Source organism: Butyricicoccus porcorum (assembly GCF_002157465.1).
GTDB classification, from domain to species: Bacteria; Bacillota; Clostridia; order Oscillospirales; family Butyricicoccaceae; genus Butyricicoccus_A; species Butyricicoccus_A porcorum.
The window spans coordinates 57,431-114,861 of the sequence record NZ_NHOC01000002.1 but is presented as its reverse complement, the minus strand read 5'-3'; the positions used below and the strand labels follow the sequence as shown (position 1 = coordinate 114,861).

Annotated in this window: 56 protein-coding genes, 1 pseudogene and 1 riboswitch (2 of these 58 running past the window's edge); of the genes and pseudogenes, 24 read left to right on the top strand and 33 right to left on the bottom strand. The window is 54.2% G+C overall.

Features of this window, described 5'->3' with window-relative positions:
• A protein-coding gene (locus CBW42_RS01955) for a tRNA 2-thiocytidine biosynthesis TtcA family protein (protein ID WP_087017219.1) crosses the window boundary here: on the top strand, positions 1–744 show its 3' portion. The gene continues 90 nt to the left of window position 1, outside the view; the window shows 744 of its 834 coding nt (coding positions 91–834); its start codon lies beyond the left edge, outside the window; it ends in the stop codon at positions 742–744.
• Positions 745–825: 81 nt separating this feature from the next.
• Here CBW42_RS01955 and CBW42_RS01950 read toward each other — a convergent pair whose 3' ends face one another.
• The gene (locus CBW42_RS01950; protein WP_087017217.1) at positions 826–1,365 is read right to left on the bottom strand and encodes a hypothetical protein; all 540 of its coding nucleotides are present in this window, start codon (positions 1,363–1,365) and stop codon (positions 826–828) included.
• Positions 1,366–1,869: 504 nt separating this feature from the next.
• Between CBW42_RS01950 and bioB the strand changes: the two genes are divergently transcribed.
• Together bioB and CBW42_RS01940 are read left to right on the top strand one after the other, a co-directional pair.
• On the top strand, positions 1,870–2,835 hold the full coding sequence (bioB, locus tag CBW42_RS01945; protein WP_087017215.1) for a biotin synthase BioB: 966 nt from the start codon (positions 1,870–1,872) through the stop codon (positions 2,833–2,835).
• Positions 2,835–3,332 carry a GNAT family N-acetyltransferase gene (locus CBW42_RS01940; protein ID WP_087017213.1) on the top strand — a complete coding sequence of 166 codons (498 nt, stop codon included), beginning with the start codon at positions 2,835–2,837 and terminating at the stop codon, positions 3,330–3,332. Before bioB ends, CBW42_RS01940 begins: the two co-directional genes overlap by 1 nt.
• Before the next feature lie 96 nt (positions 3,333–3,428).
• Here the strand turns inward: CBW42_RS01940 and ftsH are convergent, their stop codons facing one another.
• From ftsH to CBW42_RS01920, 4 genes are all read right to left on the bottom strand, one after another.
• A complete protein-coding gene (gene ftsH, locus CBW42_RS01935; RefSeq protein WP_087017211.1) occupies positions 3,429–5,261 on the bottom strand; it encodes an ATP-dependent zinc metalloprotease FtsH in 1,833 nt (610 codons plus the stop codon).
• The gene (locus CBW42_RS01930) at positions 5,249–6,373 is read right to left on the bottom strand and encodes an AI-2E family transporter (protein ID WP_087017209.1); all 1,125 of its coding nucleotides are present in this window, start codon (positions 6,371–6,373) and stop codon (positions 5,249–5,251) included. The genes ftsH and CBW42_RS01930 overlap by 13 nt, the downstream gene beginning before the upstream one ends.
• A 292-nt stretch (positions 6,374–6,665) precedes the next feature.
• Positions 6,666–6,884 carry a hypothetical protein gene (locus tag CBW42_RS01925; RefSeq protein ID WP_087017207.1) on the bottom strand — a complete coding sequence of 73 codons (219 nt, stop codon included), beginning with the start codon at positions 6,882–6,884 and terminating at the stop codon, positions 6,666–6,668.
• A gap of 128 nt (positions 6,885–7,012) precedes the next feature.
• On the bottom strand, positions 7,013–7,594 hold the full coding sequence (locus CBW42_RS01920; RefSeq protein ID WP_165761012.1) for a GDSL-type esterase/lipase family protein: 582 nt from the start codon (positions 7,592–7,594) through the stop codon (positions 7,013–7,015).
• Positions 7,595–7,909: 315 nt separating this feature from the next.
• Between CBW42_RS01920 and CBW42_RS01915 the strand changes: the two genes are divergently transcribed.
• A complete protein-coding gene (locus CBW42_RS01915) occupies positions 7,910–8,257 on the top strand; it encodes a hypothetical protein (protein ID WP_087017203.1) in 348 nt (115 codons plus the stop codon).
• 108 nt (positions 8,258–8,365) lie between these two features.
• Here the strand turns inward: CBW42_RS01915 and CBW42_RS01910 are convergent, their stop codons facing one another.
• The 3 genes from CBW42_RS01910 to CBW42_RS01900 form a co-directional block, all read right to left on the bottom strand.
• Positions 8,366–9,199, bottom strand: a complete 834-nt coding sequence (locus CBW42_RS01910; protein ID WP_087017201.1) for a purine-nucleoside phosphorylase — start codon at positions 9,197–9,199, stop codon at positions 8,366–8,368.
• A 51-nt stretch (positions 9,200–9,250) separates the two neighbouring features.
• Positions 9,251–10,414, bottom strand: a complete 1,164-nt coding sequence (locus CBW42_RS01905) for a YibE/F family protein (protein ID WP_087017199.1) — start codon at positions 10,412–10,414, stop codon at positions 9,251–9,253.
• Positions 10,415–10,490: 76 nt separating this feature from the next.
• Complete coding sequence (locus CBW42_RS01900; RefSeq protein WP_087017198.1) at positions 10,491–12,620, bottom strand: S-layer homology domain-containing protein; 2,130 nt, start codon at positions 12,618–12,620, stop codon at positions 10,491–10,493.
• Between the two features lie 396 nt (positions 12,621–13,016).
• On the opposite strand from CBW42_RS01900, the gene CBW42_RS01895 reads away from it, so the two are divergent.
• Positions 13,017–15,167 carry a Tex family protein gene (locus CBW42_RS01895; RefSeq protein ID WP_087017195.1) on the top strand — a complete coding sequence of 717 codons (2,151 nt, stop codon included), beginning with the start codon at positions 13,017–13,019 and terminating at the stop codon, positions 15,165–15,167.
• Between the two features lie 63 nt (positions 15,168–15,230).
• On the opposite strand, the gene CBW42_RS01890 is transcribed toward CBW42_RS01895, so the two are convergent.
• Positions 15,231–16,679, bottom strand: a complete 1,449-nt coding sequence (locus CBW42_RS01890) for an alanine/glycine:cation symporter family protein (RefSeq protein WP_087017194.1) — start codon at positions 16,677–16,679, stop codon at positions 15,231–15,233.
• Between the two features lie 75 nt (positions 16,680–16,754).
• Positions 16,755–16,863: riboswitch (glycine riboswitch) on the bottom strand.
• 205 nt (positions 16,864–17,068) lie between these two features.
• On the opposite strand from CBW42_RS01890, the gene CBW42_RS01885 reads away from it, so the two are divergent.
• The 8 genes from CBW42_RS01885 (at position 17,069) to CBW42_RS01850 (ending at position 25,007) form a co-directional block, all read left to right on the top strand.
• On the top strand, positions 17,069–18,313 hold the full coding sequence (locus CBW42_RS01885; RefSeq protein WP_165761011.1) for a sensor histidine kinase: 1,245 nt from the start codon (positions 17,069–17,071) through the stop codon (positions 18,311–18,313).
• Positions 18,306–19,172, top strand: a complete 867-nt coding sequence (locus CBW42_RS01880) for a response regulator (RefSeq protein ID WP_087017191.1) — start codon at positions 18,306–18,308, stop codon at positions 19,170–19,172. Before CBW42_RS01885 ends, CBW42_RS01880 begins: the two co-directional genes overlap by 8 nt.
• 186 nt (positions 19,173–19,358) lie before the next feature.
• Positions 19,359–20,390 carry an acetolactate synthase large subunit family protein gene (locus CBW42_RS01875; RefSeq protein ID WP_165761010.1) on the top strand — a complete coding sequence of 344 codons (1,032 nt, stop codon included), beginning with the start codon at positions 19,359–19,361 and terminating at the stop codon, positions 20,388–20,390.
• Between the two features lie 275 nt (positions 20,391–20,665).
• Positions 20,666–21,514 carry an SDR family oxidoreductase gene (locus CBW42_RS01870; protein ID WP_087017187.1) on the top strand — a complete coding sequence of 283 codons (849 nt, stop codon included), beginning with the start codon at positions 20,666–20,668 and terminating at the stop codon, positions 21,512–21,514.
• Between the two features lie 14 nt (positions 21,515–21,528).
• Positions 21,529–22,818: a dicarboxylate/amino acid:cation symporter gene (locus tag CBW42_RS01865; RefSeq protein WP_087017185.1), complete on the top strand. Its 1,290-nt coding sequence runs from the start codon at positions 21,529–21,531 to the stop codon at positions 22,816–22,818.
• 30 nt (positions 22,819–22,848) lie between these two features.
• The gene (locus CBW42_RS01860; protein ID WP_087017183.1) at positions 22,849–23,595 is read left to right on the top strand and encodes a sulfite exporter TauE/SafE family protein; all 747 of its coding nucleotides are present in this window, start codon (positions 22,849–22,851) and stop codon (positions 23,593–23,595) included.
• A gap of 28 nt (positions 23,596–23,623) precedes the next feature.
• Positions 23,624–24,502, top strand: coding sequence for a transporter substrate-binding domain-containing protein (locus CBW42_RS01855; RefSeq protein ID WP_165761009.1), 879 nt, complete (start codon positions 23,624–23,626; stop codon positions 24,500–24,502).
• A gap of 322 nt (positions 24,503–24,824) precedes the next feature.
• Entirely contained in the window at positions 24,825–25,007 is a 183-nt protein-coding gene (locus CBW42_RS01850; RefSeq protein ID WP_087017179.1) for a hypothetical protein, read from the top strand.
• Positions 25,008–25,107: 100 nt separating this feature from the next.
• Here the strand turns inward: CBW42_RS01850 and hisB are convergent, their stop codons facing one another.
• On the bottom strand, positions 25,108–25,695 hold the full coding sequence (hisB, locus tag CBW42_RS01845; RefSeq protein WP_087017177.1) for an imidazoleglycerol-phosphate dehydratase HisB: 588 nt from the start codon (positions 25,693–25,695) through the stop codon (positions 25,108–25,110).
• A gap of 73 nt (positions 25,696–25,768) precedes the next feature.
• Positions 25,769–26,062 carry a hypothetical protein gene (locus tag CBW42_RS01840; RefSeq protein WP_087017175.1) on the bottom strand — a complete coding sequence of 98 codons (294 nt, stop codon included), beginning with the start codon at positions 26,060–26,062 and terminating at the stop codon, positions 25,769–25,771.
• A gap of 341 nt (positions 26,063–26,403) precedes the next feature.
• On the opposite strand from CBW42_RS01840, the gene CBW42_RS01835 reads away from it, so the two are divergent.
• The 8 genes from CBW42_RS01835 (at position 26,404) to CBW42_RS01800 (ending at position 36,628) form a co-directional block, all read left to right on the top strand.
• The gene (locus CBW42_RS01835; protein WP_087017173.1) at positions 26,404–26,991 is read left to right on the top strand and encodes a TetR/AcrR family transcriptional regulator; all 588 of its coding nucleotides are present in this window, start codon (positions 26,404–26,406) and stop codon (positions 26,989–26,991) included.
• A gap of 156 nt (positions 26,992–27,147) precedes the next feature.
• Complete coding sequence (locus tag CBW42_RS01830) at positions 27,148–28,677, top strand: sodium/proline symporter (protein WP_087017171.1); 1,530 nt, start codon at positions 27,148–27,150, stop codon at positions 28,675–28,677.
• A 349-nt stretch (positions 28,678–29,026) separates the two neighbouring features.
• On the top strand, positions 29,027–29,815 hold the full coding sequence (locus CBW42_RS01825; RefSeq protein ID WP_087017169.1) for a sporulation initiation factor Spo0A C-terminal domain-containing protein: 789 nt from the start codon (positions 29,027–29,029) through the stop codon (positions 29,813–29,815).
• Between the two features lie 156 nt (positions 29,816–29,971).
• Complete coding sequence (locus CBW42_RS01820; protein WP_087017168.1) at positions 29,972–30,796, top strand: L,D-transpeptidase family protein; 825 nt, start codon at positions 29,972–29,974, stop codon at positions 30,794–30,796.
• A gap of 265 nt (positions 30,797–31,061) precedes the next feature.
• Positions 31,062–31,310 carry a TM1266 family iron-only hydrogenase system putative regulator gene (locus tag CBW42_RS01815; RefSeq protein ID WP_087017166.1) on the top strand — a complete coding sequence of 83 codons (249 nt, stop codon included), beginning with the start codon at positions 31,062–31,064 and terminating at the stop codon, positions 31,308–31,310.
• A gap of 30 nt (positions 31,311–31,340) precedes the next feature.
• Positions 31,341–32,756 (top strand): [FeFe] hydrogenase H-cluster radical SAM maturase HydG, encoded by a 1,416-nt coding sequence (hydG, locus tag CBW42_RS01810; protein ID WP_205703596.1) that lies wholly within the window; start codon positions 31,341–31,343, stop codon positions 32,754–32,756.
• A gap of 249 nt (positions 32,757–33,005) precedes the next feature.
• On the top strand, positions 33,006–34,844 hold the full coding sequence (locus CBW42_RS01805) for an NAD(P)-binding protein (RefSeq protein ID WP_087017162.1): 1,839 nt from the start codon (positions 33,006–33,008) through the stop codon (positions 34,842–34,844).
• Positions 34,838–36,628 (top strand): [FeFe] hydrogenase, group A, encoded by a 1,791-nt coding sequence (locus CBW42_RS01800; RefSeq protein ID WP_087017160.1) that lies wholly within the window; start codon positions 34,838–34,840, stop codon positions 36,626–36,628. The genes CBW42_RS01805 and CBW42_RS01800 overlap by 7 nt, the downstream gene beginning before the upstream one ends.
• 70 nt (positions 36,629–36,698) lie before the next feature.
• Here the strand turns inward: CBW42_RS01800 and CBW42_RS01795 are convergent, their stop codons facing one another.
• Complete coding sequence (locus CBW42_RS01795; protein WP_165761008.1) at positions 36,699–37,922, bottom strand: MFS transporter; 1,224 nt, start codon at positions 37,920–37,922, stop codon at positions 36,699–36,701.
• Between the two features lie 280 nt (positions 37,923–38,202).
• On the opposite strand from CBW42_RS01795, the gene CBW42_RS01790 reads away from it, so the two are divergent.
• Entirely contained in the window at positions 38,203–39,558 is a 1,356-nt protein-coding gene (locus CBW42_RS01790; protein WP_087017776.1) for an MATE family efflux transporter, read from the top strand.
• A gap of 55 nt (positions 39,559–39,613) precedes the next feature.
• Here CBW42_RS01790 and CBW42_RS01785 read toward each other — a convergent pair whose 3' ends face one another.
• The 4 genes from CBW42_RS01785 to CBW42_RS01770 form a co-directional block, all read right to left on the bottom strand.
• Positions 39,614–40,360: a hypothetical protein gene (locus CBW42_RS01785; RefSeq protein WP_087017157.1), complete on the bottom strand. Its 747-nt coding sequence runs from the start codon at positions 40,358–40,360 to the stop codon at positions 39,614–39,616.
• Positions 40,357–40,914 (bottom strand): RNA polymerase sigma factor, encoded by a 558-nt coding sequence (locus tag CBW42_RS01780; RefSeq protein ID WP_087017155.1) that lies wholly within the window; start codon positions 40,912–40,914, stop codon positions 40,357–40,359. Before CBW42_RS01780 ends, CBW42_RS01785 begins: the two co-directional genes overlap by 4 nt.
• Before the next feature lie 123 nt (positions 40,915–41,037).
• Entirely contained in the window at positions 41,038–41,403 is a 366-nt protein-coding gene (locus CBW42_RS01775) for a helix-turn-helix domain-containing protein (RefSeq protein ID WP_087017154.1), read from the bottom strand.
• 109 nt (positions 41,404–41,512) lie between these two features.
• The gene (locus CBW42_RS01770) at positions 41,513–42,433 is read right to left on the bottom strand and encodes a DMT family transporter (RefSeq protein WP_087017152.1); all 921 of its coding nucleotides are present in this window, start codon (positions 42,431–42,433) and stop codon (positions 41,513–41,515) included.
• A gap of 221 nt (positions 42,434–42,654) precedes the next feature.
• Here CBW42_RS01770 and CBW42_RS01765 point away from each other — a divergent pair, with 221 nt between their 5' ends.
• Positions 42,655–43,998 carry a butyryl-CoA:acetate CoA-transferase gene (locus CBW42_RS01765; RefSeq protein WP_087017150.1) on the top strand — a complete coding sequence of 448 codons (1,344 nt, stop codon included), beginning with the start codon at positions 42,655–42,657 and terminating at the stop codon, positions 43,996–43,998.
• A 72-nt stretch (positions 43,999–44,070) separates the two neighbouring features.
• Here CBW42_RS01765 and CBW42_RS01760 read toward each other — a convergent pair whose 3' ends face one another.
• From CBW42_RS01760 to thiM, 12 genes and pseudogenes are all read right to left on the bottom strand, one after another.
• Complete coding sequence (locus CBW42_RS01760; RefSeq protein WP_087017148.1) at positions 44,071–44,649, bottom strand: xanthine phosphoribosyltransferase; 579 nt, start codon at positions 44,647–44,649, stop codon at positions 44,071–44,073.
• A gap of 93 nt (positions 44,650–44,742) precedes the next feature.
• The gene (locus tag CBW42_RS01755; protein ID WP_087017146.1) at positions 44,743–45,741 is read right to left on the bottom strand and encodes a sulfate/molybdate ABC transporter ATP-binding protein; all 999 of its coding nucleotides are present in this window, start codon (positions 45,739–45,741) and stop codon (positions 44,743–44,745) included.
• Positions 45,738–46,418 carry a molybdate ABC transporter permease subunit gene (gene modB / locus CBW42_RS01750; protein ID WP_087017144.1) on the bottom strand — a complete coding sequence of 227 codons (681 nt, stop codon included), beginning with the start codon at positions 46,416–46,418 and terminating at the stop codon, positions 45,738–45,740. The genes CBW42_RS01755 and modB overlap by 4 nt, the downstream gene beginning before the upstream one ends.
• Positions 46,419–46,448: 30 nt before the next feature.
• Positions 46,449–47,285 carry a molybdate ABC transporter substrate-binding protein gene (gene modA / locus CBW42_RS01745; RefSeq protein WP_087017142.1) on the bottom strand — a complete coding sequence of 279 codons (837 nt, stop codon included), beginning with the start codon at positions 47,283–47,285 and terminating at the stop codon, positions 46,449–46,451.
• 422 nt (positions 47,286–47,707) lie between these two features.
• Entirely contained in the window at positions 47,708–48,223 is a 516-nt protein-coding gene (gene nrdG / locus CBW42_RS01740; RefSeq protein ID WP_087017140.1) for an anaerobic ribonucleoside-triphosphate reductase activating protein, read from the bottom strand.
• 11 nt (positions 48,224–48,234) lie between these two features.
• A pseudogene (gene nrdD, locus CBW42_RS01735) lies at positions 48,235–48,399 on the bottom strand (anaerobic ribonucleoside-triphosphate reductase); the annotation flags it as partial.
• Positions 48,400–48,496: 97 nt separating this feature from the next.
• A complete protein-coding gene (locus CBW42_RS01730) occupies positions 48,497–50,806 on the bottom strand; it encodes an anaerobic ribonucleoside triphosphate reductase (protein WP_087017136.1) in 2,310 nt (769 codons plus the stop codon).
• Positions 50,807–50,991: 185 nt separating this feature from the next.
• A complete protein-coding gene (locus CBW42_RS14420) occupies positions 50,992–51,240 on the bottom strand; it encodes a hypothetical protein (RefSeq protein WP_133058244.1) in 249 nt (82 codons plus the stop codon).
• Positions 51,241–51,280: 40 nt separating this feature from the next.
• Positions 51,281–52,060, bottom strand: a complete 780-nt coding sequence (gene thiD, locus CBW42_RS01725; protein WP_087017134.1) for a bifunctional hydroxymethylpyrimidine kinase/phosphomethylpyrimidine kinase — start codon at positions 52,058–52,060, stop codon at positions 51,281–51,283.
• Positions 52,053–52,697 (bottom strand): HAD family hydrolase, encoded by a 645-nt coding sequence (locus CBW42_RS01720; RefSeq protein WP_087017132.1) that lies wholly within the window; start codon positions 52,695–52,697, stop codon positions 52,053–52,055. Before CBW42_RS01720 ends, thiD begins: the two co-directional genes overlap by 8 nt.
• A complete protein-coding gene (thiE, locus tag CBW42_RS01715; RefSeq protein ID WP_087017129.1) occupies positions 52,694–53,350 on the bottom strand; it encodes a thiamine phosphate synthase in 657 nt (218 codons plus the stop codon). Before thiE ends, CBW42_RS01720 begins: the two co-directional genes overlap by 4 nt.
• On the bottom strand, positions 53,337–54,161 hold the full coding sequence (thiM, locus tag CBW42_RS01710) for a hydroxyethylthiazole kinase (RefSeq protein WP_087017127.1): 825 nt from the start codon (positions 54,159–54,161) through the stop codon (positions 53,337–53,339). Before thiM ends, thiE begins: the two co-directional genes overlap by 14 nt.
• A 171-nt stretch (positions 54,162–54,332) precedes the next feature.
• On the opposite strand from thiM, the gene CBW42_RS01705 reads away from it, so the two are divergent.
• Entirely contained in the window at positions 54,333–55,265 is a 933-nt protein-coding gene (locus CBW42_RS01705) for an AEC family transporter (RefSeq protein ID WP_087017125.1), read from the top strand.
• Positions 55,266–55,335: 70 nt separating this feature from the next.
• On the opposite strand, the gene CBW42_RS01700 is transcribed toward CBW42_RS01705, so the two are convergent.
• The 5 genes from CBW42_RS01700 to hisF all read right to left on the bottom strand — a co-directional run.
• Entirely contained in the window at positions 55,336–55,539 is a 204-nt protein-coding gene (locus CBW42_RS01700; RefSeq protein ID WP_242969761.1) for a rubredoxin, read from the bottom strand.
• Positions 55,540–55,598: 59 nt separating this feature from the next.
• Positions 55,599–56,354: an exodeoxyribonuclease III gene (locus CBW42_RS01695; protein WP_087017123.1), complete on the bottom strand. Its 756-nt coding sequence runs from the start codon at positions 56,352–56,354 to the stop codon at positions 55,599–55,601.
• Between the two features lie 289 nt (positions 56,355–56,643).
• Complete coding sequence (gene hisE, locus CBW42_RS01690) at positions 56,644–56,970, bottom strand: phosphoribosyl-ATP diphosphatase (RefSeq protein WP_087017121.1); 327 nt, start codon at positions 56,968–56,970, stop codon at positions 56,644–56,646.
• A 33-nt stretch (positions 56,971–57,003) separates the two neighbouring features.
• Positions 57,004–57,336 (bottom strand): phosphoribosyl-AMP cyclohydrolase, encoded by a 333-nt coding sequence (hisI, locus tag CBW42_RS01685; protein ID WP_087017119.1) that lies wholly within the window; start codon positions 57,334–57,336, stop codon positions 57,004–57,006.
• Between the two features lie 11 nt (positions 57,337–57,347).
• Positions 57,348–57,431, bottom strand: partial view of an imidazole glycerol phosphate synthase subunit HisF gene (gene hisF, locus CBW42_RS01680; RefSeq protein WP_087017117.1) — the 3' end only. 690 nt of this gene lie beyond the right edge of the window; 84 of the gene's 774 nt are visible here — the last part of the coding sequence; its start codon lies beyond the right edge, outside the window; it ends in the stop codon at positions 57,348–57,350.

Here is a 57,431-nt window from a genome sequence, read left to right as displayed (position 1 = left end):
GAGCTGATCCAGCCGGGCGACCACATTGCTGTCTGCATCTCAGGCGGCAAGGACTCCATGCTGCTCGCCTGTGCACTGACCATGCTGCAAAAAATATCCGACATCCCGTTCACGCTGACCGGACTGTCTATGGACCCCGGATATACACCGGAGAGCCGTGCGCAGATCGAGCAGAATATACAGGCTCTCGGGCTGGAGACGCAGTGGTACAGCACCCGCCTGTTCGAGACGGTCAATCAGGAGACCGACAATCCCTGTTTTCTGTGCGCGCGCCTGCGGCGTGGCAGCCTATATGAAAAGGCGCTGGAGTTGGGCTGCAACAAAATCGCACTCGGCCACCACTTCGACGATGTGGTCGAGACCACGCTGCTCTCCATGCTGTACGGCGGCCAGGTGCAGACCATGCTGCCCAAGCTGCACGCCAAAAATTACCCCGGCATGCAGGTCATCCGCCCGCTGTATCTCGTGCGTGAACGCGATATCCTCGCCTGGCGCGATGCCTGCGGGCTGACATTCCTCGCCTGCTCATGCGAATTTGCCGCCAAGGCCCGCCGGGAAAACAGCCCCGAATCGTCCAAGCGCTATGAGGTCAAGCAGATCATTGCCCGACTGGAACAGGACAACGATCAGGTTGCCAAAAATATTTTCAACAGCGTGAAAAATGTCAACGTGGATGATATCCTCGGCTGGCATAAGGGAACGGAACGCCATACCTTTCTGGATGAGTACAACACAGCAGAATAAGACAGCAAAAGGACGCAGCCCACAGGCCGCGTCCTTTTTGGGGAAAATAATACTATGTCACAGGTATCGCAGGAGAACATTTTATGCCGGGGTGCTCAGGCGCTGAACCGAGCCGTCGAGATTGGTCAGAGAGTAAATGAAAATCGGATCGACATGCTCGAACCAGTCCAGATGATCCAGTGCAACACAGCGGCACTTCTTCCAGGTATGTGTTTTGGAGGCATTGCTCATGGCATCGACCAGTTCCTGCATCAGACGCGGATATGCCTTTGCCTTTTCGCTTGACACATTGATATGCATTTCAATGCGGTCAGCGCCCTCAATGCCGAACTCGCGGGAAATCAGTTCCATCAGAAACCATGCCTTAATATAGTCATCGGTCTCCGTCATCAGGGACGGGCCATCACTCATGCGGAATACCTCACCGTCCAGCTCACCCATTTCCGGATAAGTCGGATCGATTTCAAAGATACGTGCGCCGCGGACATATGCCGCTACCATACGCATTGCCATCGAGCTGGATTTGGCGGCCTTCTTCAGCTCACCATTTGCAATGTACTCGTTCAGGACATCTCTCAGCATAGTCTGAAACGGTACAGCCATTTTTTTGTTGATCGTCATAACAACAAGCTCCTTTTCCGTAAAACGACAAAAAAGCGCAATCATACCCCTCGCCCGAAGGATCTGATTACGCCATTGTAATGTCTGTGATTCAATTCATCTGTTGTATGTATTGTATGCGATTTTTCTCCGGGATGCAATCAGCTTTTTTCACAAAATACCGTGTGATTTCGCAACATTTTTTGCAGTTCATACTTCTTTTTTCCACCTTTTGTACCGTATTCCCTCCCGCACATTTTCCGCTCCATTTACTGAAATCCACGTGTACACGCACATTTTTTCTCTGTTCATACTTCTTTCGTGTGTTTCTATTCTACTTTTCAATATGCTTCTATCGAAGCAGAAAAAATACCGGTAAAATGACCAATCCCAATCCTGCCAGTTAAAAATTTTTATGCGGGCGTTTGTCAACCATTTTATTTTTTCAGTTTACATTCCTAGTGATTTGCTGTACAATAGAGCAGGTGTCAATATGACAGAACACAATACAGGAGGAACAGATCCATGACCATACAGGAATATACAGAATATGTCAGGCAGGGCGGTACCATCAGCCGTGCGCAGGCACTGGAACTTGCCGAACTGCCGCTCGCAGAGCTGTGCACGGCAGCAGATGCACTGCGCAGTCATTTTTGCGGGAACGGGTTTGATATCTGCACAATTATCAATGCAAAAAGTGGAAAATGCTCGGAAAACTGCAAATTCTGTGCACAGTCCGCGCACTATCACACCGGCGCAGAGGAATACCCAATGCTGGATACCGATACGATTGTTACGCAGGCAAAGCACGATGATGAACGGGGTGTACTGCGCTTTTCTCTCGTCACCTCCGGCAAACGTCTGACCCCGGCGGAGGTTGAGCAGGAATGCGCCAGCATCCGCGCTGTGCGTGCGCAGACCGGCATTGCGGTCTGTATTTCCAACGGCCTGCTGGACGAAGCATCCTACCGCAAACTGAAAGAAGCCGGTGCGACGCGCGTACACAACAATCTGGAAAGCTCCCGCCGGTTTTTCCCCAGCGTGTGCACAACACATACCTTTGATGAAAAATGTGCGGCAATCCGTGCGGCACAGGCAGCCGGTCTGAGCGTCTGCTCCGGCGGCATTGTCGGCATGGGGGAAACCATGGAAGACCGCATCGACATGGTGCTCCAGCTGCGTGAGCTGGGCGTACATTCCATTCCGGTCAACATGCTCAACCCGATCCCCGGCACACCGTATGAAACACTGCCAAGGCTGACAAATGATGACATGTGCCGGATTGTCGCCGTGTTCCGTTTTCTGATCCCGGACGCATCCATCCGTTTGGCAGGCGGACGCGGTCTTCTGCCTGACAAAGGCCGCGCCTGCTTCTGTTCCGGTGCAAACGCGGCAATTTCCGGCGACATGCTGACCACCTCCGGCATTACAATCGAAACCGATATGGCAATGCTGCGCGAACTGGGCTATGAGCCCCGGCTGTGCCACTGATGGGCACAATCCGCCGCGCAAAGGCATGTGATCTCGACCGGCTGAAAGCGATTTACAACGATGCTGTCATCAACACGACTGCAACCTTTGACCTCGAACCGAAGGATGATGCCGACCGCCGTGCGTGGTTTGATGCACATCAGGGACGCTATCTATTGTTGGTATATGAGACAGACGGCAAAGAAATTGCGGGCTATGTCTCGCTCTCCCGTTACCGTGAGCGCGCTGCGTTTAATCAAACAGTGGAGCTTTCGATTTATCTGCACCCGGATTTCCGCGGTCAGCACATCGGTGAGCAGCTGATGCAGGCCGTGCTCCGCTATGCCCGGCAGCGCGACGACATCGAAACCGTCGTTTCGCTTATCACCAGCGACAACGCTGCCAGCATCCATCTGCATGAAACGCTCGGCTTTTCCTATTGCGGACAGATCCGCAATGCGGGCACGAAATTCGGGAAACGCCTGCACTTGAATATCTATGAGCTTACCTTTGTCTGAACGATGCCGTTTACACACAAATAACCGCAAAAACAGCGCCGCAGAGATTTTCCTCCCTGCGGCGCTGCCTTGTTTTATCACATCTTAAAAGAAATATCAGAAGCTGCCAGCCCAGTTGTCGCCTTCGAGGATGCGCATAAACTCCTCTCCGGTGATGGTTTCGTTTTCATACAGGAACTTAGACAGCTCATGCAGCTTGCCCATATTGTCCCGCAGAATCTGCTTCGCCTTGTCATGCTGCTCGCGGACAATCTCGACGACCTTTTTGTCAATCATCGTCTGTGTCTCTGCCGAGCATGCCAGCGAGGTATCTCCGCCGAGATACTGGTTGTTGACGGTTTCCATCGCAACCATGCCGAACTCATCGCTCATGCCAAAGCGTGTTATCATTGCGCGCGCCAGCTTGGTCGCCTGCTCGATGTCGTTGGAGGCGCCCGTTGTGACGCTGTCAAACACCAATTCCTCCGCCGCGCGGCCACCGGTAAACGTCGCAATCTTATTCTCGATCTCCGGCTTGCTCATCAGGAAATGCTCATCCTGCTCGACCTGCATCGTATAGCCCAATGCGCCGGAAGTGCGCGGAATGATTGTGATCTTATGTACCGGGGCAGAGTCGGTCTGCTTGGCCGCAACCAGCGCATGTCCGATCTCATGATACGATACAATCAGCTTTTCCTTGTTGGAAAGCACGCGGTTTTTCTTCTGATAACCCGCGATAACGACCTCGACGCTCTCTTCCAGATCTGCCTGCGACGCCATTTTTCTGCCGTCGCGCACGGCGCGCAGCGCCGCCTCGTTGACGATATTTGCCAGCTCCGCGCCGGAGGCACCGGATGCCGCACGCGCCACCGCATTGAAATCAATGTTGGGAGACGTGCGGATTTTTCTCGCGTGTACCTTGAGAATTTCCTCACGTCCTTTGAGATCCGGCAGTTCAACCGGTACACGACGGTCAAAGCGTCCCGGTCGCAGCAACGCCGGGTCGAGCGACTCCGGACGGTTGGTTGCCGCGAGAATGACAACGCCCTTCGAGCCGTCGAAGCCGTCCATTTCGGTCAGCAGCTGATTGAGCGTCTGTTCACGCTCATCGTTTCCGCCGATCTGTCCGTCACGCTTTTTGCCAATTGCGTCAATTTCGTCAATGAAGACAATGCACGGTGCCTTTTCGGCTGCCTGCTTGAACAGGTCGCGCACCTTTGCCGCACCCATGCCGACGAACATTTCAACAAATTCCGAACCGGAAATGGAGAAAAACGGCACATCTGCCTCACCGGCGACCGCCTTGGCAAGCAGTGTCTTGCCGGTGCCCGGAGGGCCGACGAGCAGGGCGCCCTTCGGCATGGACGCACCGATTTCCGTATATTTCTGCGGATTGTGCAGGAAATCGACAATCTCCTGCAACAGTTCCTTTGCCTCATCTTCGCCTGCGACATCGTCAAAATGGATACCGGTCGTCGACTTGACATAGATTTTTGCGTTGCTCTTGCCCATGCCGAACATCATGGAATTGCCGCCGCTGTTTTTCTGCTGTATCTTCTTCATCATGTAATTGCCGAGCGCAATAAATATCACGATCGGGATGACATAGCCGATCAACAGGCTCATCATCGGCGACATTTCCTTGACGATATCCGTCGTAAACTGTGCGCCGGATTCATCGAGGCGGTTGACCAGATCCGGGTCATTCATAACACCGGTCTTGTAACACTGTGTATCGTCCTTATTGGTAAACGTAATCTGTGAGGAAGAAACATTGACTTTCCCCACCTCTTTGTCCTCCACCATCTGGAGGAAGGTGCTGTAATCTACCTCCTGCACCCTGCTTTCCGCAAGATACGGCATAATGAGCCCGTTGAGCACGCCTAAAATGGCAATGACGATCAACGAATAGTATATGAGCGGTTTTTTTGGATCTTTTACTTCTTGCATGACAATTGCTCCTTTCTTTTTTCACGCGAGCGAACGCTGTTTTTTACCAGCGTATAAATCACCGTTGTGGTCGGGACACCAAACAGCATGCCGATCACGCCGCCGAGCTTTCCGCCGACTGTAATCGCCAACAGCACCCAGATGCCCGGCAGACCGAGACGTCCACCGACCACACGCGGATAAATTACATTATTTTCCACCTGCTGTAGAATGACAAAGAAAATCAGGAACAGCAGCGCCCTAAACGGCGATACCATGAACAACAGGATGACAGCGACTGCACCGCCGATATATGCGCCGAGAATCGGGATGAGGGCCGTCACACCCACAACCATACTGACCATGCCCGCATAATCCAACCGCAAAATCAGCATTCCGACACAGCACAGGCTGCCCAGAATGACCGCTTCGGTGCTCTGTCCAATGATATAATTTTGAAACGAAGTAATGATGACATCCATCAGATAGCGCAGATGATCGTAATGCTGCTCCGGCAGGTAAGCACGCAGGATGCGGTCAAACTGCGACAGGATTTTTTTCTTTCCGGCGAGCATATAAACCGAAAATGCCAGCGCAATAAACAGATTCGCAATCGAGCTGACCATGCTTCCCGTTGCAGAGACAACCTTCGGCACAATTTCGCCCGCGACTTCATCCATCTGGCCGATGCTGTCACTGACCAGCTGCGCAATGCTGCTCAGGTCAATCGTTTCCATATGCAGGTATCCCGCCAGCACATTCAGCTCCTGCTGGAGATTTCCCAGATAGCTGTCCAGATTCATTGCGAACATACGCACGCTGCTGACCAGCTGCGGAATCACAACGCCGATCACTGCCGCCAGGATGGCGATAACCAGAAGATAGGCGGACGCGACTGCGGTATAATGTGCCGTCTTATCCTTCATATGCAGCTTTTCCGTATACATACGCCTGAACCAGCCATACGGTTGATTGAGTACAAATGCAATCGCAATGCCGATCAGAAACGGCTCGAACAGCGAAATAATCGCCGCCACACCATGCAGGATATCTTTACAGTATACCAGAAACAGCACCAGCAGTGCCGCATAGGTGATAACCATGACACCCTGTTTGATTCTGTTTCGTTCCATCGCTTCACTCCCTATATGGTTTTGCTTTATTGTTTGCGTTTTTGCATGGAAATAGACACAAAAAATCACTACATCAAGATACAGTACAAATTCATATTACACGCAGATTTTTTCAAAAACAATGCCGCCGCGCTAATTTTTACAATTTATTCATGTGCCGCAGTTTTTTTACAAATCGTTCAGAATCTGTCTTTCGACATATGTGCGTATTTGTCCAAAAAAAACGCACAGAGGGAATGTTTCCTCCATGCGTTCTGCCGTCTGCATTTGTCATGTCCGTGAGACACACTCATTATACCTTTGCGCCGCTGCGCAGGCGTTCATTTTCCCTGTCCTTTTCCGACAGCTGATCCATGAGATTCATGATGCGCCCGCGGTAATAATCCGACATACGGCGCACCATTCGACAGGTTTCATCGCGGTCATAGCCCCCGAACAGCGTGGTTGGCAGGTTGAGCTTCATCTCACCGTCATCATCATAGCAGATATATCGATCAAGGGTGTTTTCCATGATAAATTCTCCTTTTTTGTATCGTAACACTCTTTTGCTCTGCCTGTATCATATCAGTGAGATGTAAATTCCCTGCACGCTTCTGTGTAAAATTTTCATCTCTCTTTGTAAAATGATTGTACAGCTGCTCACGGATACAGGATCTTCCGCGCGATGTCCGCCATAATTGCGTGGCCGCGCGCGTTGGGATGTACCCCGTCAGAAAAATACCGGCAATAGCCGTCGTGTGTATATTCCGGAAATTTCTGGGCAAAATCCAGACAGATGCATCCGTTATCGCGCGCATAGGCGCGAATCCACTGCGCCAGCGCATCCAGTTTTTCCGGCAGGCCATGCAGTCCCGGAAGGAACGCCGCCCAGTCGTTGTTCAGCAATTCATTGAAATCCGGCTGCACGCATACCGCCGGCACAAGTACAATGCCACTGCGCTGTGCCTGCTCATACATGTAAAATAAGTTCTCCTCCACGCCCGCCAGCGTGCCGCCCTCGCTCAAATCATTGATGCCGCCCATGATGACCACACGGTCGGGCGCATCCCGCAGGACATGTGCGGAAAACCGCCTGCGCATCCCCGCTGTCGTGTCGCCGCTGATGCCGCGGTTTCTGTTCTTTCCGGGCATTGCGTCCACCCAGCATTCCCCATCGGAAACGCCGTAGCCCTCAGTAATGCTGTCACCGAGAAATATCGTTTTCTGCTCACTCCAGTTCACGTTTTTTCTCTCCTTTTCCTCCGACCTGTGAAGCCGCGCCGGAACGCTGTCTCCCCTCTCATTGCCCACAGGTTAAATTGATGATATTGCCGTCTATTTTGAGACATGTTTTGAACATTTTGAACAAATGTGCAAAAAAAAGTTTGTTCAGGATGAAAACTGTTAAATTATTGCTTTTCTTTTCGAGTAATGTTACAATCTAGGTAAGAAAAAATGCGCTGTAAATCCCGAAGAAAAGGCTCTCCTCTCCCCCTCCTTTTCTTTGCATGGTTGGTGAACCACTGTCTTACTTTTTCCTGAATCGAGGTGTTTTTTATGTTGCAATTGAAAGCTCCGCTTTCCCCGGCAGAATCTGAAATGCTCCTGCAATGCCTGTCGGAAATGGAAGCCAGCATTATAAAAAAAGCTTCCAATTCCAATCAAGATTATATGAAGCGCACGGCGCTTGCATCAGCCAAGCAAAAGGTTCAGTCGCAGGTATTTGACTGCTTTTACCGGGAAGAAATTACAAACATGATTTTCGCACTGGATTCACTCTCCAGAAAATGCAGTGCCCAACTCACGGAAAACATGTCTCCAGACGAGGCGGAAAACGTAGGAAACCTCCTGCGCACTGCCGCTACCACTCGAGCCAAGCTTCGGAGAGCCGTTTCTTCCAGATAACATCGTTTACTCCGGAACAATATGTTCCTTGCCCCCCTTTCTCAGCGCGGTAACCCTCCCGCGCGAAAAAAGCGCATCTGTCCGGCCGGACAGATGCGCTTTCCCTTTTTATATACTCTGTGCAATCGCCACAATGGATTTCCAGACGAGCGCTTCAAAGCGCGGGGCAGCCAGATCTGCATTCTGCTGCACCTCTTCGTGCAGCAGCGGGCCGCCGGTCATGCCCGCCGCCATGTTGGAGACACAGGAAATGCCGCACACGCGCATGCCCATATGCCGCGCCGCAATGACCTCGCAGGCCGTGCTCATGCCGACGGCATCTGCACCGAGCGCGCGTGCCATACGGATCTCCGCAGGCGTTTCAAACTGGGGGCCTGGCAGCTGGAGATACACTCCCTCCTGAAGCGGAATGCCTTCCTTTACCGCCACCGTGCGGATGATCGCGCGCAGGGCAGGATCATAGGCGTCCGTCATGTCCGGGAAACGCGTCCCCAACTCGTCAATATTCGCACCGCGCAGTGGTGACGGAATAAACGAGGAGATCTGGTCGGAAATCAGCATCAGATCGCCCGCATGGAAGTGCTCACAGATTCCGCCGGAGGCATTGGTCACCATCAGGATTTCCGCTCCCATCAGCTTCATCAGGCGGATCGGCAGCACGACATCCGGGATGTCATAGCCCTCATAGTAATGCACTCGTCCCTGCATGACAACGACAGGGACTGCATCGACATAGCCAAATACATAGCGCCCCTTATGCCCTTCAACCGTCGAGGTCGGGAAGCCCTCTATGGCACTGTAATCCACCGTCTGCACCACACGGATGCGGTCGGCAAAATTGCCCAGCCCTGTGCCGAGCATCAGTGCCAGCCGGGGCTGAAAGTCCGTCACTGTCCGCAGGCTGTCATAGCATTTCATCAGTTTTTCATAGGTTGGATTCATGGCTGTCCACATCCTTTCACTGATAACAGTATACCACGTTTCGGGCAATTGTTACAGTGTTTTCCCATTCCCGGCGCTGCTTTTCCGCGCTGCCCGGACAATCATCCACGCACCGATCAGCGACACAAACGGAACGGTCAGCACAACACCCATACTCGCAGATATCCCCTGCATGATCTCAATGGCGATGTCATACATGTTCATCAGCTGCATACGTGAATATCCATAGGCGTAAAACAGCACAATTGTGTTGATGGAACCGCCGGTAAATGCCAGAATCAGTGTGTTGGACATCGTACCCATCATGTCGTGTCCGACCGTCATGCCGGAGCGGAACAGCTGCCTGGTGTCCAGCTGCGGGTTTTTGTCGTGCAGTTCCTGTAAGGTCGACGCAATCGACATACTCACATCCATGACGGCTCCCAGTGCGGCGATCAGGATGCCTGCAAACATCAGCTGTCCGACCTGAATATCCAGCTGCTCCTGAATATAGATCAAGCTTTCGATATCGGAGACATTGTACCCACTGACCCGTGCAAGCTTGCCGAAGAGATACGCCAGCAGACCGGCTACCAGCACGCCCATCACCGTGCCGAGCACAGATGCCGTCGCCTTGACTGTAAAGCCGCCGACCAGATACATCGTGACCAGCGTGGTGGCAATGACAACAGCAATCGCCGCGATAACCGGCGAATAGCCGCGATAGACCATCGGCAGGAAAAACCAGAAAATACACAGGAACGTAAACGCCAGTCCGAGTACGGAATACAGGCCGCGTCGTCCGCCGATCAGAATAATCGTCAGCAGAAACAGTGCAATCATGCCGAGCAGCGCGGGCTCACGGTAATAGCCGTATACCGATCCGACGAGCTCACCGTCCGATTCACTGACAATGGCGACAACCTTCAGATTGGGCGTACAATGCGTGCCGTACAGATAAGCGGACGAGCTTTGCGCCTGTATGTGCTCTCCCTGATGCGCACCCGACAGAAGTTCCAGTTCAACCGTCTGATCGCCGATATACACGCCTCCTGACTGCTGGTTGTCCTCGATGACTTCGATCACGCGTGCCTTTACAAATTCACGCCCTTCGTTCTCCATCAGCGGATGCCTGTCCACCAGTGAAGCGGTATACAGCCCGATACAAACGACGGCCATGACGGCAAGCGCCGCCAGGCGCTTCCAAAATCCTTTTTGTATTTTTCTACTGTTCATATTTGCTCCATAAAAAGTTGCCGGAGAACCGCAGTTCTCCGGCTTTTTCTGATCTATCGGTAAGAGAGGAGTTATTTTACTTTACTGCTTCGCAAAAGCGCATCATAATCTGTGCGACCTGTGCGCGCGTCGCATTGCTCCGCGGCGACAGCGTAGTCGTGCCGGTGCCAGTCATAATGCCGCTGGCTGCCGCCCAGCTGACAGCATCCTTCGCCCAGTCAGATACACGGTTTGCGTCGGTGTACTTGCTGAGGTCTGCGCGTGCAGACGTATCCTTGCCCATCTTCTCCGCAACCTTCTTCATCAGTGCAGCTGCCTGCTCACGGGTTACGCTGGCATTCGGGGAGAATTTACCGTCGCCTGTGCCGGCTGCAATGCCGTTCTGCTCTGCCCACTTGACGGCATCACAATACCAGTCATCCGTCTTCACATCGGTGAATGCCATCTCGCCGCTGACCTCCGGCTTGCCGGCCATGCTGTACAGTACCTGTACAAACATTCCACGGGACATCGTGATATCCGGACCGAAGGTGGTCTCACTCATACCGCTGAACAGCTTGTTCTGGTATGCATTTACAACGGCATCATAGTACCATGCATCCTTGCTGACATCGGTGAACGGGATCGCATCCTCATCGGTCTTGACGATCGTAAACGTGTCGTCAATTGCCTCGTCGTTATCGGTGCGGTACGTATTGATGGTAAAGCTGTCATCATCGATGTCAATGACCGAATAGGTCGGAACATCCTCCTGCCAGCGGTTTGCAATATAGGTCTGCATACGCGGAACAAGGTCATAATACTTACTGCCGGACGAGGAGTTTGCCGTCATATACAGAATGCCTTCCGGATTGACAGCCGTATTGCCTTCGGTTTCCTGTACAGCATCCTTGTCCATGACTGCATCGAGGTAGGCAAGATATGCCTGCTCTGCCGGATCCGTGGTTGTCGGGATGATATTGCCCGGTGCAACCGTGCGCGTTTCCGGATTTTCGCCCGCATCCATATCCTTATCCAGCATATCACCGAACTCATCGTTGGTATACTCGGTTGTCTTCACGCCGCCCTTGAGGATTTCAGAACGGGAATAGGCGTGGTCATGACCGGTCAGGACAACGTCAATGTCATTTTCCTCGAAGTACGGGACGAGCTGATAGCGCAGATTGGTGATTTCCGGCTCATTGGAATGCTCTGCGGAACCGTAAATATCCTGATGGAGCGTAACAATGCGCCACTTTGCATCCGGACATGCCGCAACAGCCTGCTCAATAAACTGCTTGTGCTCCGCAACATTGGTGTTCTGTGTATTCAGCATGAGGAACAGCGCATTGCCATAGGTGTAGTAATAGTCGCCGCCGGCAATGCCGTTCGAGCCGAGCTCACTGTTGTTTGCGGTGTTGAAATGATAGGTATAATTCGGGTTATCCGCATCATGGTTGCCAACCGTTGTGGCAACCGGCGTGGAATCCAGCACTTCCGGGCACAGATAACCGGTATACTCGATTTCGCTGTTGGTTGCGTCCTTGTTCGGTGCCTTTTTCTTGGTCGTCTGGATCTGGTCACCTGCGGACAGGACAAAGCTTGCATCCGTGTCGCGTGCCAGTGCCTTTTCCAGCGTATTGTTCCAGTTGAACGAGTCGTTGCAGACAGATGCAGACTGTGCCTCATAGAACTCCGCCGTATCCGTGCCCTTCAGCTCATTGGACGAGCCGATCTGCGGATCGCCGACATAGATAAAGGAAAATCCGTCGCTGCTGTCCTGTACCTCGAATGCCACCGGCTCAGCATCGCCAATCTGGTAATAATAGGTGCCCGGTGTCAGGTCAGAGGCCGTCGCCTTGCACACATAATACTGCGTGCCCGCCTTATCCGTCGGACCCTCAGTTCCCTCGATGGTCACTTCTTGTACGGACTGCGTCATCGCTTCATCAGCCGCAACACGGAATGCCACGTTCTGTGTCTTGGAGTACCAGGCAAAATTCATTTTTGTCTGATCTGCACCAGGAGAAAGGGATACCTGAGTCCAGTCGTTCTTTATGGTCTCCCACTGCTCCTGCCACTGTGCATATACGCCATTTGCACCCGCATCCGTATCCGCTGCATTGGTATGTCCGTCCGGTGCTGCCGCCGCGAGGGACGGAACCGCACAGCCTGCCGCCATGACACCAGTCATCGCGAGTGCGGCAATCTGTTTCTTTACGCTCAAAACTGTCACTCCTGTTCCAAAAACAATTCGATTTTCTTCTCACATTTTTCAATTCTGAACCGATTCAAGCGCAGTATATCACTGCATTTTTGCAAATTCAACGCATTTTACAAACATTTTAACCATCTATTACAAACATCTTAGTTTCCCCCGAAGATATGATATTTTATTTACATTGATGCGGATTTGGGTTCCCTTTCCCGCAAAATTTGAGTATACTAAAAGCAGCAGCCGGACGATAGGCAAATTCCACACGCAAGGGAACAAAAAAAAGAGTAACCATTGCGGAAATCAACTACTTTACCAAAGAAAACCTACCATTTCCATTAGAAAAACAAAATTTATTCTGCGAAAGGCGGAGGATTGTTCTGATTCCCCGCCGGAAGAGGACACCCTATGAATATTCCCGAACGAATTGCACAGGAACTGAATTTAAATGTCAATCATGTACAAAATGTCATTGCCCTGCTCGATGAGGGCAATACCGTGCCGTTTATTGCGCGCTACCGCAAGGAAATGCACGGCACAATGGATGACCAGGTCATCCGCCAGCTCGCCGACCGCCTCGCATATCTGCGCGGGCTGGAAACACGCAAGGAGGATGTCCTGCGTGCCATCGAGGAGCAGGGCAAACTGACCGGTGCATTGCGCACCGCCATTGAAAAAGCGGCGACATTGACCGAAGTGGAAGATTTATACCTCCCCTTTCGTCCCAAACGCCGCACCCGCGCATCCATTGCGCGCGAAAAAGGACTCGAACCACTTGCAGAAGCGCTCAAAAAAGGCACAGACCTGTCCGCCGAACAGCTGACCGCACCTTATGTCAATGCAGAATCCGGTGTGGATACCGCACGCGATGCACTGGACGGGGCGCTGGACATCCTCGCAGAAGACTGCTCGGTGGATGCCGCTCTGCGTGCCCATCTGCGCGCACTGCTGCGCGCCACCGGCGAACTGACCGCCGAAGGCAAGGATGCACAGGATACGGTCTATGCGCAATACAGCAGCTTCTGCAGCTCGGTGCGCCGTCTGCAAAGCCACCAGATTCTGGCGCTCAACCGCGGTGAACGGGAAAAAGTTTTGAAAATCGACATCACCTGCGACGAAGACGCCGCCGAACAGCTGATTGCACGCGCGGTCTACCGCAAGCCGCATCCATACGAAGCCGAGCTGTCCGCCATGTGCGCGGATGCCTGGAAGCGCCTGCTGTTCCCCTCGCTCAGCCGCGAGCTGCGCAAGGAGTTGACAGACGATGCAAATGAGAAGGCCATTGCGACCTTCGCGCTCAACCTCCGCCCGCTGCTCATGCAGCCGCCAATCAAGAACAAAGTCGTGCTCGGCTTTGATCCCGCCTATCGCACCGGCTGCAAGCTGGCCGTTGTCGATCCCACCGGTGCCGTACTCGACACCGCAGTCATCTATCCCACCCCGCCGCACAACAAGACGGAAGAATCCATGAAGAAACTGACGGCGCTCTGCAAAAAGCACGGTGTCACCTGTGTCGCACTTGGAAACGGCACGGCAAGCCGCGAATCTGAGCAGTTTTTGACCGATTTTATCCGTGAAAGCGGTTTGCCGATTTCCTACATGGTCGTCAGCGAAGCGGGGGCATCGGTCTATTCCGCCTCTAAGCTGGGTGCACAGGAATTTCCGGATTTCGACGTTTCCCTGCGCTCAGCGGTGTCCATTGCACGCCGCCTACAGGATCCGCTCGCAGAGCTGGTCAAAATTGATCCGAAGGCCATCGGCATCGGACAATATCAGCATGATATGCCGCAGGCGCGGTTGTCCCAGACGCTCGACGGCGTAGTAGAGGACTGTGTCAATGCGGTCGGCGTTGATCTCAATACGGCTTCCCCGTCCCTTCTGGAGCATATTTCCGGCATCTCTCCCGCAATTGCCAAAAATATCGCCGCATACCGCGAGGAAAACGGCGCATTTTCCTCCCGCAAACAGCTGCTCAAGGTTGCCAAGCTCGGCCCGAAGGCATTTGAACAGTGTGCAGGTTTCCTGCGTGTTGCCGAGAGCGCAGAGATGCTCGACAGCACGGCAGTCCATCCGGAGTCTTATCCGGCGGCAAAGCTGCTGCTGACGCTGTGTGGCTATACAGAAGACGATGTGCGTGCACGCAGGCTGGCTGATCTCGGCAAACGCATCAAATCAGTAGGAAAAGCGACGCTCGCGGAGCGCTGTGGTGTCGGCGTGCCGACGCTGACCGACATCGCCGCCGAGCTGCAAAAACCGGGGCGCGATCCGCGCGATGAGCTGCCCGCACCGCTGCTGCGCAGCGCAGATGTCATGACGCTTGAACAGCTCAAGCCCGGCATGGAAGTGGTCGGTACGGTGCGCAATGTCTGTGATTTTGGCGCATTTGTCGATATCGGTGTACATGAGGACGGACTGGTACACATCTCCCAGCTTTCCAATCAATTTGTCAAGCACCCGTCGCATGTGGTCCGTGTGGGCGATGTCGTCAAGGCAGTCGTCCTCTCGGTCGATCCCGCAAAAAAACGCATCGGACTGTCGATGAAACAAGTAAAGCAATAACGCAGGCATATAAAACGGGCGGAACCCGCAGGTTCCGCCCGTTTGCTTTCGGCTCTCTATATATTATTTGTTCATCGCACGGCGCGACTGCTCGTTCAGATCTCCACTGCGCAGGCGGTCGAAATAGGAGCGCGTCTCGCGCACAATAACACCACTCAGCGACAACAGTGCAATCAGGTTCGGCAGTGCCATCAGGCCGTTGAAGATGTCTGCAATGTTCCAGACCGCCTCAATCGTCATGTAAGGGCCAATAAATACCGCAAGAATATACAGCCAGCGATAAACCAGAATCGAACGCCTGCTGCCGCCAGACAGGTATTCGAGGCAGCGTTCGCCGTAATAATCCCAGCCCAGAATCGTCGTAAAGGCGAAGAATACCAGGCACAGCATGAGCACACCGGAGGTCACCCAGCCCGGCAGGAACGGCAGGCCGTTGTCAAACGCATAGCTCGTGACCAATGCGCCGTCCAGACCCGGTACATTCCATGCACCGGTGATAACGATGGTCAGTCCGGTCATGGTGCAGATGATGATAGTATCAATAAACGTGCCAGTCATGGAAACGAGTCCCTGACGGACAGGCTCCTTTGTCTGTGCAGCAGCTGCCGCGATCGGCGCGGAGCCGAGGCCCGCCTCGTTGGAGAAAATGCCGCGCGCAATGCCCTTCTGCATCGCAACAGTCAGCGAACCGACTGCGCCGCCGGTAACGGCTGCCGGGTTGAACGCACCCTTGACAATCTGTACCAGTGCGCCCGGGATGCTCTTATAATTATAGACAAGCAGAATCAGGCAGAACACGATGTACAGCACCGCCATAAACGGCACAATAACCTGCGATACGCTCGCAATGCGGCGGATGCCGCCCAGCAGAACCAGCGCCACGCAGATGGTCAGCAGCACACCTGCGACAATCGTCGCATAGCTGTAGTCGTTGCCGAACAGCGAAACTGTGTGCACCGCATTCGGGTCAAACAGATTGGTTACGGCAGTTGCAATGGAGTTGACCTGTGTAAACGTACCGATGCCAAACAGACCGACACACATGCCGAAAAAGGCAAACAGGCACGCAAGCCACTTCCATTTTTTGCCCATGCCGCGTTCGATGTAATAGAATGGGCCGCCGAGTGCATGGCCGTCTTTGTCGACCGTGCGATAGTAGACCGCGAGTAAACCCTCGGCGTACTTGGTTGCCATGCCGAAGAACGCCGCCAGCCACATCCAGAACAGCGCGCCGGGGCCGCCGGTTACCAGCGCCGTTGCAACGCCGGCAATGTTGCCGGTGCCGATGGTCGCAGAAAGTGCGGTACACAGCGCGCCGAAGCTCGTGACCTCACCCTCGCCGCCTTCCTCGTTTTTCACCATATACCGCAGCGCCCGCGGCAGATGCCGCATCTGAAGCAGGCCCAGACGGCAGGTCAGATAAATACCGGTCACCAGGATGAGGACGATCAGAGGAAGTCCCCACACCCAGCCGTCAATGATCTTGATTCCCTCATTGATCTGTGCAAACATTTGATTTCATTCCTCCATTTTTGTAAAAAATAAAAGTCGAAACGATTTGTTTCGACTCTTGGAGAAAAGACAAAGATATTGTGCTCTGTCCTTTTGCCTGAGAGATCGGCGGCATCTGCCGCCTTACACCTTCGGCGTTCAGAGAGAAATACGTTTCCCCTTGAAGCTCTCCAGAGCAGCAGGCACGTTCCTGGCCTGCTGTCGAATTACAATGATACCACATACTTCTTTCTTTGACAATATCTAATTAAAAAATGGCAGAATATTCCCATATTTTTCCTACATGTGTGCGGCTTCTTTCCTGCTTCAGGAAAGCAAATGCGTTTACCTTCCTGCGAAAATGTGATACACTGAGGAAAAATTCCCCACACAAAGGAGCCCTTGTCCCCATGAAATCCCATTGGAAACTCTATGTCCTGTATGCGCTGATTGTCGCAGTACTCGGTCAGATCTATATCTGTCCGTCACCCGACTCCGTGTTTGTTGTATCGGCAGGCGTGATCTGTCTGGAGCTGGTTCTGCTCCACGGGACAGACATCCACCCGTTTGCCTTTACCGTTACCTCCGGTGTGATGACCGCTGTCCTGCGCGCACTGCTTGTGCTCGTCTCCGGCGGCAACGTCCTCCAGAGCCTGTATTCCACCTTTACTTTTTATTTTGTCTTTGCCGTGCTCGTGCAGGTATCCCGCCTCATGCAGCTGCCGCAATCCAGAACACTGTTCAAAATCGCAGTGATGTGCTGCTTCGACGCAGTCAGCAATACCGTCGAACTTCTCCTGCTCCGGCAGCTGTCAGTCCGGGGCGTACAGCTGATCCTGCTGACCGCACTGACGCGCGCGCTGCTCATCTGGGTCATGCATGTGTTCTACTCCCGCCAGACACTCTATATCGTACAGGAAGAGCATCAGAAGCGCTATGCGCGCCTGAACCAGCTCGCTGCCAGCATCCATTCAGAGGTGTTTTTTCTTTCACAGACCTCAGACGACCTGGAGGCTCTGGTGCGCGATGGCTATGCCATGTATGAAACTGCAGAAGACCCGCAGGTTTCACAAAACGCACTCGCGCTGTCCAACCGCGCGCACAAAATCCGAAAGGACTGTGACCGTGTCATCAGCGGGCTGCAAACACTGACGGATGACATCGAGCATGAGCACACGCTGCATCTGCACGATATCTTCCGTATCTTACAGGACAACACGGTGCGCGGGCAGGAAATGGCCGACAAAAATATCAGCATCTCCTTTTCCTGCACGGGCGATGCTGAAATTGAGCAATATTTTAGTATTTTTACCATTTTGAACAACCTGATTTCCAATTCTGTCGATGCCTGCGGCACAAACGGGCACATTGACGTTCATGCGGAGGCATCGGAAGACACATTGACACTGACGGTATCCGACAACGGCAGCGGCATTGAAGAAGACCTCATCCCGTTGCTGTTCCACCCGGGCTTCTCCACCAAATTTGATCCCCAAACCGGCGAAGCCGCCAGCGGGATCGGCCTGTGCCATGTCAAAAATGCGGTTGACCGGATGGGCGGCACAATTGATGTCACCTCCGGTGAAACTACGATATTCACCATCCGGCTTCCGCTCGCGCACAGCTGGGAAAAGGGGGCGGTAACACATGGATAAAACCTTCCTGATTATCGATGACGACCCCGCTGTGTGCAAAATGCTCGAGCTGCTCATCCGCAGCAACGGACTCGGACGCGTTGTGTGTGTCCTGCACAGCGGCGAAAGTGCGGTGGGAGAAGTTCTGTTCTATCAACCGGACATCGTCCTGCTCGACATGGTACTGCCGGTCACCGGCGGCGTCACCATTGTGCGCCAGCTGGTTTCCTCCGGCTTTGCCGGAAAATGTGTCATGCTGTCGCAGATCAGTGACCGACAAATGATTTCCCGCGCCTATGAGGCGGGCATCCTGTTCTTCCTCAACAAGCCAATCAATGCCATCGAAGTGGTCAGCGTGCTGCGCTCCGCGATGGAGCTTGTCCACCTCAAACAGACGATGAACACCATCCGCAGTACGGTTCTCTCCGTGCCGGATGAATCACAGAACCCCCAGCCGCTGTCCATTGAAGCACAGCTGAGCGATATTTTCCGCGATCTCGGCCTGATCGGCACGGCGGGCATTGAGGATATTCAAGCGGTACTGCTCAAAATCATCGCACACAGGCGCGAATCGCGCGAACCATACCAGTTAAAAGAAATCTACAGCGCCGTGTGCCAGTCGCGCGGCAAGGACAGCGACGCGGCACAGCGCGCGCTGGAGCAGCGAATCCGCCGCACCATCCAGAAATCGCTGTCCACCATCGCGCAAATCGGCTGCGCGGATTATTATGACAGCGTGTTTACGGAATATGCCGCACTGCTGTTCGATTTCCGCCAGGTACAGCAGGAAATGAAGCACATCCGCAGCCCGCGCGAGGAGCAGGGCAAAATCAACACAAAAAAGTTTATGGAAGGCATTCTCTCCCGCATCACCGTGTAATCCTTTCTACCTCTTTCGTATGATAATTGACATATTTTCCGCATAATGTAAATTTTAAAGCGCGATTTTTGTGCAACTTTCCCGCTATTTTTCTGTATAGGTTGCTGTCGTTTTCTGTAGGTCGGATCTATACTGATAACAGAAGGAATTGAGATCAATCAGAGAAAGAGGATGAGATAGATGAGTATGATGGAATTATGGATGAACAAGAGCAATCAGACCCTGCCTGCACTGTCTGCGGAACAGACTGCTGTCATGGAACAGCTGGCCTCCCGCCTGACCGGTGCCAGCTATGACAGAAACCTGTTCTCCCTTTCCGTGCGTTTTTCCGCAGAGGCCGCCGCACACATCAACGCCGCACAGCATCCGGTCATCGTCGCGGGCTATTCGTCTGTGCGTGCACAGGCAGGTGACGCGCTGTCTCGTCTGGCAGAGGATGTGCATATTCCTGTCATCTATACCGACAAGGCAAAGGGCATCATCCCGTGTGACCACCGCTATGCCGTCTGCACGCTGGGTGCTTCGGAGGAGTGCCAGAAGCTGATCGACAGCGCCGACTTCATCCTCGCGCTGGACACCGCCGCAGAGCTGTGGGAACTGCATGCTTCCTGCCCGGTGATGTATCTGGAAAACACGCAGGAGGAAACCTCCTGCACGCTGGTCGAAGCACTCGGACGCATCCGCAGCCTGTGCCATCAGAAATCCTTTCCGAACACAGCCGTACACACCGGCGAAGAGCTGTTCCGCCGCGATATGGCGTTTGGCCGCAATCTGGCGTTCCCGATGTGCCCGGAAAAGGTACTGTTTGATGTGCGCTACTGCCTTGCACTCGATGACATCCTGATTACCGACGCGAGCGCCGCAGAGGATCATGTCATGAGCTATTATGACTGCTATCAGCCGGAAACCTGCCTGTTTACCCGTTCACACGGCACTGCTGTCATCGGCGCAGCTGCCGCAAAGCTGGCAAAGCCGGACAAACACGTGCTCGCTGTCACCGATCCCGCCGGCCTGAGCCGCAGCGATTTCGACATGATGCAGCAGCTGAACGCACCGGCTGCCGTACTGGTACTCTATCGTCCGGAGCAGACTCCCGAGCTCAGCGGCTTCGGTGTTCCGGTTCTCTCCGTTTCCAGCGCGGTTCAGCTGATCCCGTCGCTCCAGCGTGCACTGCGCTCCGACCGTCCGTGCATCATCAGCTGTCCGGCCAATATCTGATCATTGAAGTCTTCGCTCTTTATCCGGGCGCATACGGTGCTTTTCCGCTCTGTATGTGCCCTGTGTATTTCTCCGGTATATCCGCCTTTCCTGTTCAGGCGGATGTTACCATTTGTATTTTCCCCGTCGTTTTTTGTCGGTTGGTGTCGTTTTGGTTTATACTAAACTACAGAAAAGCAAGGCGCCTTGGTTCCATGCACGTCAATTGACGGAAGCCGGGCGCTTTTTTGCACTCAATTTGCGAAAAATCCCTCTCAGAGAAAGGAGCAACTCCCATGTCAAAAAACTGGATTTGGATCACAGGTGCTGACGGACACGTCGGCTCTGCGCTCAAGAAGCTGCTGCCCGGCAACGGCTACCATCTTCTGTGTACCAACCAGACCGACGTCGATGTCACGCATGCGGCAGATGTCCAGCTGTACGCCGACATGAATCGTCCTGTGGCAATCATCAACTGCGCCGCACTGTCCAACCCGGCGCTGTGTGAGCAAAACCCGGAGCAGGCATACAATGTCAATGCGCTCGGTGCGCGCAACCTCGCCGTTGCCGCCAACCGCGTCGGTGCCTGCCTCATTCAGATGTCTACCGACGATGTATTCGGCAATCAAGGCACCACACCGTACAACGAATTTGACCCGATGCCTGTGCCAAATTCTATCTACGGCAAATCCAAGCTCGCCGGCGAACGATACGTCAGTTATTTGTGCGCACGCCATATCATCATCCGCTCCTCGTGGGTGTACGGCACCGGTTCCGACTTCGTGGATACCTTCCTGCGCGCAGGCGATGAGCTCAAGGTCGCCAACAATGAAATTGCCGTCCCGACCAGTGCAAAGGAACTGGCAAAGGTCATTCTTTCGCTGCTCGGTTCATCCAATTACGGTACATATCATGCCGTCTGCACCGGCGGCCCGGTTACCCGCTATGAATACGCGGAAATGCTCAAAAAGCTGACCGGAAAGGATATTCATCTGGTGCCGGTTCTCGGTGACGGCTCGGAACGCCCGTCGTATTCCGTCCTCGACAACATGATGCTGCGCATCAGCGGCATGGAAGAGCCGAAGGACTGGAAGGAAGCTCTCTCGGAGTTCCTGACGGAATGCGGCTTTCACCCTACCCTGTGAGTTAGGAGGTACTAATGAAAAAAGAAAAGAAAAAGCTCGGTCTTACGACTAAAATCTTTATCGCACTGATTCTCGGCTGCCTGTGCGGCATCATTATGCACTATTTTGTGCCGGAGGGCTATGTGCGCGATACCATCATTGTAAACGGCGTCTTCTATGTTGTGGGCAACGGCTTCCTGCGTCTGATGAAGATGCTCGTTGTCCCGCTGGTTTTCTGCTCGCTGATCTGCGGCAGTATGGCGATGGGCGACACCAAGAGTCTCGGCAAGGTCGGCATTAAAACCCTGCTGTTCTATCTGCTGACCACTGCACTGGCAATCTCTGTCGCACTCGGCGTCGCAAATATCATCAATCCGGGCATCGGTCTGGATACCTCAGCCATCCAGGCGCAGGAAACCTCTGTTGCAGAGTCCACCGGCGTCGCGGACACGCTGCTCAACATCATTCCGGAAAACCCGGTCGCATCGCTCGCCAACGGCACGATGCTTCAGATCATCTTCTTTGCCCTGTTTGTCGGCATTCTGCTGGCAAAGCTGGGTGACCGCGCAAACCTCGTGAGCAATTTTGTCTCGCAGTGCAATGATATCATGATGGAAATGACCTCTGCGGTCATGTATGTCGCACCGATCGGTGTCTTCTGTCTGATTGCAAAGACCTTCTCCGGCATCGGCTTCAGTGCGTTTGTTCCGCTGCTCAAATATATGATCGGCGTCCTGCTTGCTCTGGCAATCCAGTGCCTTGTCGTATACCAGGGTCTGCTCAAGATCACGACCGGACTCAATCCGTTGGTATTCCTCAAGAAATTCTTCCCTGTCATGGCGTTCGCCTTCTCGACAGCGACCTCCAACGCGACCATTCCGCTGTCCACCGAGACGCTGGATGTCAAGCTGGGCGTATCGCGCAAGATCAGCTCATTCACCATCCCGCTCGGTGCGACCATCAACATGGACGGCACTGCCATCATGCAGGGCGTTGCGGTTGTCTTTGCCGCACAGGCGTTCGGCATTGACCTGTCCGGCGCGGACTATCTGACCGTCATTCTGACCGCAACACTCGCGTCCGTCGGCACCGCAGGCGTCCCGGGTGTCGGCCTTGTCACACTGTCCATGGTATTCGCTTCCGTCGGCCTGCCGGTCGAAGCAATCGGCCTGATTATGGGCATCGACCGCATCCTCGATATGACACGTACCGCTGTTAACATCACGGGCGACGCCGTCTGCACGACCATCATCGCACACCAGAGCGGTCTGGTCGACCGCGAGCGTTTTTATGCCACGGTTCAGTCGGATGACGACGCAGCATAACACAAAAATTTCAAGACACAAAGGACGATTATGACACTCATTCCATTTCTCATCGTTTGCCCGCTCACCTTCCTCGCCGGCCTGGTCGATTCCATCGCCGGCGGGGGCGGACTGATTTCACTCCCGGCCTTTCTGTTCGCCGGGCTTCCCATGCACACTGCCATCGCAACAAACAAGCTGTCTTCTTCCGTCGGCACGACGGTTTCCACGGCGCGTTACTGCAAAAATGGCTTTTTTGACCGCAGGATTGCCCTGCCGAGCATTGTTCTCGCGCTCGCGGGCTCGACGCTCGGCGCCCGGCTCGTGCTGCTTGTCGATGACACCTATCTGCGCTGGCTGTTGATCGCTGTCCTGCCGATCGTGGCCATCCTTGTCTTTCTGGACAAGGGGGATGGCCATGCGAACCCGGATTTCCCGGCTTCGCGGCGCATGGCAATCTCCTGCATCGCCGCGCTCGTCATCGGCATGTACGACGGCTTTTATGGGCCGGGCACCGGCACCTTCCTGCTGCTCGCGCTGACCAAATGTGCACATATGGACGTGCGCACGGCCTCCGGCAACGTCAAGCTCATCAATCTGTCGTCCAATATTGCAGCTCTGGCGACCTTCCTGTTCAGCGGGGCGGTCAATATTGCGCTCGGTCTGGCAGGCGCGGCCTTTTGTCTGGTCGGGCACTACATGGGCTCCGGCCTCGTTATGAAAAACGGAAATAAGATTGTCAAACCGATCATTATCGTCGTTCTGGTTCTTCTGTTCCTGAAAATCATCCTCGGATAATTCCCACTCTCCTCAGGAGGTGTTCCTTTTGAAAAAACATTTTGCCCTGCTGGGCGCGCTGCTCCTGTCGGTCTCCGCACTGGCCGGCTGCGGCACTTCTGCCCCACAAAACGGAAGCGGTACGGCTTCCTCTTCCTCTGAGCCGACGGCAACGCTGGATGACCTGAAAGAGCGCGGCTGCATCAATGTCGCGGTCAAAACCGATGTCCCGAACTTCGGCTATCAGAATGAAGATGGCAGCTTTGAGGGCCTGGAGGTTGACATTGCCTATGAGCTCGCCGCATCGCTGTTTGACGTCGAGCCGGAACAGGCAAAAGAGGACGGTCTGGTCAACTTCATCGGTGTCACCTATGACGAGCGCGGCAAGGTGCTCGACGATGGCACAGCGGATTTCACCATTGCGACATTCTCCATCACAGAGGAACGCAAAACGCAGTGGAACTTCACCACACCGTATTATACCGATTCCCTCGGCCTGATGGTAGAAAAAGCCGTGACCGATTCCAATTCCCTCGGCACCCAAGCCATTACCTCCATCAGCAAGCTGGACGGCAAGATCATCGGTGTCGCGCGCAACACCACGACACGCGCTGACCTGCTCGCCTACCTTGACCGCAATGGCCTCGACATCACACCGCAGTTTATGGAGTTCGGCAGCTATGACGCACTGAAACAGGCACTGGATGCCGGTACCATCGACGTATTTTCCGTCGACCGCAGCATCCTGTATGGCTACGTGGACAATAAAACCACCATCCTGCCGGACAAATTCGCCTATCAAAATTACGGCATCGCGACGGCAAAGGCAAACACCGAGCTTGCGGAATTTGCACAGCAGACGCTGGACGAAATTTCGCAGGACAGTACGCTTTCCGAATTGATCCGCAGCCGGAATATCGACAGCTGACAACCAAACAGAGCAGAAAAGCGCATCCGCAACTCCGCCGGATGCGCTTTTTTCTGCGCTGTACACGGACAGTTGTACGCACCGCGCAGAGTATTTTCGACCAGATTGTCTATATTGTCCATGTTGCGCCTTTATTTTGATTATTTTTTAGTTATATCGCTGCTTTTGACAATGTGACCAAACAGACATCTGTAAAGGATACCCAATTCACTATCAAAAGCATTTGTTTTTTCATACAATTCGTAACATGACATTTCCCGAAAAAAGTCGTATGATAGGCACATACCAAGCAGGTACAAACTGTAACAAGGAGGTGTGTTCCATGGGAATGTTAAGTGAAATCCATCAGGTCTCGAAGTCCGGTTCGGTCGAACAGCTCAAATCTCTTCTGGAGGACAGGCAGATGTATTCGTCCGACTTTCTGACCTCTCACAGCGCCGGTTCGGCTGCCCGCCACGAGGAAGAACTTGCTCTGGCGATGATTTCCCTTGCAGCACGCCACTAACCAGTAAAAGCTTCCTACTCTCTGCTCACACACATATAAAAAGAGGCATGTTCGGATCGAACATGTCTCTTGCTATTTTCAAAGGATTCTGTATCCTGTTTTACAGTGTGCCCTTGGTCGAAAGGACGTCTGTGATGCGCTCGTCATACATCGTTGCCGTATCCAGCGCCTTTGCAAATGCCTTGAACATGGCTTCCATGATATGGTGATTGTTGGAGCCGTAGAGAACCTTGATATGCAGGTTCATCGCGCCCGCATACGACACCGCATAGAAAAACTCCCGCGCCATCTCGGTATCCATATCGCCACAGCGGTCTGCGGTAAATTCCGCATCAAAGACAAGGTACGGCCGGCCGGACAGGTCGACGGCACACAATACCAGTGCCTCATCCATCGGCAGGATGCACGAGCCATACCTGCGGATGCCCTTTTTATCGCCCGCCGCCTCGCGGATTGCGTTGCCCAGCACGATGCCGGTATCTTCAATTGTATGGTGGCAGTCCACCTCCAGGTCTCCGTCGACGTGCAGGTTTACATCAAAAAGCCCGTGCCGCGCAAAGCCGTTCATCATGTGGTCAAAGAAGCCCACACCGCTGTGAATATCTGCTTTTCCGGTGCCGTCCAGATTCAAATCCAGCCGGATTTTGGTTTCATTTGTATTTCTTTCGATGCTGCTGGTTCGTGCCATAGCTTTTTTCCTCCTGAATGGTATCAACTGATACCATTATAGCAAGCTGCGGCACACCGCGCAATGGCGAATGTCAGACCGGGAAACCAGTCAGCGCGAAAACCTCCGATCCTACGGTCACATCGAGGTCCAACACGCCGTCGGAAATCTCTCCGTTCGCATGGAACGGCATCTCCTGCTGCCGGAACCAGATCGTTCCGCCGAAATCCCGCATATCACCGTCCATCGACCCGTCCGTGATGTTTGAACCGCGCCCCATGATCGTGATATGTCCGGAAACGCCGTCATCCGTCTGGCACAGGTCAAGCGAACCCGGCAGCAGACCGCTCGGACTGTCAAAGAAAATATGATATCGTTCCTGTTTCAATCTTGCTCACTCCTTCAATGCAACAGGGAGATGATCGTGTCTCCCTGCCTTGCCCCGGCAGTTCTTTTTTGAAACACATAGAGCTCTAGTTGTCTTGCAAAAACCGCCAAAATATTCCCATCATTTTCCCATTTCTGCCAGTCTGTCGAATGATATTACCCCTCTGTATCCGATTATGAATCTATCATACTTTTTTCTAACCGGTTCGTCAACGAACTATTTGTAAACAATTTATCAAAATCCTTCCACAAAATTATGAACAGAAAAAATCCTCTTGTCTATGGCATGCAATACGTTTTATAATACTCTTATCCTATCACACAAAAGAGGTGGATTCCAGTATGGCAAAAAAAGACGCCAGAAATACCAAAGGACGCATTGTTGACGCTGCCTGGGCGCTGTTTTATGAGCAGGGCTATGATGAAACAACCATAGACGATATTGTAGAACGCTCTGAAACTTCCAAGGGTTCCTTTTACCATTATTTTGACAGCAAGGATGCACTGCTCTCCTCGCTCTCCTATTTGTTCGATGCAAAATATGAACAGCTGATGGAGGAAATTGACCCGGAAATGGACAGCTTTGACAAGCTGATGTACCTCAACCACGAGCTTTTCCTCATGATTGAGAACAGTATCCCGATGGATCTGCTCGCGCGCATGTATTCTTCCCAGCTGGTGACGTTCGGAGAGCGTCACCTGCTCAATCAGGGACGCACCTATTACCGTGTTCTGCGCAAAATCGTCATCGAAGGGCAGAAACGCGGGCAGCTGCGCAGCGATGTATCCGTCAATGAAATCGTGAAAGCTTATGCCATGTGTGAACGCGCGATGATCTACGACTGGTGTATCTGCAATGGAGATTATTCTCTTTATCAATACTCCGGTACAACACTTCCTATGTTTTTACAATCGTATCGCTGCGGATAATAGCCAATATTCTGTCTAAATCCCCGATATAATATGTATATTTCTTTTTAGATTACAATATTCAGTACAAACTATATTCTAGTATTCAGTTCATATTTTCGATTATTTTCCCCTGTGCTACAATAACCAATATCACATGATAAAAAGGAGCTATCAATGTTTATGTCATCCACCATCTGTATCATCATTGCCATTGTGCTCTATCTGGGAATGATGCTTTACGTCGGATACGCCTGTTCCAAGCGCAACAGCAACGTTGACGACTTTTATCTGGGCGGACGCAAGCTCGGCCCGATTGTCACCGCAATGAGCGCCGAGGCGTCCGATATGAGCAGCTGGCTGCTGATGGGTCTGCCGGGCGTCGCCTATGCCACCGGCATTGCGGACGCCGCATGGACGGCAATCGGTCTTGCCATCGGCACCTATCTCAACTGGCTGATCGTTGCCCGCCGCATCCGCGTGTATTCGCACACCACGGGTTCCATCACTCTCCCGGACTTTTTCTCCAACCGCTATGGTGACAAAAAGCACCTGCTGTCTTCCGTCGCTGCGGTTATTATCATTATTTTCTTTATCCCGTACACGGCATCCGGCTTTGCCGCCTGCGGCAAGCTGTTCAACTCGCTGTTCGGCATCGATTACATGCTGGCTATGCTGGTCAGTGCGGCAATCATCGTCGGCTATTGTGCGCTCGGCGGCTTTCTTGCGGCCAGCACCACCGACCTGATTCAATCCATCGTCATGACAATTGCGCTGTTTATTGTCATCTGTTTCGGCATTTCCTCGGCTGGCAGCTGGGATGCCGTTGTCGACAACGCCAAAGCACTGCCGGGCTATCTGAGCCTGACTGAAATCTATGATCCGTCGGCCGGCACCTCGTCTTCCTACAGTGCGCTGACCATCGTTTCCACGCTGGCATGGGGTCTCGGCTACTTCGGCATGCCGCATGTCCTGCTCCGCTTTATGGCGACAGAAGATGAAGACAAACTCAAGACCTCCCGCCGCATCGCAACCATCTGGGTTGTCATTTCCATGAGTGTAGCCGTCTTGATCGGCATTGTCGGCCTCTCCATGAGCAAGGCAGGCGTTCTGCCGATGCTGGAGGATTCCGAGACCATTATCATCAAGATCGCACATGTTATCAGCCAGCATGGCATCATTCCGGCTCTCATCGCAGGTATCATCCTGTCCGGTATTCTGGCTTCCACCATGTCTACCTCGGACTCGCAGCTGCTGGCTGCCGCATCCAGCGTATCACAGAACATCATTCGTGACCTGTTCGGCGTCAAGATGTCCGAAAAGAAGAGCATGAACACCGCACGCGTGACGGTTATTCTCATCGCAATTGTTGCGGTCTTCCTCGCACGCAACCCGAACAGCTCGGTCTTTAAGATCGTTTCGTTCGCCTGGGCGGGCTTCGGTGCCACCTTCGGCCCAGTCGTCCTGCTCGCCCTGTTCTGGAAGCGTTCCAACCAGTGGGGTGCACTGGCAGGCATGATTGCCGGCGGCGTCATGGTGTTTGTCTGGAAGTTCGGCATCGCAACGCTCGGTGGTGTCTTTGCGATCTACGAGCTGCTGCCCGCATTTGTCATTGCCTGCATTGTCAATGTTGTGGTCAGCCTGTTGACACCGGCTCCGTCCAGCGAAGTTACCGATACCTTTGATGCTGTCGCTGCAAAAATGTAATTTCATTTCACATCAACATATGAGCAGATCTCCCCGCAGCACTGTATGGAGGTCTGCTTTTTTTCTTTCTTTCCGCACTTATTGTCGAATATTGGCGAATTATTTTATTGGAGTGTTACACAAATGTGTCGTCCCTGAGATTTTCGTGTCAAATTTGTTTCTGTTTTGGTTGTTTTTCTGTTTTTTTCGTTTCAAATAGAACAGCAATTTTCGACATTCTGTGTTGAATGCTGTCGAACCGGCTTGTTGGCGCCTGTTTTTTTCTATGTTTTTGTGAATTTTCCGCATTGTGAAGCATGGCGCGCTATTGTATACTATCTATAGCTTTTCGATATAAGGAGAGATTCATATGATACATATTACTCAGGTCATGATCGCAGACGGTGACACAGAATTTACGCACCTGCTCTGCCGGGCGCTGCGCGCTGCGGAAGGCTTTGCGGTCTCCGGGATCTATCAGACTGCCACCGGCCTGGAGAATATTGTGCGCGAAACGAATCCGGATGTCCTGCTGCTTGATCTGATGCTGCCCGATGCACTCACTGCCCTGCGCGAACTGGATGGGCTTTCTGAGCGTCAACGTCCCTGCATTTTTGTCCTGTCCTCCTTCGTTTCCGCAGAGATTTCTGCGGAATGCGACCGGCTCGGCATCAATTTCTTTCTGCGAAAGCCGGTTTCCATAGCCTCTCTCATTGATATTCTCTCCCGCTATGGCGCGGCAGCACGGCTATCTGCACCCCATGCCAGTGAAGCGCCGACACAATACGATATCGTCCTTCAGATCCGGCATCTGCTCGGTGACCTCCAGTTTCCGGCGCATGTCATGGGCTATCGCTATCTCCGCGACAGTATTCTGATGACAATCGAAGATCCCTCTGTTGCGGACTCCGTGACCAAGCTGCTGTATCCTGCCATCGCCAAAAAATACAACACCACCTGGACGAGTGTGGAACGCGATATGCGCAACGCCGTATCCATTGCATGGAATCGCTGCGGCAGCTCGTTCCCCGGTTACAGCTTTTCCCGCCGTCCGGCAAACCGTGAGCTGATCCTGACACTTGCTGACCGGATTCGCTATGAACTGCACCTCGATCTGTGCGCAGATGTCCCTTCCCCGCATGACGGTATTTTCAGCTAATGCCGTAGATTTTGCATATTTTGACGCTGATTTGCACGAATCAGCGTCTTTTTTTGTAGATTATCACCCATTTACGCCATTGACGTTCTCCCTCTTTACCTTTATAATAAATAACATGTGGGCTTTCTCGTATGATGATTGGAGAATAAAATTACAATGAAGAATCGAAAAAACGCTGTTTCAAAGTTCAGATTTGCACTGCTCACCGCCATCTGTGCCATCTCAGTAACCTCGGCGGCAGTGCTCAGTCAGGCCGTCTTCCGCGCTGACGATGACCAGGCGACAGACGCTGTTTTCAGCGAACAAAATGTAGGAGAGACTGTAGATTTGACCGACGCAATTGCCGAAGTGGAAAAGCAGGAGGAAGCTGAGCAAAAGAAAGCGGCCGAAGCAGCTGCTGCCGAAAAGGCAAAGCAGACGCAGGTACAGGAAATTGATGGCGCGAAATTCACCGTGCATCAGGAACTGCCGATTGTAGAACCGTCGCTGACGCCTGAACAGGCACAGGACGTTTCCATTGTTGTGCATAAAGCAGATCACCTGCTGACCGTGTACAACGGTGAGAGTGTGATTGCTCAGTATTCCGTCGGTCTCGGCAGCGCATCCGCAGAGGGTGCAAAAGAAAAAGAAGGCGACAAACGCACGCCAGAGGGTGAATATTACATCTGCGTGCTCAACAACCAGAGCAGGTTCTACCTCTCGCTCGGCCTGTCCTATCCGAATGCAAACGACGCCGCACGCGGCCTCAAATCCGGCCTGATTACGCAGCAGCAGTATGACAGCATCATGGCTTCCCTCGCCGCCGGCGAGCAGCCGGACTGGTACACCCCTCTGGGCGGACAGATCATGGTCCATGGCCAGAAGGGCAACCTCGGCGGACAGACCGACTGGACAACCGGATGTGTCGCCGTCAACAACAAGGTCATGGACATCCTCTGGAAGTACTGCAAGGTGGGTACAAAGGTCACCATCTTACCATAACAGAACCACAATCACCGGTTGTATTTTTTTGACAGGCGTGGTATAATGACAGAAATCAGGTGCGCGGGAAGAACATGGTTCCCACCGCAAACCGCCTATACTGCAAATGTACCGACCCACAAGGAACAACGCCTGACGGAGAAGACATGCAACGATTTCATGCCAGCTTATTTCTGCCGCTCTGCGGCAACAATCCGTTTATGCAGCATTCCTGTGCCGCGGCACAGGAATGCTTTTTTATTCTCTCAGAAAGGAAACGCTTCGCATGGAACAGACCAGAGTGGCGATTCTGGCTATTGTCGTGGAAAATCCCGCGCATGCCGAACAGCTCAACCAGATTTTGCATCAGTACAGACAGTATATCATCGGCCGAATGGGCATCCCGTATGACAAACGCGGCATCTCACTCATCAGCGTGGCTGTCGACGCCCCGACCGGTATCATCAGCGCCATGTCCGGCAAAATCGGCATGCTGGACGGCATCACCGCAAAGGCAGTTTACTCTAAGCTCTGACTGCACCCGCTATTCAGGAGGTATATGACTATGTACAACATGATGTCACCCAAGGCAGAAGAATTTATCAGCGATGAGGAAATCCGCGATTGTCTCGATTATGCAGAAAAAAATAAGCATAACCGTGAGCTGATCGACCAGATTCTCGAAAAAGCGCGCAAAATGAAGGGTGTATCCCACCGCGAGGCGCTCGTCCTGCTCGACTGCGATCTGGAGGACAAGAATCAGGAAATCTATGCACTTGCCCGCAAGATCAAGGAAGAGTTCTATGGCAACCGCATCGTCATGTTCGCACCGCTGTATTTGTCCAATTACTGCATCAACGGCTGTGAATACTGTCCGTATCACCTCAAAAACAAGCACATCCCGCGCAAAAAGCTGACACAGGAGGAAATTGTCGCCGAGGTCACTGCTCTTCAGGACATGGGCCACAAGCGCCTCGCCATCGAGTCCGGCGAAGACCCGGTCAACAACCCGATTGAATACATCCTCGAATCCATCCAGACAATCTACAGCATCAAGCACAAAAACGGCGCCATCCGCCGCGTCAATGTCAACATTGCCGCGACAACGGTAGAAAACTACCGCAAGCTCAAGGAGGCCGGTATCGGCACTTATATCCTGTTCCAGGAGACCTATAACAAGGAATCGTATGAAAAACTGCACCCGACGGGACCGAAGCACGACTACGCCTACCACACCGAGGCGATGGATCGCGCCATGGACGGCGGCATCGATGACGTCGGTCTGGGCGTCCTGTTTGGCCTGAACAACTACCGCTATGACTTCACCGGCATCATCATGCATGCCGAACATCTGGAAGCATACAAGGGTGTCGGCCCGCACACCATCAGCGTGCCGCGCGTGCGCCGCGCAGATGACATCGACCCGGATGTCTTTGACAACGGCATTTCCGACGATATGTTCGCCAAAATTGTCGCATGCATCCGCATCGCCGTGCCGTATACCGGCATGATTGTCTCCACCCGCGAGAGCCAGAAGAGCCGCGAGCGCGTGCTCGACCTCGGCATCTCCCAGATCAGCGGCGGCTCACGCACCAGTGTCGGCGGCTATACCGAGGCCATCCGGCCGGAGGACACCACGCAGTTTGACGTCGATGACCGCCGCACGCTCGATGAAGTCGTGCACTGGCTGATGGATCTCGGCTATGTCCCGAGCTTCTGCACTGCCTGCTACCGCGAGGGCCGCACCGGTGACCGCTTCATGTCGCTGCTCAAGAGCAAACAGATTGTCAACTGCTGCCATCCGAACGCACTGATGACGCTGAAGGAATATCTGGAAGACTATGCGTCCCCGGAGACCAAGGCGGTCGGCGAAGCTCTGATTGCAAAGGAACTGAAGACCATCCCGAATGAGATCGTCCGGAGAAAGGCAACCGAATACATCGAAAACATCCACGAAGGACAGCGCGATTTCCGCTTCTGAGTGACCGCGTTCACGTGTCCAAAGACAGAAATCTGTCTTTGGACACTTTTTTTGGCTGAATTCCTTCAAATCCAGCTCCTTTTGCAAAAAATCAAAATAATTGTGCCAAATCGATTGATTTTTTTCCCAAAAAGCGTACAATGTAAGATAAGTAGTTTTGCTTGTTTTGTGATTACTTTATGAGCATCTTTGTGTGTTTTTTGACAAAATGCACGCGACGAAAAGAAAATCTTTTGGAGTGAAACAGCATTGAGCAGATTAAGTTTGGAAACCCCGAATCAGGCACAGACCGTTGTCGAGAGCCTGTACAAGGATCTGGAGCGGCGTATCGCCGCCAGCCCCCCGGGACTGTGTCCCGTTGACATTTCCCTCGGCTTCCTGAAGCTGTGCCATGCACAGACCTGCGGCAAATGTTCCCCCTGCCGCATCGGTCTCGGACAGCTCGCACGCCTGATGGACGATGTCCTCAGCGAGCGTGCAACACTGGAAACCATCGACCGCATTGAAAAGACGGCGAAAACCATCGCGGACACCGCAGACTGTGCCATCGGCTACGAAGCCGCCAACATGGTTCTGCGCGGCGTCCAGGGCTTCCGCGACGACTATGTCGAGCACGTCACCAACAACCGCTGCACCAGCGGTCTGACCCAGCCGGTTCCGTGCGTCGCACTGTGTCCCGCACATGTCGACGTACCGGGCTATATCGCTCTCGTCCGCGCCGGACGGTATGAAGACGCGGTCAAGCTCATCCGCAAAGACAACCCGTTCCCGACCGCCTGCGCGTTTGTCTGTGAGCATCCATGTGAGGCGCGCTGCCGCCGCAACATGGTCGACGATGCAGTCAACATCTGCGGCATCAAGCACTTTGCCGTCACGCATGCGCTGCATGTCGCGCCGGTTGCAAACCAGCCGTCCACCGGCAAGCGCATTGCCATTATCGGCGGCGGCCCCGGCGGTCTGTCCTGCGCGTTCTATTTGCAGCTGATGGGACACCATGCAGTTGTCTATGAACAGCGCCCGCAGCTCGGCGGCATGCTGCGCTACGGCATCCCGCGCTATCGCCTGCCGGAAGACATGCTGAACAATGACATCGATGTCATTCTCAGCACCGGTGTCGAGGTACATACCGATATCTCCGTCGGCCGTGATATCTCGTTCCATGAAATTGAAGACCAGTATGATGCGGTATTTCTATGCATTGGCGCGCACATCGACCGCAAGATCGGTATTCCGGGTGAGAGCAGCATCGGTGTCGTCTCCGCTGTCGAAATGCTGCGTGACATCGGCGAGGGCAATCCGCCCGACTTCACGGGCAAGCGTGTCTGTGTCATCGGCGGCGGCAATGTTTCGATGGATGCCACCCGCACCGCGCTCCGTCTGGGCGCATCCAGTGTCACGACAGTCTACCGCCGCCGTGTCGACGATATGACCGCGCTGTCCGAAGAAATCGAAGAGGCAGCTGCCGAGGGCGCAACCATTCTGCCGCTTCAGGCTCCGGTGCGCATCGAGCGCGACGAAGACGGACATGTCACCGCGCTCATCACCCAGCCGCAGCAGATCGGCCCAGTCGGACGTGATGGACGCCCGAAGCCGGTTGCCGCAAACAAGCCGGAGCAGGCCATCCCCTGTGATATTGTCATTGTCGCCATCGGCCAGGGCATCGACTCCAAGGCATTCACTGCCGCAGGTGTCGCAACCAACCGCGACCGCATTTCCGCGCTGCCGGACAGCTTTGTTGAGGGCAGCCCGAAAGTCTTTGCGGGCGGCGACGCCGTCACCGGTCCCTCTACCGTCATCCGCGCAATTGCTGCGGGCAAGGTCGCCGCAGCCAACATCGACAATTTCCTCGGCTACAACCATGTCATTCATGCAGCCGTTGAGGACATCCCGGAGGCACCGCTGTCTCCTGCTCCGGCCTGCGGCCGCGTCAACCTGCGCACCCGTCCGGCCTGCGACTGCGTCGCCAACTTTGACGACATCAAGGAGCCGATGACCGAGGACGAGGTTTTGCAGGAAGCATCGCGCTGCCTGCGCTGCGACCATTACGGCTACGGCAACTTCAGAGGAGGACGAATGAGACAATGGTAAACGTAACAATCAACGGCATTGCCGTGCGCGTGCCGGAAGGCACAACCATCATGGAAGCCGCTGCAAAAGCCGGTATCACGATTCCTTCTCTGTGTTATCTGAAGGAAATCAATGAAATCGGTGCCTGCCGCGTCTGCTGCGTCGAGGTTGAGGGCGAAAGCCGCCTCGTTTCCTCATGCAATAACCTTGTCTATGAGGGCATGGTGGTATACACCAATTCACCGCGTGCCCGTCAGGCGCGCCGCATCAACGTCGAACTGCTGCTGTCCCAGCATGACAGCACCTGTGCCACCTGTGTGCGCTCAGGCAACTGCAAATTACAGCATGTAGCCAACGACCTCGGCATTCTGCGCAATCCATACCCGCAGGATCTGCCGAAGGGCCTGTGGACGACCACCTTCCCACTGTTCCGCGACCCGAAAAAGTGCATCAAGTGCATGCGCTGCGTGCAGTACTGTGAAAAAATTCAGTCGCTCGGCATCTGGGAGATGACCGGTTCGGGCAGCCGTGCCACCATTGACGTCACCTACAACCGCCGCATCAAAGAAGCGGATTGTGCCCTGTGCGGCCAGTGCATCACGCACTGCCCGGTCGGCGCACTGCGCGAGCGCGATGACACAAGCGAAGTGCTCGACGCACTGGCAGATCCGGACAAAATCACGGTTGTACAGATCGCACCGGCAGTCCGTGCCGCCTGGGGAGAATCGCTCGGTCTGCCGCGTGAGCTGGCGACGGTACGCCGTCTTGCCGCTGCCCTGCGGTCGATGGGCTTCGATTACATCTTCGACACCACCTTCTCCGCTGACCTGACCATCATGGAAGAAGCGGCGGAGTTCCTCAAGCGCTTCACCGCCGGAGAACTGAAGGAATATCCGATGTTTACCTCCTGCTGCCCGGGTTGGGTTCGCTTCCTCAAATCGCAGTATCCGCAGCTCGTGCCGTACCTCTCCACGGCAAAAAGCCCGCAGCAGATGTTTGGCGCAGTCACAAAGAGCTATTTTGCCGAACGGATCGGTGTCCCGCCGGAAAAAATCTGCTGTGTTTCCATCATGCCGTGCCTCGCCAAAAAGGCGGAAAAGAACGGCCACATGTATGTCAAGCAGACAGACAGCATTCAGGATGTCGACATTGCGCTCACAACGCGTGAAATGGATCGCCTGATTCGTTCGGAAAACATCAATGTTTCCAGCCTGCCCGAAGCAGAGTTTGACTCCCCGCTCGGCGTCGGCTCAGGTGCAGGCGTCATCTTCGGCGCAACAGGCGGCGTCATGGAAGCTGCTCTGCGCACCGCCTACTATTCGGTTGTCGGCACCAATCCGTCGCCCGATGCATTCCGCGCAGTTCGCGGACAGGAGGGCTGGCGCGAAGCGGAATTTGACATGAACGGCACAGTTGTCCGCTGTGCGGTTGCCAGCGGTCTTGCCAATGCGCGCCATCTGATTGAAGCCATTCTGGCCGGACAGGCACACTATGATTTCGTGGAAGTCATGGCATGTCCGGGCGGCTGTGTCGGCGGCGGCGGACAGCCGATTCCGTTTGAACAGTCCGAACAGGCGGAAATCCGCGGTGAGCTGCTCTACAAGCTCGACCGTCTGAGCCCGCTGCGCTATTCGCACGAAAACCCGGAGATCAAAGCGCTGTATGACCAGTATCTCGGCGAACCGCTCTCGGAACGCGCAGAAGACCTGCTGCACACCGACCACAACAGCTGGACGATGCCGCTCAGCCTGCGTCTGCAAATGCAGGACACCGAGGATACAACCATCCATTTCGGTGAGAACTAACCGCACATACCCAAAAGCACCCGCGATTCACGAAGAATCGCGGGTGCTTCCGTTTTCTCAATGCAATTCGTTATGCGTGATGCTTTACTGCATGCTTTCTGACTGCGCGGCCGCAGACCATCACCGCATTGTACACAGCCATGACAATCAGTGCAACGGCAGCAATCAACAGGACAGCAAGGCCGGTGCGCATGCCTGCGACATTTGCCACCATGCCGACGGCAGACGGCGCGACAACGGCACCCATGCTGGTCAGCAGGACAAAGAAACCCATGCAGACCGGATAACGCGCGAACAGATCTCCCGCATTGGATACAGAAGTACCATACATGCCGGACATGCTCAGGCCCAGACCGACGGTTGAGACCATCATCATCGCAAAGCTGTGGCTATGGATCAGCAGATACAGAAAGCCGAGCTGTCCCGCCGCCATAACCACAATCATCTGATATGGACGAAAACGCAGCGCAAGGCCGGAGCAGCTGAACCGGCCGACCAGCAGTGCAATCCACAATGCAGAGGTGACAACCTGTGCAAAATCATTGGTCATAACGCCCGAATCGACGAAAAATGATGTCAGCCAACCCATCATAGACGCCTCAATGCACTGATAGAAAAAGACAATCAACACTGTGACCCAGAAAATCTTTTCCCAGAAAAAGCCGAACGAAACTGCGGATTTTTCCGCCTTTCCACCGGAGGCACGCGTGTTGTCCAGCTTCATGCGCGACATGGCGAGCAGGCCGAGCACTGCCGCTGCCGTCGCAATCGCCGCCGCCAGACGCCAGCCGGATGCATCCACCTTCGAGCAGAACAGCACAGCAAACGGTGCAATACACGCACCGATGGCAAAAAATGCATGCAGCATGTTCAGCGGGCCGGCATTGCCGCGCGCCAGATCGCTCATAATCTGGTTGTTGTAGTTGGTGACAGCACCCTTGCTGATGCCGATGAGCGCCATCGCAATCAGCAGCCAGACCGGATTTCCGCTCACCAGAAGCATGCCCATGCCGATGGCAACGCCGGATGTCAGCAGGATAAATGAATTTTTCAAGCCGAAATACAGCGGCAGAAAACCCGCGCCCAGACCTGCAACGGCATAGCCGACCGACTGCACCGACAGCAGCATGCCGCCGACCTGATAGTCGAGCGCATAATCCGCCTTGAGCACCGGCAAAATTGCACCCAGCATAATCAGCGCGAAGCCCTGCGCAAAATACGCATAAAACAGGTTTCCGACAATGTACCGGTTATCCCGCCCGATTGAACGGAAAAACGACTCCTTTTGTTGCATTTTGTACCTCCGCAATTTCCTTTTTCCAAACGTAAATAAAACGAACCAACTGAAAGAGTAGTCCAGTTCGATACAAAAGTCAATTGCATTTCCCCATTCTTTTGTTATGCAAAAAAACTTCTCAATTCCTGTCAAAGATCCCCGCATTTTCCTCCCGTGTTTTGTGCTTTTTTCTTTCATCATCTTTTGGAAGCCCGTAATGCCATTTCTTTTCTTTGCACGCTGCATCGGGCAGTGCTATAATAGCAATACAATCTCGACAGAAAGACTGTGTTTTATCATGAATCTACAATCGGAAACCGATTTTTCAAAAGGAAGTGTCTCGTCCAACATCATCCGCCTTGCAGTGCCGATGACGCTGGCACAGCTTGTCAACGTGCTGTATAACATCGTCGACCGCATTTACATCGGCCGCATGGGTACAGACGCGACCAATGCACTGACGGGTCTCGGCGTATGCTTTCCCATCATTACAATGGTAGTTGCCTTTGCCAACCTGATCGGCATGGGCGGCGCGCCGCTGTTCTCCATGCAGCGTGGTGCAGGGCAGGACGAAGAAGCCGAGGGCATTATGGGAAACTGCCTGACCCTACTGCTGTGCTTTGGCTTCGGATTGACTGCCATTGGCCTGCTGGTGCGCCGTCCGCTGCTGCTTGCACTCGGTGCGAGCAGTGTTACGCTCCCCTATGCGATGTCCTATATCACAATCTATCTGATTGGCAATGTCTTCGTTATGCTGTCACTCGGCATGAACAACTTCATCAATGCGCAGGGCTTCGGGCGCACCGGCATGTTGACGGTTATCATCGGTGCGGTGCTCAACCTGATTCTCGACCCGATCTTCATTTTCGCCCTGCACATGGGCGTGCGCGGTGCAGCGTGCGCAACCGTGCTCTCTCAATTTGTCGCGGCACTGTGGACCATGCGCTTTCTGACCGGCTCGCACACGCTGCTGCGCCTGCGGCGCAGGCATCTGCGCTTACAGGCAGCTCGCGTGAAAAAAATCCTGACACTCGGACTGGCAGGCTTCACGATGAGCGTAACCAACAGTCTGGTGCAGGTCGCCTGCAACAGTTCGCTGCAATTCTTTGGCGGCGACGTATATGTCGGCGTTATGACCGTGCTCAACTCGGTGCGTGAGATCATCATGCTGCCGATCAACGGCATTTCGGGCAGCGCCCAACCGGTTATCAGCTTCAATTACGGCGCGGCACTGCACGCGCGCGTGCGGCAGGCCATCCGGTTCATGTCCATCACGCTGATTGTCTATTCCCTCGCGGTCTGGGGCATTATTTCGCTGTTCCCCCACTTTTTCATCCATATTTTCAACACCGATCCGGCACTGACTGCCGCAGGCGTGCCCGCGATGCATGTGTACTTCTTCGGCTTTTTCCTGATGGCACTGCAATTTTCCGGGCAGGCAGTATTCACCGCGCTCGGCAAGTCGCGCCATGCGATTTTCTTTTCCATCTTCCGCAAGGGCATTGTCGTCATCCCGCTGACGCTGATTTTGCCGCATGTCTGCAGTTTAGGTGTATACGGCGTCTTCCTCGCCGAACCGATTTCCAACCTGCTCGGCGGTGTTGCGTGTTTCACAACGATGTACCGGACAGTGTACCGCAAACTGAAAACCTGATTTCTGCATGCAGCGAGCCAGCCTGAAAAAGGCTGGCTCGTTTTGTCTCTGTTTGTTACGGTGAAATCAGCTTTTCAAGGCCTTCCGCGACCTCATCCAGCGTCTGTGCATCGGAAAACGACGGATAGGCATCCCGGTCGAACAGCAGGCCGCTGTCTGTCTGTAGGAAAGCATATCGGATGCCGTCGGGCAGCCCGTACCGGGCAACATCCATCCAGTACAGCCGGCTGCCGTCCTGCTCTTCCACATCATTCTCTCCATATGGACGGCCCATAAAAATACCTTCCATGCCGACCTCAATCTGCCGCACGGTGTCAAGTCCGCTCATGCTCTGTGTTTCCATACGAATCGGTCCGGGTGCGAGCAGGCACACGGTATCACCGGCTTTACAGCCGCTGTACGTGCGGTACACATAATCTGTTTTCACCTCAATCACCGCCCGATATCCACTCCAGTCACCACAGGAAACCAGAACATTCTGTATGTCTGTGACCGTTCCCCGCATAATATCTGTTTGACTGTCCGTGACCAGCTCTTCCTCCGTCATGTAGGCAAGGCAGGCAGATTCCCCATATTCCGGCAATTCGCTGACCACCTCCACCGAGACATCTCCGGTCGAGTGTTCGAGTGCGAACGGTGTCCGCTGCTGCGCGCGATACATCCCCATGGATGCCGCCACAATCAATACAGCGCAGGCTGCCGCCGCAAGACGTCTGACCGGAACACGGCGATGGTTTGCCGCTTCTGCAATCAAATCGTCATCCAGTCCGCCAATCCGGCGGAATAACTCCTTCTCATTCACAGGATCACCCCTTCGGCTTCCAGATAATCACGCAATTTATTCCGGGTGCGGAACATCATGGATTTTACACGGCTCTCGCGCATGCCAAACCGCTTTGCGATGTCCGCAATCGAATCCGCATACCAATACCGGCGCACAAATACCATGCGGCTGATTTTACTCTGCGTGCGCAGGAATGTGCTGATGCAGGCCGCTGTCTCTTGGGCTTCCGCCTGCTTTTCTACATTGTCCACTGCGGCAATACACTCTGACAGCTCAGACAACACAAGCGGAAATTCCCCACCGCGCTTCTGCGCTGTGTTGTAATCGTACCGGTCGAGTGCAATGTTCCGCGTCAGCCTTCCCAGAAATGTGGCCAGCTTCTGCGGACGCGCAGGCGGCATGGTGTTCCATGCGGCAAGCCAGGTGTCGTTTTCACACTCCTCTGCGTCCTCCTGCCGGTGCAGGATGTTCCATGCAATCGCGTAACAATACGATCCATACCGCTTTGCAGTTTCCGCAATTGCGCCTTCCGCACGCGCCCAATACAGCGCAATGATCTCGTTGTCCTGCATGGTAATCCCTCCCCTTGTCTGTTTTCTATTATACTAGGAAAACAGGGCGCAGCGGTTGCCCGCCTGATAAAATTTTTTTACACAAAAAAACCTGTCCCGGTTTTCAGCCGGAACAGGCTTGTTTTATTCTTCTGTTTCCTTCCGGATTTCCGCCAGGAGCTCCTCCGGCTCGATTCCGTACAGTTTTGCCAGTGCCAGAAGATTTGCTGTATTTGGGTCAGACGCTCCGCGCTCCCATTTGGACACCGCCTGACGGCTCACACCAATGCGCTCCGCCACAAATTCCTGTGTCATTTTACACCCGACGCGATGCGCCTTCAGGCTTTCGCCGAGCGAGCGCCTGATCTTTTTCTTTTCCTCCCGCACCTCGCCGGAGCGCAGATATTTCCGCAGCGCCCGGATCACCAGCACGAACAGATAGACAATCAAGCCCAAGAGGAACAGATTCAAAAGCTGTACTATTACTTCAATCGAGACAATCTGTGCCATACTTCCGCCTCCGTTTTATTCTGATGCAAAAAGTATAACAAAAAATCCCGGTTGCGGCCAGCAACCGGCGCGCAACCGGGTGTTTCATCGACGTTTTTATTTCGTCCTGTCAGGCTGTTTTCTCTGCTTTCGTCCGGTTTACCAGCACGATGCCGACACAGACGAGCACAAGTGAGAGCATATTGCGCACGGTGAACACAGTCTCATGCAGGATGATGCCGGACATCAGCGTGCCGAATACAGGCACGAGGAAATTGTACACCGTGACCTTTCCGACCGGGTATTTCTTGAGCAGCCAGGTCCAGATGCTGAACGCCGCTGCCGAAAGGAAAATCAGATAGCCCAGCAGGGCAACCGCCTTCGGCGTCACAGTGGTAAAATGCCCGCCGCCGAATATGCCCGCGAGCAGCAGCACGGCACCACCGAAAAACAGCTGCCAGCCGGTAATCATCATGGGGGATTCCCCCTTTGCAACGAATTTGCTGATGACCGCACCCGCGCCGGATGCCACAGTGGACAGCAGCATGAAGCCCTCTCCGGTCAGAGCAAAACCGCCGCCGAGTGCATCCACGGAGCTGATACTGATCATCACAACACCGACAAAGCCGACCAGGCAGCCGATTGTTTTCGCCGTGGTCAAACGGTCATCCGGAAACAGGAAGTGCGATGCACCGACCGCCAGAAAAGTCGACATCGCCGTGATGACAGAGCCCTTGACGCCGGTCGTGTGCGACAGGCCAATGTAAAAGAACACATATTGCAGGGTCGTCTGCACAAAGCCAAGCAGCAGGATGCCCTTCCAGAGCGAACGCTTCGGAAAAATCAGCTTTTTATTCAGCACGGCGGAAACCGCGAGCACTGCGACGCCTGCCAGCATAAACCGCCAACCCGCAAAAAACAGCTTGCTGTACGCATCATCCCCAATGCCAAACAGCGCATAGCCTGTCTTAACCGATGGAAATGCGCTGCCCCAGAGCAGCGTGCACAGCAGTGCCGGCAAAAAGATTCCGCCTTGTTTGATTGCATTCATATCATTTTTCTCCTATTTGTTGTTTCTTTTTTATCCTGTTTATGGTACATCATGCTGCTGCCAAATACAAGGGTGCAATTCTGTGCAATTTTCGTCAGCCTGCTTGACGAAAGCCGCTCTCACTGGTACAATAAATTGTGTAAAACCCTGTTATTTTTGTATGTTTTGCACTGTTTTTTATCTCTTTTTGAGTATGTTATACGAATGGAGGATTTCTAGGTATGGATTATCAGGCGCTCTATCAGAGCAAACTGACTACCGCGGAAGAAGCGGTCAAGGTAGTAAAAAGCGGTGACTGGCTGGACTTTGGCTGGTGCACCGGTATCCCGGTCGAGCTGGACAAGGCACTCGCAGCACGCGCGGACGAGCTGTATGATGTCAACATCCGCGGCGGCATTCTGCTGTGGCCGCTCGCAATCGCACAGGTTCCGGAAGCAAATAAGCATTTCTCCTGGAACTCCTGGCACATGAGCGGCATCGAACGCCACATGATTGACGACGGCATTGCTTACTATGCACCGCTGCGTTATTCCGAACTGCCGCGCTGGTACCGTGAGAGCATTGACAAGCCGGATGTTGTCATGATTCAGGTCGCGCCGATGGACAAGCACGGCTATTTCAACTTCGGTCCGAACGCATCCCATCTTGCCGCTGTCTGCGAGACCGCAAAAATCGTCATTGTTGAAGTCAACCAGAACATGCCGCGCTGCCTCGGCGGTTTTGAAGAAGGCGTACACATCAGCAAGGTTGACATGATCGTCGAGGGCAACAATCCCCCGATTGGCCAGATGGGTGGCGGCGGCGCCGCTTCCGAAATCGATGAGACGGTTGCCAAGCTGATCGTTGAGGAAATCCCGAACGGCGCATGCCTCCAGCTGGGTATCGGCGGCATGCCGAACGCAGTCGGCTCGCTGATCGCACAGTCCGATCTGAAGGATCTGGGTGTACATACCGAGATGTACGTCGATGGCTTTGTCGACATCGCGGCTGCCGGCAAGATCACCTGTAGCAAAAAGAACATCGACAAGGGCCGTCAGGTTTACGCTTTCGGTGCCGGCACCCAAAAGATGTATGACTATATGGACAACAACCCTGCCCTGATGAGCGCACCGGTCAGCTACACCAACGATGCGCGCACCATTGCGCAGATCGATAACTTTATCTCCATCAACAATGCAGTTGACCTCGACCTCACCGGCCAGATCAATGCGGAATCCGCAGGCGTGAAGCACATCAGCGGCGCAGGCGGACAGCTGGACTTTGTCCTCGGCGCATATCTGTCCAAGGGCGGCAAGAGCTTTATCTGCTGCTCCTCTACCTTCACCACTCGCAGCGGTGAGCTGAAGAGCCGCATCGTGCCGACCCTGAATCCGGGCTCCACCGTTACCGACACCCGTACCAACACACATTACCTCGTCACTGAGTACGGCAAGGTATGCCTGAAGGGTCTGTCCACCTGGGAGCGCGCAGAGGCAATTATCTCTGTCGCCCATCCGCAGTTCCGCGATGAGCTGATTCAGGAAGCGGAAAAGCTCAAGATCTGGAGAACCTCCAACCGCAGATAAAACTTCCCAATATCGCGCAAAACGCCGACGGCACATGCCGTCGGCGTTTTTTTTCTGTTTTCGGAAAGAAGATCAATGGCGGAATGTCAGCTCGCCGGTCTTTGCATCCATCGCATCGACAATAGCAAGTGATTCCAGACGAACACCACGTTCACGCAGCAGCTTTCCGCCCTCCTGGAAACCCTTTTCGACTGCGATGCCGACACCTTCCAACGTAGCACCGGATGCTTCAATGATATCGAGCAATCCGTTGACCGCGCAGCCATTCGCAAGGAAGTCATCGATCACAAGGATATGATCGTCCGGGGAAAGGAATTTTTTGGATACAATGACGTCATATACGCGCTTATGGGTAAATGACTGTACCTTGGAGGCATATACCTCTCCGTCAATGTTGATCGACTGTGCTTTTTTTGCAAAAACCACCGGAACCTCAAACAGCTGTGCTGCAATACATGCAATGCCAATGCCAGAGGCCTCGATGGTAAGTATTTTATTGATCGGTGCATCCGCAAACAGGCGCTTCCATTCGCGTCCCATTTCGGAAAAAAGATGTACATCCATTTGATGGTTGAGGAAGCTGTCCACCTTGAGGACATTTCCTTTCTTGACTACGCCCTTTTCACGAATATACTGCTCCAGAAGCTCCATACCATACGCATCCTTTCCGATTTGTGATGTAATTGCGTGTTTGTATCGTATCACATTCCGAATGCGCTTGCAAGTATCTTTTGACAGAACCTGTCAGGTTTTATCGATTTTCAGGATATGAAACCGGTCGGGGTCGGCGGAAAGCATGACAGGATCACCCGCCTGCGGCGGAGAATCTGCATCATGTGGCACGGTCCAGAGCAGCATGCCGTGTGATGTCTGCACAATGGCCTGATCCGTATGGATACCGGGCAGCATGCGCTGCACCGTGCCGGAAACTGTCACCGTATCGCCGCCGCATGCAGGCCGCAAATCCTCCGGACGGATGCCAAGGCAGCAGGGGGCGGAATCGTTTGGCTGCATGCCATCTGGCAGCGGGAAAAAGTTGCGCATGCCGGTCAGCTCCGCGCAGGCACGTGTTTTGGGATTGTGCCACAGATCAATACAACTTCCCTGCTCGACAATGCGTCCGCCGGACACGACAGCCGCACGTGAGCAAAGCTGCATTGCCTCAGAAAAATCATGTGTGACGAGCAGGGATACCCCCACATGCCGCGCGAGCACCTCTGCCATCTGCTGGCGTACCTCACCGCGCAGATGTGTATCCAACGCGGAAAATGGCTCGTCGAGCAGCAGCACCTCCGGCTGTGCGCCCAACATGCGTGCGAGTGCGGTGCGCTGCTTCTGCCCACCGGACAGCTGTGCCGGGCGATGCTCTGCCAGCGCGGTCAGCTGAAAGCGCTCCATCAATGCGCGGCACGCCTGCTGTTTTTCCTGCTTCGTGCCGCGCATGCCCATCATGATGTTCCCCGCCACCGTCCTGTTCTCAAACAGTGCATACTGTTGGAACAGATATCCGGCATGGCGGCGCTGTGGCGGCAGACAGGTGCGCGCTGTGCTGTCATACCATGTCTTTTCTCCCAAAGCAATGTGCCCTCTGTCGGGTACGACGATGCCTGCGATGCAGCGCAGCAGCATGCTCTTGCCGCTGCCGGATGCCCCGATAACCGCCGTCGGTGCGTCGGGAAATTCCGCCTGCATATCGAGCGAAAATCCGCCTAGCTTTTTGTGAATGTCCACACACAGACTCACCGCGGCTTCCCCTCCTTTCGCCGTACATAACGGCTGTTCCAGATATTGACTGCAATCATGCCCGCGAACGACAGCACGCAGATCGTGCCTGCCCAGAAGGCCGCTTCGCCGTAATGCGCTTTTCCTGCCTGCACGGCGGAATAAATCGCCACAGACATTGTCTGTGTCTTGCCCGGAATGTTTCCCGCAATCATAACCGTCGCGCCGAATTCACCGAGTGCGCGCGCAAAGGCAAGCACGGTTCCCGCGGCAATGCCCGGTGTACAGCCGGGCAGCGTGATGTGCAGAAAAATACTCCATTCACTCATACCCAGTGTACGCCCTGCCGCCGCGAAGTCGGGATCAAGCTGTTCCATTGCGCCGCGCACCGCGCGATACATCAGCGGAAACGCGACGACGGTGGACGCAATGACGCCCGCCGTCGGTGTAAAAATAATGGAAATGCCGAGTGCATTCAATACTGCGCCGAGCGGGCCGTATTTGCCGAGCAACAGCAGCAGACCAAAGCCTACTACCGTCGGCGGCAGCACCATTGGCAGCGTCAGAATGCCGTCAACCATCCCCTGCCCGCGGCGCAGGCGCAGCACAAGCCACGCCGCGCCGATGCCGAGCACGACCGAAAATACTGTCGCCAGCAATGCGATTTTCAGTGTCAAAAAGAGGGGCGATACATCCATGTTCCGTTCTCCTGTATGTGTCAGATATCCTTACTCTGCAATGCCAAAGCCGTATTTCTCGAATACCGCTGCGGCATCATCCGCCTCAAGGAATTCCAAAAAGCTCTGTGCCGCTTCATTTTCTGCGCCATCCTTGGTCAGTGCAATCGGATAGATGACCGGAGCACAGCTGTCCTCCGGTGCCGCGCAGACAACCGTTACGCTGTCGGTAACTGCCGCATCGGTCGCATATACAATACCTGCATCAACCTCACCGGTCTCACACCAAGCCAGTACCTGACGGACGTCCGAGCCGAGAACTGCCTTCGCGTTGACTGCATCCCAGATGCCCAGTGTGGTCAGAATCTCCTGCGCGTACTGGCCAACCGGTACACTGTCCGGGTTGCCGATGGCAACCTTTGCGACGGAATCCGAAGCCAGATCTTCAAACGAGGTAACCGCGTCTGAATCCTTCGGCACAACCAGAACTGCCTCGTTGGTCAGCAGGTCGCTGCGTGTTTCGTCCGCCATCAACCCCTCATCGCACAGCGCATCCATCTGCTTCTGTGCCGCAGACAGGAACAGATCGCACGGCGCGCCGTTTTCAATCTGGCTCTGCAAATCGCCCGAGCCCGCATAGTTTGCCGTAATTGCAACGTCCGGATTCTCCTCATTATAATCCTCAATCAGCTCATCCAGGCAATCAGTCATGCTCTTTGCTGCAAACACAGTGACTTCCCCGCTCAGTGAGCTGGTTGCAGCCGTATCCGCCGCGCTGCCGGCATCCGCATCGGTATTGCTGTTGTTGCTGCTGCTTCCGCAGCCCGCCAGCATGCTGACAGACAGTGCCGCTGCCAGAATTGCCGCTGTCCACTTTTTCATTTTCATGTCGAGTTCCTCCCGATTCGTTATTCTCACTTAAGTATAACGCATGTACAAAATTTGTCAATGGTGCTAAAAAATTATTTTATATCTGTTTTCGTGTTTTAGGCAATGGAAAAGGGCTGTTCCGCTCTCCTACAGAACAACCCTTTCGCTGGTTACAAAGTACCGTCTCACATAATTTTCTGAACCGAACCAGCGCACGCGGATTCCGGATCTGTATACCCGGAGGGTATGCGCCTGATCCCGGCACGGATGAACAAAAGGAGCACCGCCCGCAGTCTTTCCCCTTACTACACGCGGCATGTGCGCTCCGGCATCCGACGAAAATGTGTACTTTATGATTTAATTATAGCAATTCAAATGTAATTGTCAATAACATTTTTCCTTTTGCACACAAACAACACAGAAGTGAGGGAATTCCCGTGTTACAGATGGGCGCAGGTTGTGGTTACAACACGGCCCTGCTCCAACGACGTCGGTACATCGATGAGGCGCTGGTTGCGGCTGCCGCGGAAGCGCAGCGACAGGTCGCGCTGTTCCTGTACGAACGGGCCGTCCACCAGCACATCACACTGCCGCAGCAGTGCGAGCACATCCGGATCATCCATCTCAAGCAGCTGCTCCCATGTATAGCCGGTATAGGTCATGATATGCTTGCCGCCCAGGCGCAGCACGCGCGCCAGCTCTGCCAGCGGCTTTGGCTGACAGAACGGCTCACCACCGGACAGCGTCACGCCGCCGATAAGCGGATCGGCCTGCACATCTGCCAGCAGACGGGAGATTTTGACCTCCTGCCCGCCCGCAAAGTCATGCGTCTGCGGATTGTGGCAGCCCGGACAGTGATGCGGGCAGCCCTGCGTAAAAATGACAAAGCGTATGCCGGGGCCATCGACAATGGATTCGTCGATGACTCCGGCAATGCGAAGATTTTGATCTATCATGGACTTATGCGTTATGCGCTGTGGCGGATGTCACGGCATGCGCAATCCTGCGGATTTTCCATTTTGCGATAGACATCGTGCTTGACGCGGTCATTTTCCTCTGCGCGCTTGGCGTTGTTGAAGCGGTCCAGCGTGCCGACCAGATAACCGGTAATGCGGCGGATGCGCTCAAAGCCGACGCCCTCTCCTACCATTTCCTCGCCGTTTGCATTGTATGTGATGTGATTGAGCTCCTTCATGATAAATACCTCCTCAGGTGAATCTGTATCTGAATTAAGAAAGCGGATTGGGACGGCGGTCACGCTCTTCATTCGGGTCGCCGTGATATCCGATGGTGTCACTGTTGTGGTTTTTATAGACGCCCAGCTGGCGCAGCTTTTCTACGCTGACTGCTTCGCCCTCGCGGCGGCCGCAGCGCGGGCATACATCGTCGATGATACCGGTATAGCCGCACACCGGGTCGCGGTCAACCGGATGGTTGATAGAACCGTAGCCGATGCCGCATTCCTTCATATAGCGGATGACAGCCTCAAATGCATCGAGGTTCTGCGTCGGATCACCGTCCAGCTCGACATAGCTGATGTGTCCGCCGTTGGTAAGCGCGTGATACGGCGCCTCAAGCTGAATTTTTCGGAATGCCGAAATCGGATAATAAACCGGCACATGGAACGAGTTGGTGTAATAATCGCGGTCGGTAACACCCGGAATCACGCCATATCGCTCGCGGTCCAGACGGGTAAACCGTCCGGACAGACCCTCTGCCGGTGTCGCAATGACGGTAAAGTTCAGGCCGGTTTCGCGACTCTCACGATCCATGCGCTCGCGCATACGGGTGACAATGGCCAGCCCCATACGCTGTGCCTGCTCGGATTCGCCGTGATGCTTGCCCATCAGCGCCTTGAGACACTCGGCAAGGCCGATGAATCCGACGGTCAGGGAGCCATGCTTGAGCACCTCGCCGACCTTGTCGTCCGGGCCGAGCTTGTCGGAATCAATCCAGACACCCTGACCCATCAGGAACGGATAATTGCGCACGCGCTTCTCACTCTGAATCTGAAAGCGTGCCTTGAGCTGATCGATGACCAGATCGAGCTTTTCGTCAAGCTCCTGGAAGAATGCCTCCGCATTGCCGTTCGACTTAATGGCGATGCGCGGCAGATTGATCGACGTAAAGCTGAGGTTTCCGCGTCCATAGACAATCTGTCTGGACGGATCGTAATTGTTGCCGACGACACGGGTCCGGCAGCCCATATAAGCCGCCTCGGTTTCCGGATATCCCGGCTTGTAGTACTGTGCGTTGAACGGGGCGTCGAGGAACGAGAAGTTCGGGAACAGGCGCTTCGCAGAAACGCGGATCGCCAGCTTGAACAAATCGTAGTTCGGGTCGCCCGGATTGTAGTTGATGCCTTCCTTGACCTTGAAGATATGAATCGGGAAGATCGAGGTCTCACCATTGCCCAGTCCGGCCTCAGTTGCCAGCAGAAGACTCTTCATGACAAGGCGACCCTCCGGAGAGGTATCCGTGCCATAGTTGAGCGACGAGAACGGAATCTGTGCGCCTGCACGGGAGTGCATGGTGTTGAGGTTATGCACCAGCGCCTCCATCGCCTGATACGTGGTGCGCTCGGTTTCCCGGCGCGCATACTTGACGGTAAACGCCAGAATCTTGTCCGCGGTCTCCGCATCCGTGCGCTCCAACAGACGGCCGCGGATGCATTCTGTTGCACCGTTGTCATCTGCGAGCACCGGCTTCTGCTCACACGCCTCAACCAGCGTCTTCGCGGTCTCCAGTGCGTCATCCTCCACGCCGTACGCCTCCAGCGCCTTGGCGAGGTTGTCGCGGTACTTATGCCAGTAGGTCTTGCGCACGCCCGGTGCCATGCTGTAGTCGAAATTCGGCACGCTCTGGCCGCCGTGCTGGTCGTTCTGGTTGGACTGAATGGCGATGCACGCCAGTGCCGAATAGCTCATGATGTCATTCGGCTCACGCAGGAAGCCGTGTCCGGTGGAAAATCCGCCGTCAAACAGCTTGAGCAGGTCAATCTGCGTGCAGGTCGTAGTCAGGGTGTAGAAATCGAAGTCGTGAATGTGGATATCGCCCTCGCGGTGCGCCTTGGCAATGTGCGGTTCCAGAAGGAACATCTCATTGAACTGTTTCGCACCCTCCGAGCCATATTTCAGCATCGTGCCCATCGCGGTGTCACCGTCGATGTTGGCATTTTCGCGCTTGATGTCGTTCTCAATTGCGGACTGGAACGTCAGATCCTCATAAATCTTCATCAGTCCGGTATTCATCTCGCGCTGACGGGAACGCTCATTGCGGTACAGGATATAGGCCTTTGCGGTCTTTGCGTGGCCGCTTTCGACGAGGATCTTCTCGACCGCGTCCTGTACATACTCCACTGACGGCGTCGGTGTGGGGCTGTGCGCCTCCACATAGTCTGCCACATCCAAAGCCAGCCGCATCGACATCTGGTAATCGTGGCCGCCGGACGCTTCCGCGGCCTTGTAGATGGCATTTGCGATTTTCGTCACATCAAAAAACACACATCTGCCGTCTCTCTTCTCAATCTGCTGAATCATCTATTGCTGCTCCTCTGGTTACTCTGATAAAATAAGTTCCGACTGTTGCGCGCATAATACAAAATATGCACGTTTTTTACACTCATGAACACAACATATTGTGTTCAGTGTGACCCAGAACTGTTTTATATTTTAGTACGCCGAGGCGCATCTGTCAAGGGCGCAATGCCCCCTTGTGGTGTGCCTCAGCTGGTAGGAATCATTCCTATTTCTTGATTTTTGGCCAGAGTGCCCGTCTTTGCCGATCCGCCAAACCGGTGCGAACCGCCCGCCGGGTCGGGAACGATTTTGCTCAAAAACCGGGGCTGGTGGGCAAAGAAGCAACGTTTTGCAAACAAATCCTCTGTCCCCGCCGGAGATTTTCCGGCAGGCAGTTCTGCCCGCCGCAAAACGCAAAAGCGAACTTTTAAAAATTTTTTATTTTTGTTGTCCACACCTCTTCAGACCACAACATATTGTGGTCTATGCCGGCTGTCACAGATTCCAGCAGTGGTTGAGCGGCCCGTTGCCCGCGCCGAGGTTCAGACCGTCGCGCAGGGCACCGGTCAAATATGCCTTTGCCTGGCGCACAGCGTCCGGCATGCAGGCACCTGCCGCCAGTGCGCAGGCGATCGCGGAGGACAGTGTACAGCCCGTGCCGTGTGTGTTCGGGTTGTCGATACGCGTACCCTCAAACCAGAACGCCTGTCCGTTCCAGACGAGCAGGTCGTCCGCAGCTCCGGCAAGATGCCCGCCTTTGACGAGTACCGCACCGTCGGTCTGCGCCGCAATGGCAAAGCCCGCCCGCTCCATCTGTTCCCTCGTTTCAATCCGGCTGCCGCACAGCGCTTCCGTCTCCGGAATGTTCGGCGTAATCAGCTGTGCCAGCGGCAGAAGCTGCGTGCGCAGCGCATCCATCGCCTCGGGCTTCAGCAGTGCACGTCCGGAGGTGGAAAACATGACGGTGTCCAGCACGATATTTTGCGCACCGTAGTGCCGCAGCCTGTCCGAGATGACTGAAATGTTCTCCGCAGACGAAACCATACCGATTTTCACGGCGTCCGGCACAATGTCGGTAAAAATACAGTCCAGCTGCTGTGCCAGGAAATCCGCCGGTGTCTCCTGCACGCCGTACACACCGGTTGTGTTCTGTGCAGTCAGCGCTGTAATCGCGCTCATGGCATACATGCGGTGTGCCGTGATGGTCTTGATATCCGCCTGGATGCCCGCGCCGCCGCTGCAATCCGAACCGGCAATGGTGAGTACCTTATTCACAGCAGAATTCCTCCCAGCCCATGATGTACTGACGGCACAACGGGCGGATCACCTCTGCCTCACTGCGCGCGGAATGGTCATACACGCCCACAACCGGATAGCCTGCCCGGACCGCGGTTTCAATACAATGCAGGCTGTCCTCAAAGACAACCGTCTGCTGCTTCGGCGTGCCCAGCCTGCGCGCACATTCGTCAAAAATATACGGCAGGTTTTTGCTTGTATTCAAATCCCCACAGGTGAGCAGAAACGAAAAGTACTCTCCAATCCCCAACCGACGGAGTGCTATCTCGACCAGCTCGCGCCCTGTGGCGGTCGCAATGCACATAGGGATACCCTTTCCCTTCAGGCTGTCCAACATCGCGCGTACGCCCGCCTTGAGCGGCGCACGGCTGCGGTAATCCTCCGCTATCATATCGCTGATCTGGCGGCAGATGGTGTCCACCGATTCGGTAATACCGAAATCCTGGCGGTAATATTCCGCTGCCTCCGGCAGCGTCATCGTCTTCAGCCGCAGCGGCAGGTCATCCGGCACCGGAATATTCCGCTCCTCCAGATAGCGGGAGCCGACTGTCTCCCAGAACGGCATAGAATCGAGCAACGTGCCGTCCAGATCAAAAATTGCACCTTTCAGCTTCATGCCTGTACCAGCTCCTCTGCACGCGCGCGCAGCGCCGCCGTCGCCGCCTGAATGTCAGGTGCGGCAAAAATACCGGAAACAATCGCCACGCCTGCGACACCAGTTCCCGTGAGCTCCAGCATGTTGTCCAGCTTGATTCCGCCGATGGCAACGCAGGGAATGGCAACGCCCGCGCAGATATCACAGATATCGTGATGGGTCAGCGGGGCGGCGTCCGTCTTGGTCCACGTGCTGTGCACCGCGCCGACACCGAGATAATCTGCCCCGCGGCTCTGTGCCAGCTGTGCCTCTTCGACCGAATGCGCCGATACGCCGATGATTTTTTCCTCGCCCAGCAGCGTGCGCACATCGCCTGCCTCCATGTCATCCTGTCCGACATGTACGCCGTCCGCACCGCTCTCCAGGCATGCCTGTACATCGTCATTGATGATGCAGCATACACCGTAGCTGTGGCACAGCTGTACAATATCCTTTGCCTCTGCGACGAATTCCTCATGAGAAAGACCCTTTTCCCGGATCTGTACCAGTGTCGCACCGCCTTTCAGGCACTGCTCGACCTGCTGATACAGTGTGCTGTCACCCGTCCATGCGCGGTCGGTGACGGCATATAACAGCATGGAATTTTTTACCTGCTGTGCTTTATCGAATTTCAATGTTCATTCCTCCCTGTAATGTCTGTGCGTCCATCAGACTGACCGCATCCATCAGGCAGACACGGAACGTACCGGTTCCGCCGCCCATTTCTTCGGTCTTTTTGCGGGCAATATCGCCCGCCACACCCATAACGGCAGTTGCCGCCGCGGCTGCCTCCAGAATCTGATCGTGATTGGCACCGCAGAATGCCGCCGTGAGTGCGGAGAGCATACAGCCGGTACCGGTCACCCGCGACATCATCGGATGCCCATTGCGGCAGATATACGCGCGCTCCGGCGATGCAATGATATCAATGGCACCGCTGACCGAAACCACCGCACCGAGCGATGCGCTCAACTGCTTGAAGAACGCCACGCGCTCCTCCAGATTTTCCTCCGTCACAGCATCCGCCGCGCCCGCGTCGACGCCCTTCGTATTAGACGCCGCACCGCCGACTGCCAGCAGCTCGGATACATTGCCGCGCACGACAGCAAACTGATAAGCTGAAAAAAATTCGCGCAGTGTGTCCATGCGGTATGCCGATGCGCCCGCGCCAACCGGGTCGAGCACAACCGGTACACCCGCCTGATTGGCTGCGGCGATTGCCCGGTGCATCGCCCGTACAGTCATCGTATTTAGGTTGCCGATGTTGATATCCACTGCGCCCGCCACGGACGCAATATCAGCAGCCTCCTGTTCAGCCTCCGCCATCGTCGGCGACGCACCGCACGCAAGCACGATATTGGCACAATCATTCGTTGTAATATAATTGGTAATGCAGTGAATCAGCGGCGCGCGCTGACGCACATTGTCCAGAATCTGTTCAAACACAGGTTTTCATCCCTTCCAAAAAAACTGCGGAAAAAAGCCCGCCCTAACAGTATACCGTTGTCCGGCGCGGACTGTCAATGACCGTTATTCTTTTATACTTTGACATCCGGCAATGCGGATGCTATCATAGTAATGATTTGAATTTTTTTGAAAGGAAGGTACAACTGCACCTTGGATATTTCTGCCTTATACACACAGATTATTGTCATGTTCCTGCTGATGGGTGTCGGCGCGATCTGCTATAAACGCGGCATCATCACCGACGAGGGATCGGGACAGATGTCCACCCTCATCATGACCTTTGTCGCACCCTGCGTCATCATCCATTCGTTCTGCCGCGCCTTCGATCCCGCCATGCTCGGCAAACTGATTACTTCATTTGCCATGTCTGTGCTGCTGCTCGCAGTCAGCATCGGGCTCACCACACTGGTGTTCCGCAAGGGGACGCCGGATTATGCGGACAAGCGCATGTGCGTGATTTTTTCCAACAACGGCTTTATGGCGCTGCCGCTGTTACAGGCACTGTATGGCGACGATGGCGTATTCATCGGCTCGATCAATATTGTCGCCACCAATATCCTCATCTGGACATATGGCGTCTGGCTGCTCTCGCGCGCAAGCGGACGCGCCTCCGGCGGCGTAAACTGGCGAAAAATCCTGTTCAATCCGGGCACCATCGGCTTTTTTGTCGGCCTTGCGATTTTCCTGACCTCATTTCAGCTGCCGGAAATCGCCGACAGCACAGTGTCCTTCCTCGCCGACCTGAACACGCCGCTCGCCATGATTGTGCTCGGCGTGTATCTGGCGCAGTCCAATCTGAAGGAAATCATCAAAGACCGCTCGATGTACATCGTTTCCCTGTTCCGTCTGGCAGTTGTGCCGCTTATTACCATTGTCCTGCTGATGCTCCTGCCGTTTGACCGCAGTGTTTCCGCGGTGCTCATCATCAGCATTTCCATGCCGTGTGCGGTCGCCGCTTCGATGTTTGCACAGATGTACGGCACAAATTACCGCTATTCCAGCCGGATTATCGCGTTTTCCACGCTGCTCTCCGCCATCACGATGCCGGTCATGCTCAGCCTGTATCAGCTGCTCGCGGCGTAAGACATCCCGATATTGTCCCAATATACACAAAAGCCGGACGATTTCACCGTCCGGCTCTTTTTATATGCTGTTACAGACTCGCTTTGCCCCGAAAGTCCTTTGTGCGGATGGGTTGAAATGCCGCCTTCCCCTGTCCGCAAACGGGGCAGTGAAAACTTTCATCCACATAAGACCACGGGATACCCACACCGATATCTTCCTTCGGCTCACCGTGAATCGGGTCATAGACATAGCCACACACGGAACAGCTGTACCGCCGCATATCGCTCTGCATCTGACATCGCTCCTTTCGCTCTGTCAGTTTTCCCGCAATACCGGATGGATATGCGCGTGTCACAGGTCAATTTCCAACGCCACCGGGCAGTGGTCACTGCCCATGATATCGGTCAGAATTTCTGCCTTCTGTATTTTATCCGCGATTCGGTTAGACACAAGGAAATAGTCAATGCGCCAGCCCGCGTTGTTCTGCCGCGCCTTGAACCGATACGACCACCAGCTGTACACGCCGGTCACATCGGGATACAGATAGCGGAAGCTGTCGGTGAAACCCGAATCGAGCAGCTCAGTCATCTTCGCGCGCTCCTCATCCGAAAAGCCCGCATTGCCGCGGTTGGTCTTCGGGTTTTTGAGGTCGATTTCCTCATGTGCGACATTGAGGTCGCCGCAGATAATCACCGGCTTCCTGGCATCCAGCTTGTTCACATAATCGCGGAAATCGTCCTCCCACTGCATGCGGTAATCCAGCCGCTTGAGTTCATTCTGTGAATTCGGTGTATAGCATGTGACAAGATAAAAATTCTCATATTCCGCTGTTATCAGCCGTCCCTCGTGGTCATGTGCATCCATGCCCATGCCGCAGATGACATGCAGCGGTTTTTTCTTTGTAAACACCGCCGTACCGCTGTAGCCCTTTTTCTCCGCGCTGTACCAGTATTCCTCATAGCCCTCGCAGTCGACCTGTGCCTGTCCCGGCTGCATTTTGGTCTCCTGTAAGCAAAAGATATCCGCATCCTGTGCGTGAAAAACGTCCTGAAAGCCTTTGCCGAGGCAGGCGCGCAGGCCGTTGACATTCCATGAAATCAGTCTCATTGCAGTTTTCCTCCGGCAGTTTCTTGTTTGCTGACGCTATTGTACCATACCAGAGGGAATATCTCAATACAGCTGCCGTCAGCCAAAATTATGCCGCACGTCGCCATTGCTGCCTGCCTTCTCCAAAATACAGATCCTCCGTTCTATTTTTGCAAAACACTGTGGATTGCCCGCAGTGCTTTGTAAAGTTCCATTTCCAATACCATCATCCTTTTTCTCTATGAAATCAGACAACAAAAAACTCCCGCCGCTTGCTCTGCGGCAGGAGGTTTTGTTCATTTTGCATCAATCAGGTGTTGTGGTCGCTGACATGGAACTGCTTCAGGTTGCCGATCTTGCCGGCGCGCTTGTCCATCTCTTCCTCGACCTCAGCCAGCGTGACGCCCGCTTCGTTCATCATAACCATCAGATGATACAGCAGATCGTTGATCTCGCCGACCAGATTCTCATGGTCGCCGTTCTTCGCTGCGATGATGGTTTCAGCAGTTTCCTCGCCAACCTTCTTCAGAATCTTGTCCATGCCCTTCTCAAACAGATAACAGGTGTAGGACTTCTCCATCGGCTGCTCACGGCGCTGCTGGATGACATATTCCATGCTTTCAAATGCTTTCGACATTGTTTTCTACTCCTCTATATACACAAATAATGATTATTTTTCGATTTTCTGCCAGATCGGCGGCTGATAAAAACACGTGCGGTTGCCGGTATGGCAGGTCGGGCCCTTCGGAATACCGCGGTAAATCAAGGTATCATCATCGCAATCCGTCAGGATTTCACTGACAAAGATGAAATTACCGGAGGTCTCGCCCTTGTTCCACAGCTTCTGACGGCTGCGGGAGAAAAACCACGCTGTGCCCGTATCCATAGTGTTCTGAAGCGCCTGCTTGTTGGCATAACCCAGCATCAGCACCTCATTGGTGCGCTCATCCTGACAGATAACCGGGATCAGCTCACCCTTCTGAAAAAATTTATCGAGATTCATCTGTACTTTCCTCACAGTCTGACCGGGATATTTTTCCCGTGCAGATATTCCTTGACCTGCGGCACGGTCAACTCGCCATAATGGAACAGCGATGC

What these genes read in the sequence shown, in the direction of transcription:
- CBW42_RS01950 (WP_087017217.1), bottom strand. Translation starts at nt 1,365, where the DNA reads ATGACGATCAACAAAAAAATGGCTGTACCGTTTCAGACTATGCTGAGA.
- bioB (WP_087017215.1), top strand. Translation starts at nt 1,870, where the DNA reads ATGACCATACAGGAATATACAGAATATGTCAGGCAGGGCGGTACCATC.
- CBW42_RS01940 (WP_087017213.1), top strand. Translation starts at nt 2,835, where the DNA reads ATGGGCACAATCCGCCGCGCAAAGGCATGTGATCTCGACCGGCTGAAA.
- ftsH (WP_087017211.1), bottom strand. Translation starts at nt 5,261, where the DNA reads ATGCAAGAAGTAAAAGATCCAAAAAAACCGCTCATATACTATTCGTTG.
- CBW42_RS01930 (WP_087017209.1), bottom strand. Translation starts at nt 6,373, where the DNA reads ATGGAACGAAACAGAATCAAACAGGGTGTCATGGTTATCACCTATGCG.
- CBW42_RS01925 (WP_087017207.1), bottom strand. Translation starts at nt 6,884, where the DNA reads ATGGAAAACACCCTTGATCGATATATCTGCTATGATGATGACGGTGAG.
- CBW42_RS01915 (WP_087017203.1), top strand. Translation starts at nt 7,910, where the DNA reads ATGTTGCAATTGAAAGCTCCGCTTTCCCCGGCAGAATCTGAAATGCTC.
- CBW42_RS01910 (WP_087017201.1), bottom strand. Translation starts at nt 9,199, where the DNA reads ATGAATCCAACCTATGAAAAACTGATGAAATGCTATGACAGCCTGCGG.
- CBW42_RS01905 (WP_087017199.1), bottom strand. Translation starts at nt 10,414, where the DNA reads ATGAACAGTAGAAAAATACAAAAAGGATTTTGGAAGCGCCTGGCGGCG.
- CBW42_RS01895 (WP_087017195.1), top strand. Translation starts at nt 13,017, where the DNA reads ATGAATATTCCCGAACGAATTGCACAGGAACTGAATTTAAATGTCAAT.
- CBW42_RS01890 (WP_087017194.1), bottom strand. Translation starts at nt 16,679, where the DNA reads ATGTTTGCACAGATCAATGAGGGAATCAAGATCATTGACGGCTGGGTG.
- CBW42_RS01885 (WP_165761011.1), top strand. Translation starts at nt 17,069, where the DNA reads ATGAAATCCCATTGGAAACTCTATGTCCTGTATGCGCTGATTGTCGCA.
- CBW42_RS01880 (WP_087017191.1), top strand. Translation starts at nt 18,306, where the DNA reads ATGGATAAAACCTTCCTGATTATCGATGACGACCCCGCTGTGTGCAAA.
- CBW42_RS01875 (WP_165761010.1), top strand. Translation starts at nt 19,359, where the DNA reads ATGATGGAATTATGGATGAACAAGAGCAATCAGACCCTGCCTGCACTG.
- CBW42_RS01870 (WP_087017187.1), top strand. Translation starts at nt 20,666, where the DNA reads ATGTCAAAAAACTGGATTTGGATCACAGGTGCTGACGGACACGTCGGC.
- CBW42_RS01865 (WP_087017185.1), top strand. Translation starts at nt 21,529, where the DNA reads ATGAAAAAAGAAAAGAAAAAGCTCGGTCTTACGACTAAAATCTTTATC.
- CBW42_RS01860 (WP_087017183.1), top strand. Translation starts at nt 22,849, where the DNA reads ATGACACTCATTCCATTTCTCATCGTTTGCCCGCTCACCTTCCTCGCC.
- CBW42_RS01850 (WP_087017179.1), top strand. Translation starts at nt 24,825, where the DNA reads ATGGGAATGTTAAGTGAAATCCATCAGGTCTCGAAGTCCGGTTCGGTC.
- hisB (WP_087017177.1), bottom strand. Translation starts at nt 25,695, where the DNA reads ATGGCACGAACCAGCAGCATCGAAAGAAATACAAATGAAACCAAAATC.
- CBW42_RS01835 (WP_087017173.1), top strand. Translation starts at nt 26,404, where the DNA reads ATGGCAAAAAAAGACGCCAGAAATACCAAAGGACGCATTGTTGACGCT.
- CBW42_RS01830 (WP_087017171.1), top strand. Translation starts at nt 27,148, where the DNA reads ATGTTTATGTCATCCACCATCTGTATCATCATTGCCATTGTGCTCTAT.
- CBW42_RS01825 (WP_087017169.1), top strand. Translation starts at nt 29,027, where the DNA reads ATGATACATATTACTCAGGTCATGATCGCAGACGGTGACACAGAATTT.
- CBW42_RS01820 (WP_087017168.1), top strand. Translation starts at nt 29,972, where the DNA reads ATGAAGAATCGAAAAAACGCTGTTTCAAAGTTCAGATTTGCACTGCTC.
- CBW42_RS01815 (WP_087017166.1), top strand. Translation starts at nt 31,062, where the DNA reads ATGGAACAGACCAGAGTGGCGATTCTGGCTATTGTCGTGGAAAATCCC.
- hydG (WP_205703596.1), top strand. Translation starts at nt 31,341, where the DNA reads ATGTACAACATGATGTCACCCAAGGCAGAAGAATTTATCAGCGATGAG.
- CBW42_RS01800 (WP_087017160.1), top strand. Translation starts at nt 34,838, where the DNA reads ATGGTAAACGTAACAATCAACGGCATTGCCGTGCGCGTGCCGGAAGGC.
- CBW42_RS01795 (WP_165761008.1), bottom strand. Translation starts at nt 37,922, where the DNA reads ATGCAACAAAAGGAGTCGTTTTTCCGTTCAATCGGGCGGGATAACCGG.
- CBW42_RS01790 (WP_087017776.1), top strand. Translation starts at nt 38,203, where the DNA reads ATGAATCTACAATCGGAAACCGATTTTTCAAAAGGAAGTGTCTCGTCC.
- CBW42_RS01780 (WP_087017155.1), bottom strand. Translation starts at nt 40,914, where the DNA reads ATGCAGGACAACGAGATCATTGCGCTGTATTGGGCGCGTGCGGAAGGC.
- CBW42_RS01775 (WP_087017154.1), bottom strand. Translation starts at nt 41,403, where the DNA reads ATGGCACAGATTGTCTCGATTGAAGTAATAGTACAGCTTTTGAATCTG.
- CBW42_RS01770 (WP_087017152.1), bottom strand. Translation starts at nt 42,433, where the DNA reads ATGAATGCAATCAAACAAGGCGGAATCTTTTTGCCGGCACTGCTGTGC.
- CBW42_RS01765 (WP_087017150.1), top strand. Translation starts at nt 42,655, where the DNA reads ATGGATTATCAGGCGCTCTATCAGAGCAAACTGACTACCGCGGAAGAA.
- CBW42_RS01760 (WP_087017148.1), bottom strand. Translation starts at nt 44,649, where the DNA reads ATGGAGCTTCTGGAGCAGTATATTCGTGAAAAGGGCGTAGTCAAGAAA.
- modB (WP_087017144.1), bottom strand. Translation starts at nt 46,418, where the DNA reads ATGGATGTATCGCCCCTCTTTTTGACACTGAAAATCGCATTGCTGGCG.
- modA (WP_087017142.1), bottom strand. Translation starts at nt 47,285, where the DNA reads ATGAAAATGAAAAAGTGGACAGCGGCAATTCTGGCAGCGGCACTGTCT.
- nrdG (WP_087017140.1), bottom strand. Translation starts at nt 48,223, where the DNA reads ATGATAGATCAAAATCTTCGCATTGCCGGAGTCATCGACGAATCCATT.
- CBW42_RS01730 (WP_087017136.1), bottom strand. Translation starts at nt 50,806, where the DNA reads ATGATTCAGCAGATTGAGAAGAGAGACGGCAGATGTGTGTTTTTTGAT.
- CBW42_RS01720 (WP_087017132.1), bottom strand. Translation starts at nt 52,697, where the DNA reads ATGAAGCTGAAAGGTGCAATTTTTGATCTGGACGGCACGTTGCTCGAT.
- CBW42_RS01700 (WP_242969761.1), bottom strand. Translation starts at nt 55,539, where the DNA reads ATGCAGAGCGATATGCGGCGGTACAGCTGTTCCGTGTGTGGCTATGTC.
- CBW42_RS01695 (WP_087017123.1), bottom strand. Translation starts at nt 56,354, where the DNA reads ATGAGACTGATTTCATGGAATGTCAACGGCCTGCGCGCCTGCCTCGGC.
- hisE (WP_087017121.1), bottom strand. Translation starts at nt 56,970, where the DNA reads ATGTCGAAAGCATTTGAAAGCATGGAATATGTCATCCAGCAGCGCCGT.
- hisI (WP_087017119.1), bottom strand. Translation starts at nt 57,336, where the DNA reads ATGAATCTCGATAAATTTTTTCAGAAGGGTGAGCTGATCCCGGTTATC.